Annotated in this window: 55 protein-coding genes and 1 tRNA gene (1 of these 56 running past the window's edge); 28 read left to right on the top strand and 28 right to left on the bottom strand. The window is 51.9% G+C overall.

Annotation, left to right across the window (positions count from 1 at the left end; all coding sequences use genetic code 11):
• Positions 1-1,428, top strand: partial view of a plastocyanin/azurin family copper-binding protein gene (locus MRY86_RS03205; RefSeq protein WP_293568769.1) — the 3' portion only. The gene continues 1,236 nt to the left of window position 1, outside the view; the window shows 1,428 of its 2,664 coding nt (coding positions 1,237-2,664); the start codon falls outside the window, past its left edge; its stop codon occupies positions 1,426-1,428.
• A gap of 61 nt (positions 1,429-1,489) precedes the next feature.
• The gene (locus tag MRY86_RS03200) at positions 1,490-2,281 is read left to right on the top strand and encodes a patatin-like phospholipase family protein (RefSeq protein WP_293568767.1); all 792 of its coding nucleotides are present in this window, start codon (positions 1,490-1,492) and stop codon (positions 2,279-2,281) included.
• Here the strand turns inward: MRY86_RS03200 and MRY86_RS03195 are convergent.
• The gene (locus MRY86_RS03195; RefSeq protein WP_044227124.1) at positions 2,274-2,768 is read right to left on the bottom strand and encodes a phosphoribosyltransferase family protein; all 495 of its coding nucleotides are present in this window, start codon (positions 2,766-2,768) and stop codon (positions 2,274-2,276) included. The genes MRY86_RS03200 and MRY86_RS03195 overlap by 8 nt on opposite strands.
• 165 nt (positions 2,769-2,933) lie before the next feature.
• Here MRY86_RS03195 and MRY86_RS03190 point away from each other — a divergent pair, with 165 nt between their 5' ends.
• Together MRY86_RS03190 and MRY86_RS03185 are read left to right on the top strand one after the other, a co-directional pair.
• Positions 2,934-4,295 (top strand): (Fe-S)-binding protein, encoded by a 1,362-nt coding sequence (locus tag MRY86_RS03190; RefSeq protein ID WP_293568764.1) that lies wholly within the window; start codon positions 2,934-2,936, stop codon positions 4,293-4,295.
• Between the two features lie 28 nt (positions 4,296-4,323).
• Positions 4,324-5,115, top strand: coding sequence for a (Fe-S)-binding protein (locus MRY86_RS03185; protein ID WP_293568762.1), 792 nt, complete (start codon positions 4,324-4,326; stop codon positions 5,113-5,115).
• Positions 5,116-5,309: 194 nt separating this feature from the next.
• On the opposite strand, the gene MRY86_RS03180 is transcribed toward MRY86_RS03185, so the two are convergent.
• From MRY86_RS03180 to fbp, 4 genes are all read right to left on the bottom strand, one after another.
• Positions 5,310-5,633 carry a type II toxin-antitoxin system PemK/MazF family toxin gene (locus MRY86_RS03180; RefSeq protein ID WP_293568760.1) on the bottom strand — a complete coding sequence of 108 codons (324 nt, stop codon included), beginning with the start codon at positions 5,631-5,633 and terminating at the stop codon, positions 5,310-5,312.
• On the bottom strand, positions 5,630-5,869 hold the full coding sequence (locus tag MRY86_RS03175) for an AbrB/MazE/SpoVT family DNA-binding domain-containing protein (RefSeq protein WP_293568758.1): 240 nt from the start codon (positions 5,867-5,869) through the stop codon (positions 5,630-5,632). The genes MRY86_RS03180 and MRY86_RS03175 overlap by 4 nt, the downstream gene beginning before the upstream one ends.
• Before the next feature lie 128 nt (positions 5,870-5,997).
• Positions 5,998-6,294: a hypothetical protein gene (locus MRY86_RS03170; RefSeq protein ID WP_293568756.1), complete on the bottom strand. Its 297-nt coding sequence runs from the start codon at positions 6,292-6,294 to the stop codon at positions 5,998-6,000.
• 139 nt (positions 6,295-6,433) lie between these two features.
• Positions 6,434-7,438, bottom strand: coding sequence for a class 1 fructose-bisphosphatase (gene fbp / locus MRY86_RS03165; RefSeq protein ID WP_293568754.1), 1,005 nt, complete (start codon positions 7,436-7,438; stop codon positions 6,434-6,436).
• A gap of 101 nt (positions 7,439-7,539) precedes the next feature.
• Between fbp and MRY86_RS03160 the strand changes: the two genes are divergently transcribed.
• The 3 genes from MRY86_RS03160 to MRY86_RS03150 all read left to right on the top strand — a co-directional run bounded on the left by MRY86_RS03160 (position 7,540) and on the right by MRY86_RS03150 (position 9,832).
• A complete protein-coding gene (locus MRY86_RS03160; RefSeq protein ID WP_293571007.1) occupies positions 7,540-8,019 on the top strand; it encodes a hypothetical protein in 480 nt (159 codons plus the stop codon).
• Positions 8,020-8,107: 88 nt separating this feature from the next.
• Positions 8,108-8,575, top strand: a complete 468-nt coding sequence (locus MRY86_RS03155; RefSeq protein WP_293568668.1) for a sporulation protein — start codon at positions 8,108-8,110, stop codon at positions 8,573-8,575.
• Between the two features lie 9 nt (positions 8,576-8,584).
• The gene (locus tag MRY86_RS03150) at positions 8,585-9,832 is read left to right on the top strand and encodes an ABC transporter permease (protein WP_293568666.1); all 1,248 of its coding nucleotides are present in this window, start codon (positions 8,585-8,587) and stop codon (positions 9,830-9,832) included.
• A gap of 80 nt (positions 9,833-9,912) precedes the next feature.
• Here the strand turns inward: MRY86_RS03150 and MRY86_RS03145 are convergent, their stop codons facing one another.
• Positions 9,913-10,536 (bottom strand): DsbA family protein, encoded by a 624-nt coding sequence (locus tag MRY86_RS03145; RefSeq protein WP_293568665.1) that lies wholly within the window; start codon positions 10,534-10,536, stop codon positions 9,913-9,915.
• A 249-nt stretch (positions 10,537-10,785) separates the two neighbouring features.
• On the bottom strand, positions 10,786-13,212 hold the full coding sequence (locus MRY86_RS03140) for a prolyl oligopeptidase family serine peptidase (RefSeq protein ID WP_293571006.1): 2,427 nt from the start codon (positions 13,210-13,212) through the stop codon (positions 10,786-10,788).
• A 210-nt stretch (positions 13,213-13,422) separates the two neighbouring features.
• Here MRY86_RS03140 and MRY86_RS03135 point away from each other — a divergent pair, with 210 nt between their 5' ends.
• The 3 genes from MRY86_RS03135 (at position 13,423) to MRY86_RS03125 (ending at position 16,173) form a co-directional block, all read left to right on the top strand.
• Positions 13,423-14,013: a YceI family protein gene (locus MRY86_RS03135; RefSeq protein ID WP_293566659.1), complete on the top strand. Its 591-nt coding sequence runs from the start codon at positions 13,423-13,425 to the stop codon at positions 14,011-14,013.
• A 144-nt stretch (positions 14,014-14,157) separates the two neighbouring features.
• A complete protein-coding gene (locus MRY86_RS03130; protein WP_293566658.1) occupies positions 14,158-15,474 on the top strand; it encodes a hypothetical protein in 1,317 nt (438 codons plus the stop codon).
• A gap of 99 nt (positions 15,475-15,573) precedes the next feature.
• Complete coding sequence (locus tag MRY86_RS03125; protein ID WP_293566657.1) at positions 15,574-16,173, top strand: YceI family protein; 600 nt, start codon at positions 15,574-15,576, stop codon at positions 16,171-16,173.
• 6 nt (positions 16,174-16,179) lie between these two features.
• On the opposite strand, the gene MRY86_RS03120 is transcribed toward MRY86_RS03125, so the two are convergent.
• Both MRY86_RS03120 and MRY86_RS03115 read right to left on the bottom strand, forming a co-directional pair.
• Complete coding sequence (locus tag MRY86_RS03120) at positions 16,180-18,135, bottom strand: tetratricopeptide repeat protein (protein WP_293566656.1); 1,956 nt, start codon at positions 18,133-18,135, stop codon at positions 16,180-16,182.
• Between the two features lie 15 nt (positions 18,136-18,150).
• Entirely contained in the window at positions 18,151-19,161 is a 1,011-nt protein-coding gene (locus tag MRY86_RS03115; RefSeq protein WP_293566655.1) for a PorP/SprF family type IX secretion system membrane protein, read from the bottom strand.
• Between the two features lie 61 nt (positions 19,162-19,222).
• Between MRY86_RS03115 and coaE the strand changes: the two genes are divergently transcribed.
• From coaE to rsgA, 3 genes are all read left to right on the top strand, one after another.
• Positions 19,223-19,846, top strand: a complete 624-nt coding sequence (coaE, locus tag MRY86_RS03110) for a dephospho-CoA kinase (RefSeq protein ID WP_293566654.1) — start codon at positions 19,223-19,225, stop codon at positions 19,844-19,846.
• Positions 19,803-20,951 carry a hypothetical protein gene (locus MRY86_RS03105; RefSeq protein ID WP_293566653.1) on the top strand — a complete coding sequence of 383 codons (1,149 nt, stop codon included), beginning with the start codon at positions 19,803-19,805 and terminating at the stop codon, positions 20,949-20,951. Before coaE ends, MRY86_RS03105 begins: the two co-directional genes overlap by 44 nt.
• A gap of 80 nt (positions 20,952-21,031) precedes the next feature.
• Positions 21,032-22,099 carry a ribosome small subunit-dependent GTPase A gene (gene rsgA / locus MRY86_RS03100; protein ID WP_293566652.1) on the top strand — a complete coding sequence of 356 codons (1,068 nt, stop codon included), beginning with the start codon at positions 21,032-21,034 and terminating at the stop codon, positions 22,097-22,099.
• On the opposite strand, the gene MRY86_RS03095 is transcribed toward rsgA, so the two are convergent.
• Positions 22,096-22,614 (bottom strand): GAF domain-containing protein, encoded by a 519-nt coding sequence (locus tag MRY86_RS03095; protein WP_293566651.1) that lies wholly within the window; start codon positions 22,612-22,614, stop codon positions 22,096-22,098. The genes rsgA and MRY86_RS03095 overlap by 4 nt on opposite strands.
• An 82-nt stretch (positions 22,615-22,696) precedes the next feature.
• Positions 22,697-22,773: transfer RNA gene (locus MRY86_RS03090), tRNA-His, on the bottom strand.
• A gap of 128 nt (positions 22,774-22,901) precedes the next feature.
• Between MRY86_RS03090 and MRY86_RS03085 the strand changes: the two genes are divergently transcribed.
• Complete coding sequence (locus MRY86_RS03085) at positions 22,902-23,669, top strand: hypothetical protein (RefSeq protein WP_044227066.1); 768 nt, start codon at positions 22,902-22,904, stop codon at positions 23,667-23,669.
• Positions 23,670-23,679: 10 nt separating this feature from the next.
• On the opposite strand, the gene MRY86_RS03080 is transcribed toward MRY86_RS03085, so the two are convergent.
• Positions 23,680-24,219, bottom strand: a complete 540-nt coding sequence (locus MRY86_RS03080) for a hypothetical protein (protein WP_293566650.1) — start codon at positions 24,217-24,219, stop codon at positions 23,680-23,682.
• Between MRY86_RS03080 and MRY86_RS03075 the strand changes: the two genes are divergently transcribed.
• The 6 genes from MRY86_RS03075 to MRY86_RS03050 all read left to right on the top strand — a co-directional run bounded on the left by MRY86_RS03075 (position 24,218) and on the right by MRY86_RS03050 (position 31,534).
• Complete coding sequence (locus MRY86_RS03075; protein WP_293566649.1) at positions 24,218-24,943, top strand: Uma2 family endonuclease; 726 nt, start codon at positions 24,218-24,220, stop codon at positions 24,941-24,943. The two genes, MRY86_RS03080 and MRY86_RS03075, sit on opposite strands and share 2 nt — an antisense overlap.
• Positions 24,944-24,967: 24 nt before the next feature.
• Positions 24,968-26,401 (top strand): glycosyltransferase family 39 protein, encoded by a 1,434-nt coding sequence (locus MRY86_RS03070; RefSeq protein ID WP_293566648.1) that lies wholly within the window; start codon positions 24,968-24,970, stop codon positions 26,399-26,401.
• 111 nt (positions 26,402-26,512) lie between these two features.
• Positions 26,513-28,273, top strand: coding sequence for an NAD(P)H-dependent oxidoreductase subunit E (locus MRY86_RS03065; RefSeq protein ID WP_293566647.1), 1,761 nt, complete (start codon positions 26,513-26,515; stop codon positions 28,271-28,273).
• Between the two features lie 2 nt (positions 28,274-28,275).
• Entirely contained in the window at positions 28,276-29,550 is a 1,275-nt protein-coding gene (locus MRY86_RS03060; protein WP_293566646.1) for a 2Fe-2S iron-sulfur cluster-binding protein, read from the top strand.
• Between the two features lie 2 nt (positions 29,551-29,552).
• On the top strand, positions 29,553-31,046 hold the full coding sequence (locus MRY86_RS03055; protein WP_293566645.1) for a Ni/Fe hydrogenase subunit alpha: 1,494 nt from the start codon (positions 29,553-29,555) through the stop codon (positions 31,044-31,046).
• A gap of 23 nt (positions 31,047-31,069) precedes the next feature.
• Positions 31,070-31,534: a hydrogenase maturation protease gene (locus MRY86_RS03050; RefSeq protein ID WP_293566644.1), complete on the top strand. Its 465-nt coding sequence runs from the start codon at positions 31,070-31,072 to the stop codon at positions 31,532-31,534.
• 398 nt (positions 31,535-31,932) lie between these two features.
• On the opposite strand, the gene MRY86_RS03045 is transcribed toward MRY86_RS03050, so the two are convergent.
• The gene (locus MRY86_RS03045; protein WP_293566643.1) at positions 31,933-33,063 is read right to left on the bottom strand and encodes a hypothetical protein; all 1,131 of its coding nucleotides are present in this window, start codon (positions 33,061-33,063) and stop codon (positions 31,933-31,935) included.
• Here MRY86_RS03045 and MRY86_RS03040 point away from each other — a divergent pair.
• From MRY86_RS03040 to MRY86_RS03025, 4 genes are read left to right on the top strand one after another with little or no spacing between them, the layout of a single operon-like run.
• Complete coding sequence (locus tag MRY86_RS03040; RefSeq protein ID WP_293566642.1) at positions 33,062-33,781, top strand: glycosyltransferase; 720 nt, start codon at positions 33,062-33,064, stop codon at positions 33,779-33,781. The two genes, MRY86_RS03045 and MRY86_RS03040, sit on opposite strands and share 2 nt — an antisense overlap.
• Positions 33,778-34,698: an aldo/keto reductase gene (locus MRY86_RS03035; protein ID WP_293566641.1), complete on the top strand. Its 921-nt coding sequence runs from the start codon at positions 33,778-33,780 to the stop codon at positions 34,696-34,698. Before MRY86_RS03040 ends, MRY86_RS03035 begins: the two co-directional genes overlap by 4 nt.
• 2 nt (positions 34,699-34,700) lie before the next feature.
• Positions 34,701-35,837, top strand: coding sequence for an FAD-dependent oxidoreductase (locus MRY86_RS03030; RefSeq protein WP_293566640.1), 1,137 nt, complete (start codon positions 34,701-34,703; stop codon positions 35,835-35,837).
• A gap of 13 nt (positions 35,838-35,850) precedes the next feature.
• Positions 35,851-37,113, top strand: a complete 1,263-nt coding sequence (locus MRY86_RS03025) for an arginine deiminase family protein (RefSeq protein ID WP_293566639.1) — start codon at positions 35,851-35,853, stop codon at positions 37,111-37,113.
• Positions 37,114-37,168: 55 nt separating this feature from the next.
• Here MRY86_RS03025 and MRY86_RS03020 read toward each other — a convergent pair whose 3' ends face one another.
• The 5 genes from MRY86_RS03020 to MRY86_RS03000 all read right to left on the bottom strand — a co-directional run bounded on the left by MRY86_RS03020 (position 37,169) and on the right by MRY86_RS03000 (position 44,762).
• Positions 37,169-38,290, bottom strand: coding sequence for a hypothetical protein (locus tag MRY86_RS03020; RefSeq protein ID WP_293566638.1), 1,122 nt, complete (start codon positions 38,288-38,290; stop codon positions 37,169-37,171).
• A gap of 109 nt (positions 38,291-38,399) precedes the next feature.
• Positions 38,400-40,679 (bottom strand): gliding motility-associated C-terminal domain-containing protein, encoded by a 2,280-nt coding sequence (locus MRY86_RS03015; RefSeq protein ID WP_293571004.1) that lies wholly within the window; start codon positions 40,677-40,679, stop codon positions 38,400-38,402.
• A gap of 120 nt (positions 40,680-40,799) precedes the next feature.
• Entirely contained in the window at positions 40,800-42,422 is a 1,623-nt protein-coding gene (gene glgP, locus MRY86_RS03010; protein ID WP_293565688.1) for an alpha-glucan family phosphorylase, read from the bottom strand.
• A 109-nt stretch (positions 42,423-42,531) separates the two neighbouring features.
• The gene (locus MRY86_RS03005; RefSeq protein ID WP_293565690.1) at positions 42,532-44,196 is read right to left on the bottom strand and encodes a DEAD/DEAH box helicase; all 1,665 of its coding nucleotides are present in this window, start codon (positions 44,194-44,196) and stop codon (positions 42,532-42,534) included.
• Positions 44,197-44,516: 320 nt separating this feature from the next.
• Positions 44,517-44,762 (bottom strand): hypothetical protein, encoded by a 246-nt coding sequence (locus MRY86_RS03000; RefSeq protein ID WP_293565692.1) that lies wholly within the window; start codon positions 44,760-44,762, stop codon positions 44,517-44,519.
• A gap of 207 nt (positions 44,763-44,969) precedes the next feature.
• Here MRY86_RS03000 and MRY86_RS02995 point away from each other — a divergent pair, with 207 nt between their 5' ends.
• Together MRY86_RS02995 and MRY86_RS02990 are read left to right on the top strand one after the other, a co-directional pair.
• Complete coding sequence (locus MRY86_RS02995) at positions 44,970-45,515, top strand: hypothetical protein (protein ID WP_293565694.1); 546 nt, start codon at positions 44,970-44,972, stop codon at positions 45,513-45,515.
• 121 nt (positions 45,516-45,636) lie between these two features.
• A complete protein-coding gene (locus tag MRY86_RS02990) occupies positions 45,637-46,524 on the top strand; it encodes an RNA-binding domain-containing protein (RefSeq protein ID WP_293565696.1) in 888 nt (295 codons plus the stop codon).
• Between the two features lie 29 nt (positions 46,525-46,553).
• On the opposite strand, the gene MRY86_RS02985 is transcribed toward MRY86_RS02990, so the two are convergent.
• From MRY86_RS02985 to sufB, 10 genes are all read right to left on the bottom strand, one after another.
• Entirely contained in the window at positions 46,554-47,498 is a 945-nt protein-coding gene (locus MRY86_RS02985) for a nucleoside hydrolase (RefSeq protein ID WP_293565698.1), read from the bottom strand.
• A gap of 61 nt (positions 47,499-47,559) precedes the next feature.
• Positions 47,560-48,033, bottom strand: a complete 474-nt coding sequence (locus MRY86_RS02980; protein WP_293565700.1) for an Rrf2 family transcriptional regulator — start codon at positions 48,031-48,033, stop codon at positions 47,560-47,562.
• A gap of 53 nt (positions 48,034-48,086) precedes the next feature.
• Entirely contained in the window at positions 48,087-48,398 is a 312-nt protein-coding gene (locus tag MRY86_RS02975; RefSeq protein WP_293565701.1) for an SUF system Fe-S cluster assembly protein, read from the bottom strand.
• A gap of 44 nt (positions 48,399-48,442) precedes the next feature.
• Positions 48,443-48,868: a SufE family protein gene (locus tag MRY86_RS02970; RefSeq protein WP_293565703.1), complete on the bottom strand. Its 426-nt coding sequence runs from the start codon at positions 48,866-48,868 to the stop codon at positions 48,443-48,445.
• Positions 48,869-49,348: a DUF3368 domain-containing protein gene (locus tag MRY86_RS02965; protein ID WP_293565705.1), complete on the bottom strand. Its 480-nt coding sequence runs from the start codon at positions 49,346-49,348 to the stop codon at positions 48,869-48,871.
• Between the two features lies 1 nt (position 49,349).
• Positions 49,350-49,601: a UPF0175 family protein gene (locus MRY86_RS02960; protein WP_293565707.1), complete on the bottom strand. Its 252-nt coding sequence runs from the start codon at positions 49,599-49,601 to the stop codon at positions 49,350-49,352.
• Between the two features lie 13 nt (positions 49,602-49,614).
• The gene (locus MRY86_RS02955; protein ID WP_293571002.1) at positions 49,615-50,853 is read right to left on the bottom strand and encodes a cysteine desulfurase; all 1,239 of its coding nucleotides are present in this window, start codon (positions 50,851-50,853) and stop codon (positions 49,615-49,617) included.
• 6 nt (positions 50,854-50,859) lie between these two features.
• Complete coding sequence (gene sufD, locus MRY86_RS02950; RefSeq protein ID WP_293571000.1) at positions 50,860-52,200, bottom strand: Fe-S cluster assembly protein SufD; 1,341 nt, start codon at positions 52,198-52,200, stop codon at positions 50,860-50,862.
• Positions 52,201-52,302: 102 nt separating this feature from the next.
• The gene (sufC, locus tag MRY86_RS02945) at positions 52,303-53,064 is read right to left on the bottom strand and encodes a Fe-S cluster assembly ATPase SufC (RefSeq protein WP_293570998.1); all 762 of its coding nucleotides are present in this window, start codon (positions 53,062-53,064) and stop codon (positions 52,303-52,305) included.
• A 72-nt stretch (positions 53,065-53,136) separates the two neighbouring features.
• Entirely contained in the window at positions 53,137-54,582 is a 1,446-nt protein-coding gene (gene sufB / locus MRY86_RS02940; protein ID WP_293563393.1) for a Fe-S cluster assembly protein SufB, read from the bottom strand.
• Between the two features lie 808 nt (positions 54,583-55,390).
• Here sufB and MRY86_RS02935 point away from each other — a divergent pair.
• Both MRY86_RS02935 and MRY86_RS02930 read left to right on the top strand, forming a co-directional pair.
• Positions 55,391-55,954: a hypothetical protein gene (locus MRY86_RS02935; protein ID WP_293563392.1), complete on the top strand. Its 564-nt coding sequence runs from the start codon at positions 55,391-55,393 to the stop codon at positions 55,952-55,954.
• A gap of 126 nt (positions 55,955-56,080) precedes the next feature.
• Positions 56,081-56,308: a hypothetical protein gene (locus MRY86_RS02930; RefSeq protein WP_293563391.1), complete on the top strand. Its 228-nt coding sequence runs from the start codon at positions 56,081-56,083 to the stop codon at positions 56,306-56,308.
• Positions 56,309-56,399: the final 91 nt, after the last annotated feature.

Raw genomic sequence — 56,399 nt, 5'->3', positions numbered from 1 at the left:
GTGACCTGCGCCCTGCGTGGTGTGGTGCACGGGGTAAACCTCCGCCCGGAGGGCCTGCAGTTTACCATCATTGATGAGGCTGGGGATGGCATCGGTGTGTTTAGCGGCAATCAAAACTTTGGCTATACGGTCACCGAAGGTGATCAAGTGCTGGTGGAAGGTGCGATCGATCAGTTCAATGGTTTGATACAGATTGAAGTGGAGAATGTCACCTTCATTTCGGCTGGGAGTGCTCTGCAAACCCCTGATATCATCACCGCTCTTGGTGAAGCAACCGAGTCTCAGCTCGTCACGATTGAAAACGTCACACTGGTTGATCCCGCTGCATGGGGAGACGGCTTCTCCGGCTTCAACGTAGACGTCACGGATGGTACCAACACCATCACCGTGCGTATTGATAACGATGTGGACCTCTTCGATTTGCCCGCTCCAACCGGCACTTTCAATGTGACGGGTATTGGCGGGCAGTTTGACAGTAGCTCGCCTTTTGATGAGGGCTATCAGTTGCTGCCGCGCTATATGGAGGATATTGACCCTTATGACTCGGGCAGTGGAGGATCAGATTTCCCACCCTACAGCATAGGCACGGTGACTACTGTAGATAATGATGGCGTGGCCGACTCTTTGGGTGTTGCCTGTGAATTGCAGGGCATCGTATATGGTGTCAACCTGCGCGGCAATGGCCTGCAGTTTACCCTCATTGATGCAACCGGCGAAGGCATCGGCGTCTTCAGTGCCAGTGAAGACTTTGGTTATACAGTCACTGAGGGCGATGAGTTGGTGGTCCGGGGTACGATTGAACAATTTAATGGCTTAACGCAGATTGGATTGGAAGAGCTGGAGGTGGTGAGTACAGGTAATAGCTTGCTTGATCCGAACGATGTATCTGCACTTGATGAAACGACGGAGTCCAGCCTGATTACCCTGTTGGGCGTAACCTTAGTAGACCCTGCTGCATGGGATGACTCTGGCGCTTCCTTTAATGTGGAAGTAACCGATGGAACAAATACCTTCACGGTGAGGATAGATAACAACACGACTTTGGCGGGAACAGCCAATCCTGGCGACGCATTGCTTTCGATTACCGGCATCGGTGGTCAGTTTGACTCCGACAGCCCGTTTGATGAGGGTTATCAGATCATTCCCCGCTACCTGGAGGATGTACAGTTTATCGATAATACGGTGGATCAGGAGCTTGGGCAGCAGGTGAAGGTCTTCCCGAACCCTGCAAAAGGTACGGTAGTGGTAGAAACCACAGTAGATGTTGAACAGGTTACCCTCTTCAATGCTTTGGGGCAGCCCGTGCAGCAACTGCGCAACCTTTATGGTGCGCATACGCTCAACCTCAGCCAACTGCCAGCGGGCCTCTACAACGTTGTGTTCCGCAATGGACAGCATATCTGGACAGAGCCACTAATGGTTAGATAAAGATCAAAAACAACCTGCAAGGCGGGCCCTGGCAACAGGCCCGCCTTGTTAATCTTCCAACATGGAAAAACCATATCAACTGGGAATCGCCCTTTCCGGAGGAGGGGCACGCGGTATTGCGCATATCGGTGTGCTTCAGGCTTTAGAAGACCATGACATCAAGCCGGATGTCCTCTCTGGTACCAGTGCCGGAGCTATCGTAGCCGCGCTGTACGCATCCGGCAAATCGCCGGTTGAAATACTGGCATTGGTCAAACAGGCCAGCTTATTCAAGTTTTTTAAAGTGGGGCTGCCCTACGCTGGGCTTACCAAACATACCTACCTGCAAGAGCGCCTAAGGGAAACCATTGCCGAGGATAGCTTCGAGGCGCTCAAACTGCCTTGCTATATTGCCATTGCCAATCTTAATACCGGTGCGTGTGAAATCAGGAACAGTGGGCCGCTTTTCGATGTGGTTGCCGCTTCCTCTGCCATCCCGCTCATTTTTCAGCCAGTGGAAATTGATGGGCAGCAGTATGTGGATGGGGGATTGCTGGAGAATATGCCCGTTGCGGCCATTCGCGATCAGTCTGAATTTGTGTTGGGTGTTAATGTCATGCCTACGCTTATTGCAGAGAATAATGAGGTGAAAAATGTTTTCGGCATCGCTCAGCGCTGCTTCGATTTATCAATTTTAGCCAATACCCAGCCCAGCATTGACCTCTGCGATTTGCTGGTGGAGCCGGAAGGTATCCGCAAGTACACCATTTTGCATTTAAATAAATACCAGGAAATTCATGATGTCGGCTATGCGGCAATGAAAGCGAAAATGCCTGAACTACAGACTGCCTTAGCTGCAAAAAGCACTAGTTGAGAAATACAGATTGCTCGCTCACATCCCGGATTTGAACGTCAATATCTTCCATAAGCGTGGTAGCCAGAGAAAGGCCCACATAGTCCACCCTTATCGGGAAAGTCTTGTGCGTCCGGTCAATCAGGACGGCAACCTCCACCTTTTTGGGGAGTACGCTCATGAGTGGCTGCGTAGCGTAAAAAATGGTGCGCCCGGTATTGGCCACATCATCCACAATAATGATGGTTTTGCCCTCCAGTTCTGAGGCAGGCATTTCCAGGTTGATACCCTCTTTAAGCGGAGCGGCAGGATTGAGCCGGATGCGGGTGAGCGTGATGTGCTGATCGGTAATGTCGAGCAAAGCCTGCATCAACATCTGCGCGAACTCCATACCATTATTATTGATGCCCGCCAGAATGAGTTCCGGTTCTTCGTAATTGTCTTCCAGTATTTCTATGGCCAGGCGCTTAATTTTCTGTTGAATCTGGCTGTGGTTGAGTATCTTCATTGTGGTCGGCATTTTATCGCGCTGTGCGTCCCTCAAAATTAGTGAAATACGCCGCAATCTGCCCGACTGCGTCTCACTTTTTAGTAAAGAACCGGAAATATGGCTTATATTTCCGCAGGGATACCTTATTTTAGCGAAAATTCGCTGAGCAAAGATAATAAGTATATGGTACAACAGATCGCCTTCATTCTGATAAGCGCAGCCGCCATAGGTGTTGCTGTAAAAGCTTTTGGTAAAGTCCGGCGCAACATCCTGCTGGGTCAGGACGAAGCGGTAACCGGTGACACGGGGGAGCGCTGGCGCAATGTACTGCTGGTGGCGTTCGGGCAGCGAAAGATGTTTAAGCGCTGGATTCCGGCGGTTCTGCACTTCATTATTTACGCCGCATTTGTCATCACTCAGGTTGAGCTGATCGAAATCTTCATTGATGGCATCATCGGCGAGCACCGCTTTTTTGCGGACAAATTAGGCGGGTTCTACACCTTTGTTATCAGCTTTATTGAAGTACTGTCCCTGCTGACCTTCTTCGCCACCTTTATCTTCTTGGCCCGCCGCAACCTGCTGAAGCTGCCCCGTTTCAAGAAGCCGGAAATGAAGGGCTGGCCGAGCCTGGATGGTAACCTCATCCTCATTTTTGAGATCATCCTGCTCATTGGCATTTTTACCATGAATGGCACGGATGTGGTGCTGCAGCAAATGGACCCGGAGCACTTCAAAGACACTGGTACACTGGCCGTAAGCAGTTGGCTTGGTCCGGCATTGTTTGGCGGCATGAGCGAAGGCACGCTGATTGTCCTGGAAAGGGTAGGGTGGTGGCTCCACTTTGCGATGGTGCTGACCTTCCTCAACTACTTGCCGTACTCCAAGCACCTGCACATTCTGCTGGCTTTCCCCAATACCTACTACGCCCGCCTGAAGCCCCGCGGCGAGATGGACAATATGGATGAAATCACCAAAGAGGTCCGCAGTATGATGGACCCGGAGGCTGCTTTTGATGAAGCGGACATGAGCGAAGAGCTGCCCGAGTTTGGTGCAAGTGATGTATTTGGATTGAGCTGGAAGAACGTCATGGATGCCTACAGCTGTACGGAATGCGGCCGCTGCACGGCGGTTTGCCCGGCCAACATCACGGGCAAAAAACTGTCTCCACGTAAGGTGATGATGGACATCCGCGACCGGGCAGAGGAAATTGGCCGCAATCTGGATACAGGCTCCGATGAGTTTGCCAAAGACAAGAGTCAGCCGCTCAGCAAAGATAACTATGACGACGGCAAGACGCTGTTCGATTATACCACACCGGAAGAACTGCATGCCTGCACGACCTGCAATGCTTGTGTAGAGGCCTGCCCGGTCCTAATCAATCCACTCGACCCTATCCTGAAGATGCGGCGCTACGAAATCCTGACCTTATCACAAGGGCCTCAGGATTGGCTGCCGATGTTCAACAGTTTGGAAAACAGTGGCTCCGCTTGGGCTATACCCGACGACCGGGACAAGTGGGCGAAGGAAGCTATGAAAGAAGGGTAATTCAGCAAGAAAGAAAAGCAAATAAGATATGAGTAATCTCCGCATACCAACGATGGCAGAAATGGCCGCAGAAGGCCGGGAGCCGGAAATTTTGTTTTGGGTAGGCTGTGCCGGCAGCTTTGACAGCCGCGCGCAGAAAGTCACCGTGGCCTTTTGTAAAATCCTGAATGCCGTTGGCGTTGATTTCGCCATTCTGGGCAACGAAGAAAGTTGCACCGGTGACCCCGCCCGCCGCGCCGGCAATGAGTTCCTTTTTCAGATGCAGGCCCTGCAAAATATTGAGGTACTCAACATGTACAATGTAAAGAAAATGGTGACGGCCTGCCCCCACTGTTTCAATACCATCAAGAACGAGTACCCGGCTTTGGGCGGCAACTACGAGGTGGTCCACCACACGCAATTGCTGCAGGAGCTCATCAATGAAGGCCGCATCAAAATGAAAGAAGGCGGTGAATTCAAAGGCAAGCGCATCACCTACCACGATTCCTGCTATTTGGGCCGCGTGAACGGCGTATACGAAGCCCCGCGCGAAGTACTGCAAACCCTCGATGCCGACCTGGTCGAAATGAAGCGCTGCAAGTCCAACGGCCTATGCTGTGGGGCCGGCGGTGCCCAAATGTGGAAGGAAGACGAGCCCGGCAATAAGCGCATCAACATCGAGCGTGCCGAGGAAGCCCTGGAAACCGGTGCTAAAGTCGTAGCCGCCAACTGCCCCTTCTGCCTGACAATGATGGGCGATGGCATCAAAGCCAAAGACAAGCAGGAAGAGGTGATGGTCTATGATTTGGCGGAGTTGATTTTGAATAATATGGAGGGGTAATGGAGGAGGTCGGGCAGTGGTACTTTTGAGTAGTATTCGCATCCACGAAAGCCGAAATGCTAGGTTGTTCCGCATCTATATCACTCATTTCTGAAAACACCGGAGGTTGAGCTCTAACGGTCTTTGTGTGCAAGGTTTGGGCGTTTAAGCAACGGGAGCGAGCGCATACACTTTGTTCTGCAAAGGCGTCTTTTTTAATCAACAAATGTTTCTTTAATCACCTCTTTTACTTCTGAAATCTCAGCATCCGTCAAATTTCCGACCTTTTTATACACTCGTCTTTTATCTATTGTCCTGATCTGTTCAATGACCACCCAATTTTTCTTCCCTTTCACTTTTATTTCAATCCTTGTTGGATAATTTTTAGATTTTGAAGTAATCGGAGCAATGATTATGGTCCTTAAATAATCGTTTATTTCATTCGGTGAAACGACTACACAAGGTCTGGTTTTCTTAATCTCACTACCAATTGTGGGATCTAAATTCACTATGACTATTTCATATTGCGATATTTTCATAGCTCCCAGTTTTCATCTTCAAAAACATCATCAATCAATAATTCATCGTCTCCTCTCTCTGCCATTTTTTTGAAGGCTTCGTCCCATCCATCCCGGGGCTTTTTGACAGGTTTCAAAATCAAAAACCCTTCTTTGAAAATCAACTCAACCTTATCCGTGATATCATATCTCTCTAAGATAGTTTTTGCAAGTCTAATCCCTTTGGAATTTCCGATTTGAATGATTGAGATTTCCATAAACTACGATTTAATTGTAATCACTTTGTATTTACAAAGTTGTCTTCTTTTTTACTCGAATCCAAGTTTCATTCCCTTTTTTTACCTGTGTGGAACGGCTATCCACGCTCTACTTCATAGGGGCAACATTAATCAGCAATGTCTGCTAACAACTCGTCAATATCACCTTCAATACCAATTTGATCTGCCAACTGTTTAAAGGCCGCATAATTCAAAGGCTCGTATGGCTGTTCCTGATCAATATCTGCTAAAGTAACTTGAGTGCGTATTGAACGTACAGCAGATTCAAGTTCCTTCTGTTTTTTGAAGTTCTGATCTGACGCCTTATTTATGGCATACTCGACTTTATCCAGTGTCTGTTTGTCCTCGATAGCCATGATGTACTCAATCAACCGGTACTTTTTGTCTCTTAGATCTATAGTCATGAGGCATTTTTTTTAGCTTAAATACTTTAATCTGTACGATAACAAATTCATGAAAGGATAGAGTTCCATTCGCTAAACAGCACAGTGAACTGAGGCACGAATATTTCCCCTAAAATAAGAAAAATCATCTAACACAACCTCACTTTAAAAAACGCATCGCCTCCTCCACCATCCGCTCCGAGCCAATGATTAGCGGAACACGCTGATGCATATCCACCGGAGCAATCTCCATAATGCGCTGACCGTTACCGTAGGCGAGCCCGCCAGCCTGTTCGGCGATGAACGCCAGCGGATTGCACTCATAAAGCAGCCGAAGCTTGCCTTCCGGGTACACACCGGGCGTAGCAGGGTAGAGGTAGATGCCGCCCTTGATCAGGCTGCGGTGGAAGTCGGCCACCAGGGAGCCAATGTAGCGGGCGGTATAGCCTTCGCGTTTGCAGTGGTTGAGGTAGTGCTGCACCGCTTCCCCGTATTTGAAATAATGGCTCTCGTTGATCGAGTAGATATTGCCTTCGGCCGGGAAGCGCATTTTCGGATGAGACAGGTAGAATTCACCCAGAGAGGGATCGTAGGTGAAACCGTTGACCCCATAGCCAGTGGTGTACACCAGCATCGTGCTCGAACCGAACAGGACGTAGCCTCCGGCAATCTGCTCTGCACCCTTTTGCAGGGCATCTTTAGCCACCTCTGGTGGCGTGCCGATCTCTGTCTTCCGTCGGTAAATACCAAAGACGGTCCCAATTGGGACATTCACCTCGATGTTGGAAGAACCATCCAACGGGTCCATCGCGATGACGTATTTGGCATCATTCTTCCCGGTCAGTACCAGTTCTTTCTTTTCCTCAGAAACGATACAGCAGACCTGCCCGCCCATTTTCAGCGCCCTGACAAAGCGGATATGCCCGACGATATCCAGCATTTTCTGGTCTTCGCCCTGCACATTTTCGGAGCCCGCCATGCCGGTAATGTCGCCCAGGCCGGCCCGGTTGATTTCCCGGCCCAGGATTTTTGCTGCAAGGCCGATATCCCGAAGCAGCCTGGACAGCTCACCGGTAGCGTAGGGGAACTGATCCTGATTGAGGTCAATCCAGCGGTCAAGGGTGGTGCCAACCGGAGCGCTGAGCGCTTTGATTTTTTCGTTCATGCTTTTTTCTAAAGGTACGAAAATGAACCAACTGCCCCACCTCAGTTGTATACCTAATTATTGACGCACATTAATTATGTTTGAGGTAAAATTGAAGCAAAATGACACTTCCCGATACCCTTTCCAATACCACCCGCCTCTGGGTATACCAGGCCAATAAGCCATTCCCGGCGGACGCGGTGCCGGAGATCAGATCAAACCTGCAAGCCTTTGCCCGCCAATGGGTGAGCCACAACCGTCAGCTCAGGGCGGATGCCGATGTGCTGCACGACCGGTTTGTGATCCTGATGGTGGATGAAAGCCAGGCTGATGCCAGTGGCTGCTCCATTGATTCCTCCGTACATTTTCTGAAGAAACTGCAGGCGGAATACGGGGTGGATTTATTCGACCGCATGTATTTCAGTTATCAGGATGGCGATGCCGTGCACACCGTCAGCCGGGAGGAGTTTGCCCGCCGGTATGCCGAAGGGCAAATCAATGACCATACCCTGGTTTTTGATACCCTGGTTGAATCCAAGGCGGCTTTCGATGCAGGCTGGCTAAAGCCGCTAAGTGAAAGCTGGCACGCGCGATTGGTATAATTTCCACCTGCCTTGATAGAAAAAGCATGGCGCTTTGACTGGGGTAGTCTACCTTGGCTGATGCGAAACAACAGATTTGCAATACACCATGATCGGACGAGTCAAAAAATGGTTGGGTATTGAAGGCGTCAAACTGGAGCTGGTCCTTCCTGAAACAATGGAAGGGACTGACCGTGTGCTTCAGGGGCGTGTTCGCCTGCAATCCTTAAACCCACAGGTTGTCCGCCGCATCCGTATCATCCTCATTGAGCGGTACAGCCGCGGGCGTGGCAAGGAAAAGCTGGTGGATGAATACGAGTTGGGGCAGGTACAGCTGGACCACCGGCTGGAAGTGCTGCCCGGTGAGGTGCGCGAATTGCCGTTTGAGCTGCCCTTTGAACTCGTCCCCTCGGGCATCGATGATTTTGGCAAGCGCAATTTGTTGTTCAGCGGGTTAGCGAAAGCCGCCAAAGCCATCAATGCGGTGGGTTCTGAGTTCCGCGTGGAAGCCGAAGCAGAGGTGGAAGGCGTTGCGCTGAACCCCTTTGACAAAAAAGCCATCGCCATAAAAGGATAAGCCATCACCATGATTGTACTGCGCATCATCTACGAAGCCATTGCCCAAGCCTGGCAACAGCTCTATTCCAACCGCCTGCGGAGCCTCCTCTCCCTGCTAGGCATTTCCATCGGCATCTTTTGCATTATCGGCGTACTGTCGGCAGTGGATTCGCTGGAAGACAACATCCGGGGCAGCCTCGACAAACTGGGCAGCGATGTAGTGTACGTGAAGAAGTGGCCCTGGGCGGATGTCAGCGGTGCCTGGTGGCATTACATCAAGCGCCCCAACCCGGACCACGCTGATTACGAGGTGATCAACGAAAAAGCGAAAACCGTTGACCTGGCTTCCTTCCATGTGGTGATTGGCTATAAAAGCGTAAGGTTTAAGTCCAATACAGTTGAAAATGCCGTCCTGATTGGCTCCTCCCTGGAGTTTGTGGAGATGTTTCAAATTGACTTCGAAAAAGGGCGTTACTTTTCTCCGGCCGAATACCATTACGGCAGCAACAAAATGGTCATAGGGGCAGTAGTAGCAGAGGAGCTCTTTGGCGAGATTGACCCGATTGGGCGGACCATCAAAATGATGGGGCGTAAGTATGAAGTCATCGGTGTGATTGAAAAATCAGGAGATGCCCTGCTAAATCCACTCGACTTTGATGACTGCCTGCTCGTTTCCTACAACAACGCCCGTGGGCTGGCCAACCTGAAAGCCCGGCAGATTTTCGACACTTCCGTAAATGCCAAAGCAGCAGAAGGCGTCAGCATGCAGCAAATGAAGGACGAAATCAGAGGCATTCTCAGAGCCCACCACCGCCTGCCACCCCGTGCGGATGATGACTTTGCGCTCAACGAGTTGTCCATGATTTCCAGTGTCTTCGATAGCTTCTTCGGCATTCTCAACCTGGTGGGCATAGTGATCGGCCTGTTTGCCATGCTTGTGGGCATCGTCAGTGTAGCCAATATCATGTTCGTTTCCGTCAAGGAGCGCACCAACCTGATAGGGGTCAAAAAAGCCCTGGGCGCCAAACGCATCGTCATCCTGCTGGAATTCCTGATCGAGTCCGTGGTCCTTTGCTTTATCGGCGGGCTGGCCGGACTCGGGCTGATTTACGCCATCATCACGATGCTCTCCAATATTATCGACTTTGATATGTACCTGTCCTTTGGGAATATGGTGTTGGGCGTGGTGGTCTCCGTGCTGGTCGGTGTTGCTTCAGGGCTGATCCCTGCTATACAGGCTTCCCGTATGGATCCGGTGGAGGCGATGCGGCAGTAAGGCTTTCTGGCAAGAGCAGTTTCCCCATTGCCGCATCTCATGCCCTTTCGGGCATGCCTGCTGGTCGTGCCTTGTAACGCTTATTCTATCGCTTGCTGATAGGCGGCTTCCAACCTGGGAAGCGGCATATAGCCCCGGGCGAGTACAGTGGTTTGTCCGTTGTGCTGAAGCAGGACCGTTGGGAAGCCCGTGACCCCGAAACCAGAAGCACGCTGAAATTCTTCCCGGGCGCGCTGCAGGTTTTCATTTTGTTTCATCTCCGCAACAAATGAGCTGGGCTCCAGCCCAAATTCAGCAGCCAACTCCCCGTAAGCTTCATAATCAACCGGTTCGATTCCATCATAATAAATGGCTTTTTGGAGGCGGGCTGCAAAGGCAACAGCCTGCCCGGGCTGATGTTGCTTGAAGACTGTAAGCGCTATCGCAGGCGGAATGGACGTGAAAACGGCAGACCCTTCCTCCAGGATATCTTCCAGAAAGCTTTGGCCAAAAGTTACGCCGGTGGCGCGTTCCACATCTTTGTATGCCTTGCTGATGTAACCGGCCACCTCGCCGATAGGGCCAATCCGGCTACCTGTTATCATTCCTCCGGAGAGGACTTCAAAATCCAGCTCCTCCTCATGGTTTTGGTGGAACTCAGTAATGACCAGAGAAAAGCCGTAGCACCATCCGCAGAGGGCGTCGTACACATAGATCAGTTTCATGTTGTCCTGAATTGTTTGTTGTCCATAAGCGTAACTGCTGCTAAACAGCAACAGCATAAATAGAAAAAGCCGCATGTTGTTTTTTGGAAGTAATAAGGTTGGGTAGCGCATTTTGGTTTTGGAGCGCAGCGCTTACAATTTTGTTAGAAAGCCAAATGGCAAACAAGAAGCCCCCGCTCCTGCGGCATCGCAGTTGAGCAGGGGCTTCCGGAAAAGCACGGATCCAGGAGTCCGTTTGCAGCAAATCTTCTAAGGCTTCACCTCCCGGTTTTTCACATACTTCTCCAGCCAGGCATCCTGCTCGTACAGCATATGCATGATGGATTCTTTGGCGCGGTAGCCATGGCTTTCGTGGGGCAGCATGACCAACCGGGCTTTGCCGCCCAAGCCGTTGATGGCCTGATACATGCGTTCGCTTTGCAGCGGGAAGGTCCCACTGTTGTTGTCTGCCTCTCCATGAATCATCAGGAGTGGCTCGTTGACTTTGTCGGCATGCATGAAGGGCGACATGGTGTAGTAGACCTCCGGTGCATCCCAGTACGTCCGTTCCTCGCTTTGGAAGCCAAAGGGGGTCAGGGTCCGGTTGTAAGCCCCGCTGCGTGCAATGCCCGCTGCGAAGAGGTCTGAGTGAGCCAGCAGATTAGCCGTCATAAAGGCGCCGTAGGAGTGTCCGCCCACGGCGATGCGGTTGCGGTCGGCAATGCCCCGCTCTGCCAGCACGTCTATAGCAGCTTCGGCATTGCCCACCAGCTGCTCCCGGAAGTAGTCGTTGGGTTCCTCATCTTCCTCTCCAACAATAGGCATGGCCACCTGATCGAATACCGCATAGCCTTGCGTGAGCCAGTAGAGAGGTGACCCCCAGTACAGGCGCACAAACTCGTAAGGCGAGCCTTGTACCTGACCGGCATCTCCCTTGCTTTTGAATTCCCGAGGGTAGGCCCACATGATCACAGGCAGCGGGCCATCTGTTTCCGGATTGTAGCCTTTTGGCAAATACAGATCGCCCTGCAGGTCGAGCCCATCCTTTCGTTGGTACTGTACGACTTCCTTTTCGATACCTGCCAGGGCCGGGTAGGGGTGCGGAAAGTCCGTGATGGCATCAAGGTCGCCGGTCTTCCAGTTGCGGATATAGTAGTTGGGCGGATCGTCCGGTGATTCCCGGCGGGTCACGAGCATTCCTTTTTTTGCATCCAAAATGAAAGCAGGGGATTCGTAATAGGGGGCTTCCGAGCGCCAGAGTTCCCTGGTTTCCTGTGTTTTCAGGTCAAAAGTGCGGACAAAAGGCCGGTTCCCTTCCGGTGAAGCGCCCTGCCCGGTGAGGAAGAGGGTGCGCCCGCCATCTGCCATCAGCAGTACTTGTTCGCCAAACTCATTATAGGTCGTTTCAAAGCTGCCGGGGTCGCTGTAGCGGTCCTGATAGGAACGATCAAACAGTACCTTTTTGCTATCCGGTTTTCCCGGTGTAAACAGGCTCGTTTTAATATTGCGGGTCGCCCACCAGTATTCATAGGCAATAGCAGTGGAAGCGTTGCCCCAAACGATGCCGCTAAAGCGAAGCTCAAAGTCCAGCCCCGCCTTCACTTCCCCATCTTTAAAAGGTGCTGACCAGTAAAACAGTTTGTCCCGGACGTCCACTTCCCGCTGCGGGTCGCCACCATCCTGGGCTTCCACCCAGTACAGCGTTGCCGGCTGATCGTCCCGCCAGCTGATGCGGCGCTTGCCTTCCGGTACAGCCCCGAAACCTTTAGGCAACTGCTCGATCAAAGGCTGCTCATCGATTAGCTTGACCAGGTTTCCGTCCAGGTCGTATACCTCCGTGGTGGTTGGGAAACGATAATAAGGTACCAGGTAGGAAAAAGGTCGGTGGATGGTCTCCACCATAATATACTGGTCATTAGGCGAGGGGCTGGCACCGGCTATCATTCCTGCTTTCGCAAAAGGCTTTGAGGTGCCTTTCTCCAGATCATGCATCACCAGCTCGGAAGTGGTGTAGTATTCAAACAGATCCTCATCGTAGGGATTCTCTAAGAGGTCCTGATACGTCCGGAGGGTGGTTTTCTGCCCGGCAGACTCCTGAATGACTGGCCCGGCGGGCACCAAGATTTCCTCCGGGCGGTCGCCCCGGTCTTTGGGCACCATTTTGACCAGGATTTGATCACTGCCAATCCAGTCGTAAGGCGTGCCGCCCATGGCATCGTTTACGCGGTCATCGGTAAGGGCGCTGGCTGACTTCCCCGCTACGGTGCCTGTCCAAAGCGCAATGCCTTTCTGAGTGGTAATGGTGAAGGCAAACCGCTTGCCATCGGGTGACCAGCTCAGATTTTCAATCTGTGCAGCATCCGGCAATCCGGAAACGCTGAAGGTTCTTCCGCTATCCATATGTTTCAGGGTAAGGCTGGAGTAGCTGTAACTCCGGCTGCTCCCGTTGGTCCGGGGATTCATGCGCAGGCCCGCCAGGCGCAGTTCCGGTTGTGCCAGTTCCTCAATGGAAGGGTAGCCGGGGCGCTCCATGAGCATCATCCACTCCCGGCTGCTGTTGATGCGCAGGGCAGGCGGCAGGGGAGCGTTGGCAAGATCGGCGATAGCCTTAGGAGGCATTTGGTAGCCCGATGGGGCTTGTGCCAAAAGGCTTTCAGAGAGTAGCAAAAGGGTGAAAACCCACAAAAAATGTTTCATAAAGTCAGGTTTGTTGTGGTGATTTGGAAATGGTTCGCACTAAAATGCTCCTTAAATATCGTAAAAAGGCTTGAAAATCCATCTTGCATATTTAGCATTGTTAAGCCTTTAACGTCTGAGTGATAAAGGTCACACAGGGTTTTGACGAATGTCACCAATCCCCACCCCTTAGGTAGGATATCTTTGAACTATCAATAAAAACAGAGAGATATGAAAAACCTGCTATTGAACTTACTCGCACTGCTGATTGCGGCTTCACTTTCCGGGCAGGCCTATGAGGTGGCGCATTTTGAGATGACCGTGTCTGGTACATCTACCCTTCACGATTGGACATCGGATATCACCAAGATAAATGCTGAAGCTTACATCGACTGGACAGATGGGAAGGTAGGCAACATTAGAAACTTGTCGGTGACCGTTCCTGTAGAAGGTATTGTGAGTACCAAAGGCCGGATTATGGACGGCAAAACCTGGGATGCCCTCAAAAAAGACAAATATCCCAACATCACTTTTAAAGTAAGCACGGCCGATGTGAAATGGGTTAACGGTAAGTACCTGATCACTGCAAACGGTAAGCTCACGGTAGCCGGACAAACCAAAACCGTCACCCTCAAAGCCAACGGGAAGCCGGTAGCCAACGGCGGGCTGGTTTTCTCCGGCAGCTACGACATCAATATGCCCGACTACGGAGTGGAACCTCCCACTGCACTCATGGGCTCCATTAAAACCGGTGAAAAAGTTACCATTGACTATAGTGTCAATATGGTGCCTTCCAACGGCAACGCCAGCCTGGACCGGTAAGACTTAAAGATTCATCTGGATTTTCTCGAAAAACAGCGCCCTTACTAACAGGACTTCTGACCGGGACCGTTATGCCCGGCCCTGCCTGAACGGTGCGTGTGTTAGCGATTCACATAAAACAACCACGTTAAAAACCTACTCGTCATGAAATTATTCAAAGCATTATTTAGCTTCATCGCACTGCTCGCGGTGACCTCACTGATGGCTCAGCAAGCCAGGATTGACAACCTTCGCCCTTACGATCAGGAAGGTGTGAATGAATTCGAATACCTCAAAAAGGATAGCCTTGATTTCGAAGGCGTGAAAGTCCGCTTGGGTGGTAACTTTGCCCAACAATTCCAGGCACTCGACCACAGCAACACCCTCATGGATGTGGACGGCGACGGTCAGTTTGACAATGAACTTTACAACCTTGAGCCTGGTTTCAACCTCGCAACAGCCAACCTAAACATCGACGTGGAACTGGCCAAAGGCGTTCGCCTGAACCTGGTGACCTATCTGTCTTCCCGCCACCACCCCGAAGCATGGGTGAAAGGTGGTTTCATTCAAGTCGATGACCTGTCCTTCCTCAACAGTGATTTTGCGGACAAGCTGATGGAAAACATCACCATCCGTGCCGGTCACATGGAAATCAACTACGGTGATGCACACTTCCGCCGTACGGACAACGGTAATGCCATGTACAACCCATTCGTAGGCAACTACATCGTTGATGCCTTCAATACTGAGATCGGTGGTGAAGTTTACTACCAGAAAGAGGGTTGGATTGCCATGCTGGGAATCACCGGTGGTGAGATCAATGGTAACATTACTGCACCAAACACCAGTGAAGTAGACGAAAACTCCAATCGTGCACCTTCTATCATTGGTAAGATTGGCTACGATAGCCAAGTAGCAGATAACGTACGCCTCCGGGTAACCGGTTCTGCCTACCACACTGCAAGCTCAGCGGTTAACCACCTTTACAGTGGTGACCGTGGCGGCTCCCGCTACTACCTCGTGATGTCTCCTCCGGGTGTAGGCGCTGGCGACCGCGGCATCTTCTCCTCCGGCCGCTACAGCCCTGGTTTTATGGACGAAGTGACGGCCTTTATGGGCAACGCATTTGTCAAAGCCGGCGGATTTGAATTCTTCGGAACCTACGAAATGTCTAGCGGACGCAACTGGTTCGAACCTGAAAAGCGTAATATGACGCAGGTTGCTGCGGATGTACTGTACCGCTTCGGCAAGAATGAGGACTTCTACATCGGTGGCCGTTACAATACCGTTAATGCGGATGTATCCAGTGACGCTTCCGTAACCATTAACCGCTATCAAATCGGCGGTGGCTGGTTCGTCATCGACAACATCCTGCTGAAAGCAGAGTATGTGAACCAGGAATACCTTGACTTTGCGCCAGGCTCATTGCTCTCTGATGGCAATTTCAGCGGCCTGATGATTGAAGCAGTAGTTGGCTTCTAAGGAAAAGAAAAACGTAGAGTCGAAAGACTAGCAAAAATCAGGCTCCCGGCCGGCGCTCCATGCCTGCCGGGAGTCCTTTTTTCACCCAAACCCAAAGCCATGCGTTACCCTGTCCGCTTTACTTTCCTGCTGTTGGTGCTGACTATCCTGCTTTCCGGATATGCCGATCGGGAGCGGGCTTACATTCTTGAAGAGTCTGAACTGACGCTCATCGGAACGTCCAATATCAAGCCCTTCTCCTGCGTTTGCGAAGAAGACTTCGAGCCCATTACCTATGAATTGGAGCAGCACTGCGACGGGCACTACATTTTTAAAGGTACCCGCCTGCGAATTCCCGTCCGCGCATTGGATTGTGGCAACCGCATTATGAATAAAGACCTCTATGAGGCACTGAAGGCAGATGCCTATCCGGAAATTGTAATTCAGCCCAAGGAGTTACACCTGCCACTGGCTTTAAATGCAACGGAAGGGTGGTCTGATTTGACCGCTGAAGCTTCTGTAAGGCTGGCTGGCCGCTCCCGGCAAATCTCCCTGCCGGTACGGGTAAAGGCACTGGGCAAAGCGAAGTTCCGGATTCAATCCAGAAAGACCCTTTGTATGCGAGATTTTGGTATTACCCCACCTACCGCTATGGGTGGACTGATCAAAGTGGAGGAAGAAATTGACATCCACTTCGACCTCGTTGTAGCCACACAATAAGCTTTTTCAATCTTTAATCTCCACGATTTCCACCCGCCGTTCCCGTGCTGCATCAGGATGGTAGATGCTGTTGCGCAAATCGTCCAATGCATCGCTCACCGTATTGGAAGCGGCTGCTTCGCCAAAGGGGCGCTCCGATAAGATCAGCTGCCCGTTTTCGAGGTAAGGTAGGAAAACCCCAGCTTCATAGGCCCGGAAGTGATTGCGCACACTGCTGATGCGCCGCTTACTGAGGGCCAGGTTGTAGTCCTTTTTGGCTCTGGGGCTCGTGAAACCTTTCATGAAAATCTCGACGGTGTCCCCACTTTCAAGGCGTTGCAAAAGGATTTCCGAAAATCGCCCCAAAAACAGAAACCCTTTCTCTGCTTCTTCCTCAAAAAAAGCTTCCACGGCGTAAGTCGCTTCTTCCCTCAACTCAGCCTCCAGCGGATCGGCAAAGCGGTCCAGGTATTCTGGTTTTCGGGCTGCATAGGCTTCATAAGTTTCCCCGTAAGTGCGCTGCGTGGTGGTGCGCCGGGTACGTTTGTCGGGCTCATCGTTGTCGAAATAGAGGGCCAGGGGCAGAAAATCCTGTAGCGTATTGGGGACGGGTTTTGGCTCAGGGATGCCGGGCCGCACCGGCTCAGGCATGTCCGGGACTTCTGTCAGTGCCGGGGTATCTGATGTGGGCAAAAGGTATTGTACGGCGTACAGGTCATTGCAGCAGGCCTCAAAGTCATCATCCAGGTAGTAGGCACCGGTCCGGTTGCTGGCCAGAAAAGCAAGGGTCGTGTCCTCACTCAGGCTGTAGTAAAGATCGTTGTAGCTGGAATTGACCGGCAGCCCAAGATTCACAGGGGGCGACCAACCTTCGGGCGTACGCCTTGACCGGAAAACATCATATCCTCCAAAATTATCCCGCCCGGCTGAGCTGAAGTAGAGCGTCTGCGTAGGCGTATGGAAAAAGGGGGTAATGTCGTCTTGAGCAGTGTTGAGCGCTGACAAAGGCAAAGGTTCTCCCACCTGACCATCGGTATCAATATCGGCACGGAACAGCTCAAGGTCTCCGGCATCACTTTCCTGTACAAAAAAGAGCACTTCGGTTTGCGCTGTGGAGTCGTGCCCCAGGCTCGGTTGCGTGGCGGTCTTCCCCTTTTGATTGACCGTGTTTGGCAAAAAGTTTACCTTCCGCTCCCAGCGCCCCCGGCTGTCCCGCTCCCGGTAGCCCAGCTGACACCGGATTTCCGAAGCATTAACATAATCGCATACAGTAAAGTACACCCGGTTCCCATCAGGGCTAAAGGCTGTATGGGCGGTATGCAACTGATCGTCATTGAAGCCACGGCGTAGTGGGCGGCCCCGGCTTTGCCCCTTGCGATAGAGCACTTTGGTGATGCGGCGCGGTGGGTCATAGTCGTCTTCTTCCCGTTCGTAGCGGAAAGAGGAATAGTAAAGGGTATCGTTGTGCAGCAGGGGCGCAAATTCGGAGTAATCGGTATTCACGCTTCTGCCCAGATGAGCAACCTTGGTCAGGGTATCAGCCGTTTGCCGGAGCGCCCACCGGCACTGCTGTAGTATTCGTTCGGCTTTTGCGCGGTCTTCCGGAGCAAGGCCCGGCCGTTTCAGAAAGGCGGTCAGGTACCCAACTGCCGGATCGTAGTCCGCGGTATGCTGATAGACTTCGCCAAGACCGAGCAGTGCTTGCGGAAAGCGGTCGCCCTGTGGGCTGTCCAGTATTTCCTTAAATTGCTCAGCCGCCTGCTGATAGGCATGAAAGCGCAGTGCTACTTGTGCGTATTTCAGACTAACGGCTGGGGTCTCCGGGCGCAGGGAAAGGGCACCACTGAAATGCTGCAGCGCTGCCTGATAATCCTGCCGGGCCAGGGCCTCATCACCAGCTTTCACAAAAGCTTTAAAGGTTTGTCCGGGAAGCAGCAGAGGGGCAAGGGAAAGCAGGGCAATCAAAAACAATCGGTAAGGCATAGGCATTGGATTGGGCTAAAAGACCGGGCAGGCTTTGAAGGCTTTGGGTGGTTTGACTTCGGTGATGAAATATTGCAGGGACAACTCCGTCCCGCCCCGGCCATTAGTAGCCTGCCGGAAAGGGGAGGTGTTGATATCGTAGCTTAGTCCGAGCCGCCAGTCGCGATAAAAAACTTCCAGCAGGACGATAGCGGCATCACTGAGCCGGTAACCGCCACTTAATTGTACGGCTAAGGGCAGGCCCGTTAACTCATTCAGGTGGTAGCGCCCGCCGGCCAGGCCTACGATTTCCCGGTAGCTGCCCTGCCGCTGTCCGAGCAGGTAGGCTGCAAGGTCCCAGGTTTCATTCAATTCTACGACACCTGTAACATGAAGGTTGACCAAAATGGGCAGGGGGACCGCCTCATTTTCCAAAAAGGACAAAGAAGGCTGATTAAGGTGAGCGCTGCCCAGGCCGGCATTAATTTCGGTACGGCTGCGGGTATCAGCATAGCGGTAGTTCACGCCTGCCCCCAGGCTGCTGTAGCCAGCGGCGGTGCGGGGCAGCACCTCAGCAGAAGGCGTCGTGGGATCGAAGAAGTTGTCGGTAAACTGATCACCAAACTGAAAGGCACCGGGTTGCAGGGTCCGTTGCCCAAAGCGGCCCTGAATGCCTGCGGAAAGCGTTTGTTCCTCCGAAAGTTGCAAGTGGTATGCCAGCGAAAGCCCCACCTGAACCCAACTCAGCTGCCCGTCCCCAGCCTGATCATACAAAAAGTGCGCCCCCGCCCCAAACAGATGATTCCGGAGCTTTGGCAACCGCACTTTTCGGCTGTAGCCGGCTGCAATGGTTTCATAAGCCACCGGCACGGACTGCCACTGCGACCGGTAATTGGCACCAAAGCGGTGGTCGGGCCGGTAAGCTCCTGCCAAAGCCGGGTTGATTTGCTGAGGCGCATTGTGGAACTGCGAAAAGTGCAGGTCTTGCGCCAGGAGCACGCCACCAAGCAGTAGAAACGGTAAGAGGAGGGTTGTTTTTCTCGCCATGATTCTAAAAATAGGCCGATTGTGCGGTATTTTAAACTTCAGGCACTTATTTTTATCGCCTATGGAAAGCAAATTGCCAAAACCACCCCTGAAAATAGGGATTACCGGAGGTATCGGAAGTGGGAAAACCACTGCTGCCCGTATCTTCGAAGCCCTGGGCATTCCGGTATACTACGCCGATGACCGCGCCAAATGGCTGATGGCCAACGATGAGCAACTCAAGGCGAGGATCATTGACTTATTCGGACCGGAAGCTTACGATTCATCCGGAGCACTCAACCGAGCCCATATTGCTCAAAAAGCCTTCAGTGACGGTGGTTTACTGGAACAGCTCAACGCCGCAGTCCACCCGGCAGTTGGGGCAGATGCTGAACGCTGGCACAAGGAACAGTCCGGTGTGCCGTACACGCTAAAAGAGGCCGCCCTGCTTTACGAAAGTGGGAGTTTCAAAGCGCTCGATGCGGTGATTGTGGTGAGTGCCCCGGAGGAGGTGCGCCTCAGGCGGGTGATGCAGCGGGATGGGGTAGAGGAGGAGGCCGTTCGCGCCCGCATGCGCAAACAAATGCCGGAGGAAGAGAAAGCCCGGCGCGCCGATTACCGGATTCAGAACGATGGGCAGCAGTCAATAATCCAGCAAATCCATGCTATCCACCAACAACTTCAACAACGCTATGACGAAATTTGACCACCCCCAGGAAATCCTGATCACCGAATGGGCAGCACTGCAAGGCCGGACGGATTTAACGAATTGCACGGTGCAGGGCGTCGATTTGCGGGAGCAAAGCCGGGACTGGGACCAGTGCCGCATCGGCAATACGGCTTTCCTGGGTTGCCCAATGGATTTGGAAACGGAGCTGCAACTCCGGCGTATCGGTGCCCATATCTACCCGCCACCTGCACAACCTTTACCCTACAATCCATTCAGAAAGGCACTTTACACCTGGCAGGAGCTCATCGCCCCGGTAGAAGGCAAGCAGGCGGACTTGCATATTTACGAGCACTTTTCGGCTTCCAAGCTCAATCCACCTATCAACGAAGCCCTCTGGCAGCGCATTCACGATCATTCCATTGACGAAGGGCTGCGGCAGTTGCTGCAGTTTGATGCGGAAGGCATGACCAGCCGCCGCTGTGTGGGCATCATGGGCGGGCATAGCACACTGCGCACGGATCCATATTTCGAGAAAACCGCCCTCACCGCCCTGCTTTTGGCGAAAGCCGGCTACTTTGTCGTTTCCGGGGGCGGGCCGGGCATCATGGAAGCCGCCAATCTTGGCGCATACTTGTCGCCTTATGGAGCGGAGGCCCTAAAACAAGCCCTGCGCACCCTGAAGTCTGCGCCTCACTACACCGATCCCGGCTATCACGAAGCGGCTCAGGCTGTACTTCAGGACTATCCGGACGGCGCAGAAAACCTTGCCATTCCCACCTGGTTTTATGGGCATGAGCCCAGCAATTTGTTCGCCAGCCATATTGCCAAGTATTTTTCGAACAGCATTCGGGAAGACACCCTGCTGGCCATCAGTCTGTACGGTATTATTTGTGCGCCCGGCAGTGCAGGTACTACTCAGGAGATTTTCATGGATGCCACGCAGAACCACTACGGCACCTTCAACTACTACAGCCCCATGGTCTTTTTAGGCCGGCAGCGGTATGAAATTGAAACGCTGATTTACCCTCTGTTAAGGCAGTTGGCCTGGGGCCGGGAATATTACGATTTGCTTTGCCTGACGGACGAGCCGGAAGAAGTGGTGCATTTCCTGCAAGCCCATCCACCCAGGAAAGTAGGCTAGGCTTGAAATAAATTACAGCCACAGGGGCACTTATTTGAATAGGTGGATGTTAACGCTTTGTCAACAACGCAGGACGATCAATGAATCTGGAAGATCTTGGATACAATGAAGCCCTTGAGGGCTACCGGCAGGAGCATGGTCTTGGTCAGCATCTGGTGGGCAGGGTGACGGTAGAGCACCGTGAACGTTACATGGTAAGCAGTGAAGAAGGCGAATTTGACGCCGAATTACTGGGCAACTTGCGGTACGCAGCAGCTTCAAAAAACGATCTGCCCGGAGTGGGTGATTGGGTCGCTATTTCTGAATACGACGAAGGCAAAGCTCTGATTCATGCGGTATTTCCCCGGCATACCGTTTTGGAGCGGCAGGCGGTAGGCAAGTTTGGCGAAAAGCAAATCATCGCTACCAATATTGATTATGGAATCATCGTGCAATCAGTGAACCGGGATTTTAGCATCAACCGGTTGGAGCGATACCTGACGCTTTGCCATGCTGCGAAAATACAGCCCCTGATTGTGGTCACCAAGGTGGATTTGATATCGGAAGCGGAGCAGGAAAGTCTGCTCGGAAAAATAAGGTCCCGTATTGCTGATGTCCCAGTTTTTGCGGTCAGCAATGAAACACAAGCTGGAATTGGCGCGCTGAAAAATCTGGTTGTTAAAGGAAAAACCTACTGCCTGTTGGGTTCTTCCGGCGTTGGGAAGTCCTCCCTGATCAATAGCCTGAGCGGGATGGAGCGGATGAAAACCGGAGCCATCAGCGAAGGGATCGACCGGGGCAAACACGTTACCACCCACCGGGAGCTGGTACCATTGGTCAACGGCGCTGTGCTGATCGATAATCCGGGGATGCGCGAAGTGGGCATAACCGATGGCAAAGGGGGGCTGGAAAATACCTTCGAAAAGATTTATGCCCTGGCCGAAACCTGCAAGTTTTCAGATTGTACGCATACCTCAGAAATTGGCTGTGCTGTCTTAGCCGCTTTGGATTCGGGTGAACTGGAGGAAGAAGTGCTGGAGCACTTTTACAAAATGGAAAACGAACAGGCGCATTTCACCTCCACGGTACTGGAGCGAAAAGTTAGGGATAAAAAGTTTGGCAAAATGGTCAGGGAGGTCAAGAAATACAAAAAGAAGACCAAGTACTAAAATACTTCCTTCATCAGGCGCTCCAGGTATTTTTGATCCACTTCATCAAAAGAGTTGTTTAGCGTGCTGTCTACATCAAAAACAGCGATTAGCGCACCATCTTTCCCAAAAACTGGCACTACGATTTCAGAGCGGGAATTAGGGTCGCAGGCAATATGGTCAGTGCCCTGCTGCAGGGCGTGGGTATCAGGCACAATTTGGGTTTTTTCCTCCCGGGCCGCTCTTCCACAGACCCCTTTGTCATAGCTGATGTGCAGGCAGCCCAGGGTGCCCTGGTACGGCCCAACCGACAACCTGCGCTCACCGCTTTTAACGTAAAAGCCTACCCAGTAGTAATATGGCAGATAAGTCTTAAGCAGACAGTTAATGGTAGCCATTTTTAGGGTGGCATCCGTTTCCCCTTCCAGGTTAGCCTGAATGGCCATCAGGGCCTGCTCGTAGGCTTCCGTTTTTGCCGACCGGTCGAGGTTGACAGAAGGCTTAATGAAATAGGGCATTGCTGCGGATGCGCTCATATCGGTTTTTTGTATTCCAAACATCACCAACCAGGGAGCGGTTGCATAAAAAAAGCCCACCGGAATAACCGGCAGGCTTTATTGGGGTGGAAGACCGGATTTGAACCGGCGACCTCTGGAACCACAATCCAGCGCTCTAACCAACTGAGCTACAACCACCATTTTACTTTGCCAGAAGTCGCTTTTTGACTTCCTTTTTATCAAAGCGATGCAAAGATAAAATAGTTCCGGAATTAGTGAAAAACTTTTTTAGAAAAAACTACTACCTTTATCAAAACGGAAAATCCATGCGCCGACCGATTATTCTATCCTTCCTATTTGCTCTTGGCTTGCTGGCCTTTGGGTGTGCACCGGAAAACGAAGCTGCTCAGGACTTTAGCGTCCGATTACTATGCGAAACCAAGTCTGGTAGTGAAACGGACATTCCCAAAAGTGCCGTTTACACACTTGTTGAGGAGCAAAAAGTCAAGATTGCCAATATTGCCGCCTGCGATAGCATCCCGCCTACTGCTTTTTCAGATTATGGCATTCCAGACTCCGCGCTAGCTGCCGCGGGTGGCTGGTACGCCGGGGCAGGAGATTACCTCTATGCTATCCGGGAAGGCGATGCCGTCGTCTACTATCAGGGCTGGCAGGATGAAATGCAGGAAGATGAAGGCTTCCATTACACTCAGCTGGGCGTATACCAAAACGGGAAGTTTGAGTTGCAGCTGCCGCCTACGCGGGAAGAACTCGTGGGGACTTATACCCTTAGCCAGGAAACAGGCTCTCATATCCTGTTCGTAGGCATGCATGAAGATACGCTGATTGGAGAGCATTTTGTACTCGATGGCGTTTTGCCTCCGCTCAATCAGCTGAATGTATTGATGACTGGCATGGCACCTCAGGACTCCGCTACTCTGGATCTTATCGATCAAGGCTTCCGTTTTTCTTCTGCCATGGGAGACGGGACCTTTCAGCGTACGGGAGACGGGCTGGAGGTAAGCCTGAACCTGGACGGGCAGCAGGTGCGCCTGCAAAAAGCCCTTAGCAAGGACTACAGCATACCCCAGTAACAGATTCGGTTTAGTTTTCCCAGAACCGCCAGTTGATGCCTTCTTTTTGGCGGCGTCTTTTCCGTTGTTTTTTCTTCAGCCAGTTGCGCTTCAGAATGACGTAGCGAAGCGAAATGCCAGTTTGGGTGTAAACCGTACGTTCGCCGCCAATGAGATTGATGGCCGGCTTGATATCATAAGTCAGGTTGAGCTTGCCGAGTGACAATTCGATCCCACCAATGAGGGTTAGCCCAAAAGGATCCTCGTATGGGCTGCCTTCCGTATTCGTCGGCACGCTGCCCCAGCCTTTATGCAGCCCGCCGCCCCCGTATATGTTCAATCGTTTGGTAATGAATGGCATGTGTTGCGTACCGAGGAGCGTTACAAGCGCTTCCTCCCGCTGCAGGCTCGTTTGCAGGATAGCCTCAAGGGTGGTCTTATCAAAAATCCGCTGCTTGACCGTTAGCCCCCAGTCGGTCCCCAGGCGCATGCCAAACGCGGTATCATAAGATTGGGCGCCTAGGCTCAGCGCTGTACAACAAATAAAGAAGGTGAGTAATCTTGCTTTCATGTTGCTAGGAACGCAAGACAAGGGTTGCATATTTTCCGGTATGGGGCAATTGGTCTGGGCAAACCGGAATGCCGCCACTGAGTTGAAAGGCTGGCGGAATATAACTATCTTTGAAAGGCATAAATGGAGCAATTTTATGGCAGAGCAGCAAACCGAATACTATTCTATTGAGGATTACCTGGCCCTGGAAGCGCAGGCAGAGGAGCGGCATGAATACGAAGCAGGGCGGATTCAAGCGATGAGTGGGGGCTCAATCAATCACTCTATAATGGGGGGTAATATTATTACAGCCCTAAACAACAGCCTTAAAGATTCCAATTGTACAGCCTTAAATAGTGATGCCCGACTTTGGATAGACCATGCTCATTCCTTTGTTTACCCCGATGCCATGGTGATTTGTGGTAAAATTCAAGCAGCGGAGGAAGATCCGAATGCCGTTGTTAATCCGGTTTTGATCGTGGAAGTATTATCAAAATCAACCGAAGGCTACGACCGGGGCGATAAATTCCACAAGTACTGCTCCCTGCCTTCTTTCCAAGAGTACGTTCTAATTGATCAGGACAAACCCGTTGTGGATGTCCTTTTCCGGGAGGAGCCCGGCTACTGGAAGGTGACGACAGCGATCGGGCTGGATCAATCCATCAGCCTGGCAAGTTTAGGCTTTGACATTCCGCTTTCAGCGATCTACCGCAATGTGCAGGACTTGGGTGAGCCCATCTTTTGACACAGCGATCTTTCAAGATAAAGAATGACCAATTCTCCAATTTGGTGGGGCGTGTTGCTCGGGGCGGTTGTCTGCTTCGGTTACGCCTGGCGCTTACACACAAAATCAAAGCACGAAACCGCTGTCTTACTACTGGTGCTGGGCGGCTTTTTGCTGCGCCTTTTCAGCGCCAATGACCCGTTTCTCAACCCCTGGGATGAGCGCTTCCATGCACTGGTGGCTAAGAATATGATGAGCCATCCCCTTCGCCCCATGCTGTATGTCCACCCCGTTTTGCCCTATCCGCCCGAGGACTGGTCCGCCAATCACATCTGGCTACATAAGCAACCCTTTGCGCTGTGGCTGATGAGTGGCAGCATGAAACTTTTTGGTACCCATTTACTGGCACTTCGGCTGCCAAGTGTGCTGATCACCACCCTGGGGATAGGAGCGATGTACGGACTGGGTAAGCGCCTATACCATGCCCGTATTGGTTTTGTTGCTGCTTTCCTTTGGGCGATACACGGTATGCTGGTAGAGCTGGCTGGTGGGCGGCGGGCAACTGACCATGTCGACGCTGTATTTGTTGCGCTGATTCTATTCGGGGCGTACTGGGCACTGCGTACGGCACAGCAGAGGCGGATAGGCTTCGCCTTGATTACAGGCCTGTTAACCGGGCTGGCTGTGCTCACCAAGTGGCTTCCCGGGCTTATTATACTGCCCGTCTGGGCACTTTGGGCGATTCACTACCGGCAGTATTCCTGGAAAAGCTGGCTTGGGCATGGCCTGCTGATGACCAGTGCTGCATTTGTCGTGGCGGCCCCCTGGCAGATCTACACTCATCAGGCTTTCCCGGTTGAAGCCAGCTGGGAGCAATACTACAATTACCTCCACCTGTTTGAAGGGCTCGAAGGGCACGATCAACCCTGGTATTTCCACCTCAATAACCTACGGATACTGTTTGGCGAATTCATCTACCTGCCTCTGGTTTGGTGGGCATGGGTTAGTATCCGCAAGCGAACGGATGCCAGCCGGTGGGCACTACTGGTCTGGATAGCGATCCCACTGGGGTTCTTCTCCTTCGCTGCCACCAAAATGCCCGCTTACATTCTCATTTCGGCACCTGCTATTTTCCTGATCACCGCCCTGGCCTGGCAGCATTTCAAGATTTACCAATACCGGTTGGGGCGCTGGCGGCGGTTGGTGCAGGTTTTTATACTAGGTTTACTCCTCCTTCCACTCCGTTACTGCCTGGAACGCCTCAAGCCTCTGGATAGAGACGAAGCAGCGTGGGCAAAACGGATTGAAGTGGAAGCCCTGCGGCAACCGTCCCCTGCGGATTCCGTGATTTACTTTAATGTACCTCACCCGATTGAGACGATGTTCTTTCTGGGGGGGACGGCTTATGGGTATGCGCCGGCGCCACAGGTGGTGGATAGTTTGCGGGGGCAGGGCTATCGGGTAATTTTACGGGAATAGACATTCTGATAAAGGGCTTTTGATGGACGAAAAAAACCGGCTGGTATTGACCAAAATCAGTGCATGGTATTTGAGGAAGGGGTAACTTAATCAGTGACCCAACCCTAGCCTATGAAACCAGCAACTGACCTTCCGGACCGCCGCACGTTGCTGAACGACCTGTGGGCCATTCAGCTGGAAAAGCGGCACATTAGCGATCAGGGCATTAAGACTCTGGCAGCGCGGTATCAGCTTTCTGAAGTGGAAATTGAAGGGGTCGTATCCTTTTATCATTTCTTTCACCGGCAGCCTGCCGGGCAGTATACCATTTATGTCAACAACAGCGTTACCGCGATGCATAGTGGCATGCCTGCCATTATTTCTGCTTTTGAGGAAGCGACCGGCGCCCGGATTGGGCAAACCGACCCTACGGGTACTTTCGGGCTTTACGAGACTTCCTGCATCGGGCTTAGTGACCTGGAGCCTGCCTGCCTGATCAACTTTCAGCCTTTTACCCATCTGACACCCCAAAAGGTAAAGGCACTGGTCTGGCAATTGCGGCGCGGCGTGCCAGTTGAACAACTCGCCAATCCAATTCCTCAGCATCTGCGGTATCAGTTGCCGCCAGACCAGGCAGTGCTCCTCCGCCCTTTTGTTCCCGGAGAAACCCTAAAGGCATTGCTGCAGCTTGACCCGGAGGAGGTCCTTTCCACCCTCGAAGCTTCCGGGCTGAGGGGCATGGGCGGTGCCTTCTTCCCGGTAGGTAAAAAGTGGCGCCTTTGCCGGGAACAACCGGGCAACGAGAAATACATACTCTGCAATGCCGACGAAGGGGAGCCCGGTACCTTCAAAGACCGTATGCTGCTACAGTACTTGCCGGGGCTGGTCATTGAAGGGATGATACATGCCGCTTATGCTACCGGTGCGGCAGAAGGCTGGATTTACCTGCGTGCGGAATACCGCTGGCTTCTGCCTGAACTGGAAGCGGCGGTAGCAGCGTACTACGACCGGGGATGGCTGGGGGCGCAGATCCCTGCTAAATCCCCTTTCCGGTTTGATATCCACATTCAGTTGGGTGCCGGGGCCTACGTCTGTGGCGAAGAGACCGCCATGATGAATTCGCTGGAAGGCTTGCGGGGCGAACCCAGGGTACGGACCTACTTCCCGGTGGAAAGAGGTTACCGCCAAAAGCCCACCGTGGTCAATAATGTGGAAACCTTTGCTGCCGCTGCCCGTGTCCTTGAAATAGGCGCTGAACGATTCGCTGCCCTGGGCACGCCTCAGATGAAAGGCACCCGCCTGCTCAGCATTGCCGGCGATTGTGAGCGCCCTGGGGTTTACGAAATAGAGTGGGGGACCCGCCTTGCAGAGGTCCTGGATTGGGCTGGTGCCAAATCTACGCTGGCCGTGCAAATCAGCGGGCCTTCCGGGCAGTGCATCGACCCTAACTACGGTGACCCGTGCTTCGACTGGGACGACCTGCGGTGCGGGGGCGCCGTGACGATATTCAACACCCAACGCGATCTGCTTCAAATCCTCCGAAACTTTTCGAGCTTCTTTGCTGAAGAATCCTGCGGCGTTTGTACCCCCTGCCGGGCTGGGAATTTCATTTTTACCCGCAAGCTGGACAAACTCGCCAAGGGGCTGGGCCGGGCGGACGACTACGTTGAAATACAGAACTGGAGCAACATCATGCGGCAAACCAGCCGTTGCGGGCTGGGCCGGGCTGCCACCCATGCCTTGCTTACGGCAATGGAGCATTTCCCGGGGTACTTTTCCCGGTATTTCACTCCTGAAGCTGCGGCGGGCGCCCAACCCTTTGACCTGGAGGCGGCGGTCAGCGACTACCGGGAAACGGTGAATAAAACCTTAGGAACCACTAAAACCAACTGATTATGGCAAAGGCTGTTTCCATCCAAATTGACGGTATTGAGGTTCAGGCTGAGGAAGGGCAAAACCTGGTGGATGCCATACGCGGAGCAGGCGTGTTTATCCCATCACTCTGTTATTATGAGCACATTCAGCCACCGTTGGGCACTTGCCGGGTGTGTACGGTGCTGGTCAATGGCAAACCTACTGCTTCCTGCACGGCTACGGTGAGGCCCGGGATGAAGGTGGTGACTCAAACAAAGGAACTGGAGGATGTACGCAAGGGTATGGTGGAAATGTTATTTGCAGAAGGCAATCATTTTTGCCCGGCCTGCGAAAAAAGCGGCGATTGCGATTTGCAGGGGCTGGGCTACCGGCTCGGGGTGACCGCTACCCGATTCCCCCATCTGTTCGTCAACCGGCTGATTGATTACCGGCCGGAGCGGATGGTCATTGATCACAATCGTTGCATCCGGTGCCGGCGCTGTGTGGAGGAAGTACGTACCGATGCTGGGAAAGCCGTATTTTCTTTTGTGAACCGCGGCAAAGACACAGAAGTAGCCATCGATTACAAAGCTGAAACCGAGTTGACCGAGGCTCAGGCTCTGCAGGCTATGCACCTTTGCCCCGTAGGTGCAATTCTGGTTCGTGGTAAAAGCCTGGCCCGGCCCGTTGGAGAGCGGAAATACGATCAAACAGAGCAAGGCTGGGAAAAGGAAGAAGGAGCGATAGAGGTGCCAACGCCCAAGCCCGGAGCACCCAAAAAAGTAGTGGCGACCACTTCACTGGCCGGTTGCTTCGGCTGCCACATGTCCCTTCTGGATATTGACGAAGAATTGCTGGATGTTATTGAGCTCGTTGATTTCAATAAATCCCCGCTAACCGATATTAAGGAATTTAGCCAGCGCTGCGACGTAGGTATCATCGAAGGGGGCTGCTGTAACAGCGAAAATGTGGAGGTGCTGCGAGCTTTCCGGGAGCACTGTGATATGCTCATTGGTGTAGGGGAATGCGCCATTTGGGGCGGACTGCCTGCCATGCGCAACTTCATCCCCATAGAGGAATGCCTGCTGGAGGCCTACGGGCGCACCACCGAGCTGGAGCATAACAAGGTCGTCATCCCCAAACATGAGGATCTGCCGGAACTCCTCGACCGGGTCTATGGCTGTCAGGAAATCGTACGGATGGACTACTTCATCCCCGGCTGCCCGCCCGATGCCCGGCACATTTGGAAAGTATTGAAACATGCGCTGTTTGGGCAACCCTATGCCCTGACGCATGAGGAATTTAAATATGACTAACCATGCCCAACCAAAAGACCACCAAGATTACCATTGACCCTGTCACCCGGGTAGAAGGGCACGGCAGGGTGACCATTCATCTGGACGAACAGGGAGAAGTCAGCGAAGCCCGCTTTCATATCGTCGAGTTCCGGGGCTTTGAGCGGTTCATTCAGGGGCATCCGTACTGGGAGGTGCCGGTGCTTGTGCAACGACTATGTGGTATCTGCCCGGTAAGCCACCACCTGGCCGCTGCCAAAGCCATTGATCAACTGCATGGACTGATGCCAGGGGACTTGTCGCCCACAGCCACCAAGCTGAGGCGGCTTTTGCACTACGGTCAGGTCTTTCAATCGCACGCCCTGCACTTTTTCTACCTGGCTTCGCCCGACTTGCTCCTTAAGGGAGATACACCGGCAGCCGAGCGCAATATCGTCGGGGTAGTTATGGCCAACAAAGACCTGGCGAAGCGGGGCATTCTGATGCGTAAATTCGGGCAGGAAATTATCAAAGCCATTGCCGGAAAGCGCATACATGGCGTAGCGGCAGTACCGGGTGGTAATTACAAGACCTTCACCCCCGAAGAACGTCGGTTTTTCCTGGATGGGGAAGCTATTCCTTCGGTAGATACCATGATTGAGTGGACACAGGAAACCCTGCAGATGCTCCGGCAATACCACGAAACCAACCGGGCCTGGCTGGACAGCTTTGCGGATTACCCCTCCGGACATCTTGGACTGGTTGGTGCTCAGGGCGAACTGGAGTTGTACGATGGGCAACTGCGGGCTATTGACGCAAGCGGGCAGCGCACCCTGAACGACGTGCCAGCACAGGACTACCGCAAGTATTTCGGAGAGGCGGTAGAGCCCTGGACCTACCTCAAGTTCCCGTACCTGAAACATCTGGGCAGAGCCGATGGCTGGAACCGCGTAGGCCCACTCGCCCGGCTGAATGTCTGTAGCCATATTGGCACGCCTCTGGCAGAGCAGGAACGGCAGCACTTCTTCGGGTTTTCGGGCCACAGCCCGGTCAACCGGACGCTGTATTATCACTGGGCACGCCTCATCGAAATGTTACACTGTGCCGAAGTTGCCCGACAGCTCCTGAATGATCCTGAATTTCTGAGCGATGACCTGGTTCGGGAAGGACAGCGGCAGGAAGAAGGCGTGGGCGTCGTGGAAGCCCCACGGGGCACGTTGATGCATCATTATCGGGCAGATGAAAAAGGGCAGGTCACCTGGTGTAACCTTATTGTCTCCACCACCCATAACAACGAGCCTATGAATAGGGCGGTAAAGGAAGTGGCGAGACGGGAACTCAGTCGGCAACAGGAGATCACGGAGCCCATGCTCAATCAGGTGGAGATTGCCATCCGGGCCTACGACCCCTGTCTGAGCTGTGCCACCCATGCCATCGGGGATATGCCGTTACGGATTGAGCTGTTCAGCCATGATGGCCAGCTGATGGGGCAACGTACAAAAAACAGTAGCCTGTACAATAATCCGCTGGACGTATGACCCGCTTAAATCCCGAATTGCACATGAACCCACTCGAATCCAAACCGGCAAATGAACTTTTGTTGATTGCCATCGGTAATGATGCCCGGCAGGACGATGGGCTGGGGTGGGCGTTTGGGCAGGCGATGGAGGCAAGTAATGACTTTCAGGGAGAGGTGGTTTACCGTTATCAGTTGCAGGTAGAGGATGCGCTGCTTATCACCGGTTGCCGCACCGTCCTATTCGTAGATGCCTGTCGGGAGGAATTGCCCATGGGTTTTGCGTTCACCCCTCTGCAAGCCGATGCGGATTTCGGGTTTACAACGCATCAGTTGTCACCGGCAACCGTGCTGGCACTGTCGAAGCAGTTGTATGGAGCTGCGCCACAGGCATTTTTGCTGAAAATATCGGGGACAGCATGGGCGTTGGAGCGGGGGTTGTCGAAGGCTGGGGCGCAAAATTTAGCCTCCGCTTTGAAAGAAGCAGAAGCCTTGCAAGGGGCTAAGTAATGAAGGGTTGGAGCGGGATTTGGAGGCCGGGCAGGATATTTTCCCCGCTAATACTGACTCAGCCATATTACTTGAATTATCTAATCTCAAGGTAAGGAATTTAGGGATGGAATGCAATATTGATGGGAAAGGTGCGCTGACACATTCCGTACCTACAGCACGGACCTGCCTTCAAACCTGGATTATCTACCGATGTTTCTTACCTAAAGGCACGGTATTTATCTATGGTTTACGCTAAACCCGGAATCGTTTTCGGGAATTACTTTAGTACTTCAGTACTCACCCTGTGATGTATACCCTTATTGCTTTCGATAGCTGGAAGAAATAGGGTGCAACTGTACCTTTGTAGCTATCCCCACTGCAAGGAATTGACCCATAAATTTTTGGTTGAATACAGGCTAATCAAAAAAAGTATCATATTGATTGCGCCGCCCTTCCTGCCGCACCGGCTCCTTGATGGGCTGGTCCAGGTCCAGCACATCGCTGTCGTTGGCGGCCTGAGAAAGCAGGTTTTGTTTTTCGTCTTCGCCCAAAATGAGTGAAGTGCTCTCTTTTTCCCACTTTTCCAGCATTTTGAGCCCTTCTTCCTCGAAAATGCCATTTTGGAGGTCGATCGAGTTCATGAAGTTGGAGGACATCTCCATAAAGCGGTCCATTTCTCCCACTTTGTTGGCAACATCGTCGGTGATGGCTTCCATAGCGGCATCAAACATCGCGCGCTTGTCCGGGTCGCCCTGCATGATGCTCATAGCGGAGTTCATCGCCCCATGGCTGGCGTGGATGGCTTTGCGCTCCTGCTCCTTGATCATAACCTGGTCCTTCACGTCCTCGGCAAGGATAAGCGAATTCTCGTGCATCTTGGTGAGCACGCGGTAAAGTACCTCCATCTTCTGGTAGAGGTCTTCCAGCCGGACATTGGAGTCCTTCAGGCGGCCAGCTTTGCGCGACTTCAGGATCATCACCGTTTGCTTGTTGCTGGCTTTGGCTTTGCTGGCCAGTTGGAGGTTGGCCTCAATCTCTTTTTTGTTGTTGTGGATCAACTCCCGCAATTTGTGCATTTGCCCGCGCAGGATATTGATCTGCTTTTCCATCTGCTTGACCTTCTTTTTGAGGTCGTCCACATAGTTTTTGAGAATGCCGATGGGGTCGAGCTCTACGAAAATGCCGGTAATCCAGCGCATCACGCTGCGGTACATGTACCAGATAAGGTTGCGCATGCGCGGGTCTAGCACCATGTAAACGACAGCGGCCAGTACAGCCAGCATACCTGCCAGGTAGAGCGTATTTTGCGCCAGAGCAATCAGAGTTGGCAATGCCGTATACAGCAGGTAGCCGCCACCAACGAGGAGCGCTCCCAAAAAGACAGCGCCAGTGACGCCCTCGGGGCGCTTCCAGAATGGTTTGGGCTGTACGTGAGAATTGTTGTTCATGATCATCATTGAGTTGAGGACTACAAATAACGCAAAATTCAGGTAGTTGTACAACCGCAGTTGTTTATCTTCGCCGCTAATGACCAATCCCGTACGCATGAAGACCTTTGACGTCACCATTCCGGTGCTGAACGAAGAGCCGACTTTGGCCCGGCAGGTAGAGCAGTTGCATGCCTTTCTGAAAACCCATTTCCCCTCCGAAGGGCAGTGGCAGATCGTGATTGCCGACAATGGCTCTACCGACCGCACCCTGGAAATCGCGCAGGAACTCAGCAACCGTATTCCGGAAGTTACTTTCGTTAAAGTGCCCCGCCGCGGCGTTGGGCTGGCACTGAAGACTTCCTGGGGGCAGTCTAAAGCAGACATCGTGGGGTACATGGACCTCGATCTGGCCACCGACCTGCCGCACTTCCTGGAAGCCTACCGGGCGATCGCTGAAGAGGATTACGATGTAGTCTACGCTTCCCGCCTGCACCCCAAATCCAAAGTCGTTAACCGGCCCTTCAAGCGTGAAGTGGCCAGCCGGGTGTTCAACCTGTTGCTTAAAACGTACCTCGGTGTAGGCTTTTCAGATGGGATGTGCGGATTCAAATGGCTGAAGCGGGAGGTGTACCCGGAGCTGCACGAAGCCGGGGCGCAAAACGATGGCTGGTTCTTTTCCACGGAGCTGCTCACCACAGCCGAGTGGCTCAACAAGCGGATTTACGAACTGCCCGTCAAGTGGACAGATGACGTCAGCAGCAGCCGGGTGGAAATCCTGCCTCTGGCCAAGCGCTACATTAACTCCATGATCGAACTCAAAAAACGACGGCCATGAGCACCGCGCCGACATTAATACTAGGCACTGCAATGTGGGGGTGGACCACAGAACGCGCCACCGCCTTCAAACTCCTTGACCAGTTTTACGACCGGGGCTACCGGGAGGTGGATGGGGCCACCAACTATCCCATCAATAAAAACCCGGAGGACTTCCGCCGGGCAGAGCAAATCCTCCTGCAATGGATCAATGCTCACGGCATCAATGATCTCTGTGTGATGATGAAAGTGGGGAGTGTCAATAATATGCGTACGCCGGAGTGCAATTTGTCCAAAAGTTTCCTGCTCATCATGCTCGATGAGTACCGCTATGCCTTTGGGGATAACCTCGACACCTTCATGCTCCACTGGGATAACCGGGAGGCAACCGAAGAAATCGAGGCTACGTTTGAGGCTTTTCAGCGCGCAAAGGACCTGGGCTACCGATTGGGGCTGTCCGGTATCCGTCATCCGGAGGTGCATGCTAAGGTGAACGAAGCCTATGGTTTCGACTTCCGCATACAAATGAAACACAACCTGCTGCAATCGGATTACGAGCGCTACAAGCCCTTCCACGGGCAGCCCCGGTTCATTACCTACGGGGTGAATGCCGGAGGGATCAAGCTTGATGCGGCGGCTTATCATCAGGGCAGTTCCCTGAAGGCACGGGGCGGAGATACGGACAAGCCGCACCCCATCGTCGGGCCCTTGCAAGAGGTACTCGCGGCGGCCAATGAGCAGCCCGGTCGCCCTGCGGTCTCCAATATGAACCACTGTGGCATGGCTTATGCCTTTCACAGCCCGGATGTAGGCGGCATACTGATTGGCCCTTCCCGGCCGGAGCAATTGGAGCATACGCTCAACTTCCATGAGGCCCTGCAGCGTTATGATTACAGTGATTTTTACGAAGGGCTCAAACAGGTAGCGGCACAATTTTAAATATGGAGCAGTACGATTTCCTGATCGTCGGCGGCGGTATTTTTGGTATATATGCGGCTTTGTTTCTCCGGGGGCAAGGTCAGCGGGTACTGCTCGTGGAGAAGGAAAAGGTATTGCTAAAAAAGGCTTCCATCGTCAATCAGGCGCGGCTGCACAGCGGGTACCACTATCCGCGCAGCGTGGCAACGGCCCGGATGTCCGACGACAACAAAGCGCGCTTTACCGCTGACCATCAGGATTTTATCAACTTTGAGTTCGAGAAGTACTACGCCATCGACCGCTTCGGCTCCTTTACGGATGCCGCGCAGTTCGAACGGTTCTGCGCCTTCATCGGCATTCCCTGCGAGCCGGTGGAGCGCCATCCGTACTTCAACTACCACCGGCTCGAGGCTTTGTACAAGACCGTGGAGTACACCTTCGACCCCATTCTCATAGCAGAATACTACCGGCAGCGGCTCTACGAGGCAAGCCCGGAGGTGACGCCCCGGCTTTTCACGGAAGTGGTCAATGCAGCAGCCGATGGCGACCAATGGCAGGTCGGGTTAAAAGCTCTCGAAAGCGGTAAGCTTGAAACTGTTAAAGCCCGTCAGGTGATCAACGCGACCTACGCCGGTAGCAACGCCATCAACCGCCTTTTTGGCGTGCGCGATATCGACCTGATGCATGAGATTTCAGAAATGGCTTTCGTCAATTCCCCTCAGGTCCGGGATATCGGGCTGACGATTATGGACGGTCCCTTTGGCTCCATTATGCCTTACGGCAAAAGCGGGCTGCTGTCCCTGTCAAGCGTAGCCTACACCCACCATAAAGTCTCCTACGGCAACCTGCCCACCTTCGACTGTCAGCAGGTAAATACCAACTGCCGCCCGGACTTTACGGACATCTGCAACTTCTGCCCCGCCAAACCGGCCAGCAATTACCGCAAAATGCTGGGGCAAATCCGGCATTACTTTACTGACAAGGTCGAGTTTCAGTACTTCACCTCCATGTTTACCATTAAATCTAAACTCAAAGCCAGTTATATTGACGATGGGCGGCCTACGGAGATATCTGTCCTCCATGAAAATCCCAAGTTTTATTGCATCTTTGCCGGAAAAATCAATTCCATTTACGAGATCGAAAAAGTCGTATCCCTTTAAATCCTAACCAAGTATGGCTGTAACTGTAAACGTGGCTTCAGAAATTGCGCCACTCAAACGCGTCATCATTCACCGCCCCGATGAGGGCATTGCCCGCATTAGCCCAAAGCGGGCCGAAGAGCTCCTGTTTGACGATATCGTGTACCTGCCGCAGATGCAGGAAGAGCACGATGTGTTTTCGGAAATTCTCAAGCACTTTGTAGGAGAAGACAATGTCCTCGAAACAGAAGACCTCCTCTTTGAAGCCCTGGAGGCTGCCTCGGAAGCCGACAAAAAGGAGATGATCGAGAAAATCATCGATTATGAGGAACTGCCACGCTCCTACGAGGATATGCTCCTGAAACTGGACAACAAAGCGCTAACGGAGACGCTGATCACGGGCTACCTGCAGCAAGAGGATATGATTCTCTTTGATCCTATCCCAAACTTCATCTTCACCCGGGACATCGCGGTTACGGTCAACGACCATGTCATCATCACCAAAGCGGCTAAAGAAGCGCGCTTCCGCGAAAATTTCCTGACCCGGTATATCTTTTGGGCACACCCTATCTTCAATGCACTGAGCAAAGAGGGGCGTATCATCAACCTGAACAACGTAGAGCTATTCCCGCCTTCCCGCCGCCGGGAAATGGTGAGCATCGAAGGCGGAGATGTGATGATCATTAACGAAGACTACCTGCTCATCGGTTGCAGTGAGCGGACGACCGCCCATGCCATTCAGTCGCTCAAAGAAGTCCTTTTCAAAAAAGGCGTGGTGAAGCATGTCGTGCAGATCAATATCCCAACCGACCGCAGTTACATGCACATTGATACCATTTTTACACAAATCAATACCAACCACATCGTGGCTTTCAAGCCAATCGTGCTGGATGGGCTGGGGTCTTACGTCGAAGTCTTTTCCTCCAACGGTGCCACCCGTCATTATCCTTCCATTAAGGAGTTTTTCCACGCAGAGATTAACCCGGACATGGAATTCATCCTCAGTGGGGAAGGCATATCGCCCTATCAGGACCGGGAGCAGTGGACAGATGGCTGCAACCTCGTGGCCCTGAAGCCTGGTGTGGCAATCACCTACGACCGCAATCCTTACACGGAGAAGGCTTTCCGCAGCGCCGGGTATCAAATCATCCACGCTACGAGTATGTTGCAAGCGTTTCAGGATGGTTCGCTCAAGCCGGAGGAGGTGAAAAATACCATCATTGCCTTGCCTTCCAATGAGCTTTCCCGGGCCCGGGGCGGCTCGCACTGTATGACTTGTCCGGTGGAAAGAGGTTGATCTTTTGGTTGAATGGCAGGTCATCTTTCAGGGGATGACCTGCCATCTTAAATGCTTATCGCTCAAACTGTACCGACAGATTCACCTTTGCACTCAGGCCGATGAAGGGGCGCACAAAGAGTTCCTGCCGGTCGCCAGCGGTGGTTTCTTCCAATAAGGTGGCTCCGAGATTCAGGTAGACAAACTGGAAAAGCTTATAGTCCAGGCTGGCGTAAATGGGCAGTCCGGTGATAGGGCCAGTGAGCTTTTGCTCGTCTGCATTTTCAAAGTCTTGCAGGAATAAGCCAAATCCAATGTACGTATTGCTGAAAAAGCGGGGCGCGAAGGCACTGTTGCCTAAGGGGAAGGACAAACCCACGTAGGGCGCCGTATCGTAATCCAGGTCTTCCCCCAGGTCACCACTGAAGTAAACGCCTCCGTAACCGGCATTGACAGCCAGGGCGCCCTTCTTAGACTCGGTCGGACAGTCTTCCAGCAAACGGGCGTCCGCAATTTTGTAAAGTGGTGCGGGCAGCATGCGATCGAGCTCGTCCTGCAGCAGTTGCCGCAGCAGTACCCGTTCTTCCGCCATGCGGACCTGCCCTACGCTGTCCCGCATGCGCATATCCGCCATTTTTTCCATCTGCAGGGCTACCAGGTTGGACAACTCCTGAGCCGGAGCGGCAATACCGGTGCGGTAGTTTTGAAGATCGGCCTGCAGCAAGTCGTTCATCTCCTGTAGTAGGCGCTTAGGTTTGTTTTCCCATTCGATGGTTTTGGACTCCTGAGTGAGCTGCGTTTCCAAAAACAGTTGCAGCCGTTTGTTGAGAGTCTGTACAAGTGCTGTCCGCTGCGCATTACTCAGGGTTTGAAAATACAAGACCTCAATATCATAACTGGCGGAGGAGCGGAACTTGTAATTGACAGGCAGGCTGTAGGTTTTTTCCTTATTGTCCAGCGGGCGCTGCCATACGGCGGAATGCAGCACGGTGGATTTGCCTCTGGGAGGCTTAATATTTAGCTCGACCCGGTCGATGTAGGAAGGGATGGACCCGGTAAAGAGGATATTCGTCTCCGCCGGAAGTGGGTTGTTATCCCCAATGTAGGTGCTTTCAAAGTCCAGGCTCACTGTTTTGTACTGGGCAAGCAGAAAAAATGGGCATAGTACGAGAAGGAATAGTAAAGATGGCTTTTGCATAGAAATGTGTTTGTGGAGTTTTTGCAGTTCCTATAATATAATTACGAGAACCGTTATTTGTTTGGACGTTCACTTACAGTAAAGTCACTCCACGCCGCACAGATCAACGCTATCGGATCAAATGTACCATACCGGACTGCACCTGTTGCTGCCCGGCCTGTTCATAAGTTAGCTGCCAGATAAAGGCACCGGGATTCATCGGCTCATTGCCGGATTTACCATCCCAGCTTTGCCCAAGCTGATCGCTTTCGAACACAAGCCCGCCCCATCGGGAGAAGATTTGCAGGCGGTAGTTTTGCACAGGGCACAGGTCAATGGGCAGAAAACCATCATTGATGCCATCTTCATTTGGAGAGAAGGCATTGGGGACGTAGAAGCAATTCTCGCATCCAATAGGCTGTAGGTCAATGCTATCCATGACCGTGCCGCAGACGTTAGTGACCAACACGGTATAAACGCCCGGGGTGGTAAACGTAGTGAGGGCGGCTGTGCTTCCGTTGGACCATTGTACGTCATTTTGAGGTTCCGTTGCTGCTTCGAGCTGCACGGAACCGCCCGGGCAGAGCGGGGCAGCCCCTTGTATCTCCAGTGTGGGAAAAGTTAGGCTGTCTACGGAAAAGACGGTATCAAATTCCCCGCACCCGTTAGTCACGGTGATGTGGTAGGTGCCGCCACCGGTCAGCGTTACGCTGTCGCCCACACTGCCATTTGACCAGGTATAACCTGTAGCACCCTCTGAAAACACACTTGCTCCGGCTGTTTCATCGGGGCAAAGGGCGTCGGGTGCCTGAAGAAGTATAGGCGGCACGTCCAGCACATTTAGCATCAGGGTATCCGTTGCCTGCCGGCCACAGAGGTCGGTAAATAAAATGGTGTAGAGCCCGCCATTAGTCACCTGTATCGTGGCCGTGGTGTCTCCGGTAGACCAGAGTAAAGTACCTGATATATTTGCCGTTGCTGCGAAAGTGGCGGTATCGCCTGTGCAGAGCGTGTTCGGGCCGTTGATATTCACAATGACGGTGTCTGTCAGTTCCTCCACTTCAATAGTATCGCTCACCATGCCACAATCTGCCGTAACGGTCAGGCTGTAAATCCCGGGTTCGGTAACCGTCAGGCTGGTATCAGTAGAGCCGTCCGACCACAGGAAGGCATCGCCATTGGTCTGGGGGAGGAGGGTAATGGGGCCATTATCACAACTAAAGGTGGTATCCGGGCCCAAGTCAGCGATCAGGGTTTCCTGGGTGTCAAAAATGTAGTCCATGAAGTTGGGGAGGCCCAGGAAGGGCTGATCCGGGGTCTGAAAACTAAAGACTTCCTCCTCCAGATTGGCTTGTTCTGAATTGGGGCAATTTATAGCGTGCAGGTGGGTGACCTGAGGGGCATCTTCATCGTAGGAGACCAGGTAAATGCGGCCGTCCGGAGCAAGCTGCATGGCGCCAAGGCGTTCATTTGGGCCTGGCCCAAGAATAGTTCTCGAGGACAGGAAACCGGGATTGAGCGGTTCATAACGCACCAACAAGGAACCACTGACGGTAGGCTCCATCACATACAGGTAATTGCCGTTGGGGGAGAAGGAGTAGCTAATGGAGTTGACGGCTCCGGGCAGGGTCCGGGGATTGGAAATATTGCCATTATTGGCATTGAAATTATAGAGCACGCCTCCAACGAACAGCCGGTTGCGCGTCGGAGAAATCTTAATCGGGCCAGCCAGGGAATCAATGACGTCCCGCTCTTCCAGCGTTGGACCTAAGACTTCTGTGGGTGTCACGCGGTAATTGAAAAAATCACCGGTATTGTCATCCACAATGATGACCCAAAAGTCGGTACCATTTCCGTGCAGAGTGCCGCTTAGGGATTCAAAACTGGGGACATGAAGCCGGTCATCCTCAAATACAGTGCCCCCAAGCCCGCCATTCAGGGTGCGGTTGAGCAAAAAATGCGTGAGCCCGCGTCCCTGCAACTGGCCAGCGGGCAGCCCGTCGCTGGCAAACTCCCGCTCTTCCATGGTGAAGAGGTAATGCTCATCGGCATTGCCCGGATTAGGGACAAAGAGGGCAGACTGAACGGCACCAAAGCCACCGCCCCGGAGCCCTTCCATGTCGTACAACACATTATGGCTGGCGTTCCAGATGCTTCCCGAGGGTTGTCCTGGGGTAGTGCGTCCGCCTCCGTTGGTATAGTACAAAAGGTTGCCATCTGTATCACAAACTGAGGCGCAACCTTCCGATGTTTGCAGTGCACCATTGGTGATCAGGACCGGGTCACCGGAAGAGAAGTCAATACCCTGTTGGTTGCCAAAATACCAGATGTTGCCTTCATTTTGGCTCAGCGCGGCAAAAGACAGGAAAAGGAGGGGTAGTATCAGTCCAGCAAAGGGCGTTTTTTTCATACAGCACGGTTTTGCCCAAAAGTAAGGGTAACCGGCCAATTTTTCGGTCGGTTACCCTTCAATACTGATTTTTGCAGGTTGGGAGAGGCTTAAATATTCTCCCAGGCTGCTTGTTTTACACTACGCGGTGTACAGCAAATCGTAGTACTCTTCCAGCATCCGCTTGACTCCAAAGGCATCGCGGGTGCTCTGAATGCTGGCGTGCATCATTTTTAGCCATTTTTTGCGGTCATCGTAGTAGGTGGGCACGACTTTGTTCAGCAGCACGTCGTAGAGCGCCTCCCGGTCGTTGTCATCCTGTTCTTCCACGTTGTCGCTTTCGAAGGCATTGCCGATCTGCCAGCCATTGACGCCATCCTGGCAGGCTTCCGGCCACCAGCCGTCGAGTACGCTAAGGTTGAGCACCCCGTTCATAGAGGCTTTCATGCCGGAAGTTCCACTTGCTTCCTTAGGGCGGCGTGGGTTGTTGAGCCATACATCGGAGCCGCGGGTGATGGCGGCACCAATTTCCATATCGTAGTTTTCCAGGAAGACCACCGCATTGGGATAGAGTTTGGACATGCGCACGAGATTGGCTGCAATCGCTTTGCCGGTATCGTCCAGGGGGTGGGCACGACCGGAAAAGACGAGCTGAATCTTGCCTTCCTTCAGGTAAGGCTCAATAACTTCAGGTTTGGAGAAGATCAGGTCGCTGCGCTTGTAAGGCACGGAGCGGCGCGCGAAGCCGATGATCAGCTTTTCTTCGTCGAGGGTAACACCGTTCTTGCGCTTGACAAGGTCAATGAGTGCCCGCTTGTTCTTCAGGTGCGGTTCCCAGAGGTCTTTGCCAGCCTCAGCAGCATCAAGCATCGCCTGATCCACCCAGGTACCCTGATGGATACCATTGGTAATGGCAACGATATCGGAACGGTCGTGGATGTGCTTCCACATTTGGTTTGCCGTCTCGCCGTGCAATTGAGCTACGGCATTCGATTTTTTGGAAAGGCGCAATGCTCCCACAGTCATATTGAAAGGGTCGCCCGCCAGGCGGCGGAGTTGGCTGGGTTTCATGCCCAGGTTGGCGCCCATGTACATCAGGCGGTCGACCGGGTGGGACTCATTGCCCTGAATTACAGGCGTGTGGGTGGTGAATACGATTTCGTTTTTGCTTGCAGCCCAGGCTTCCTCGAAAGTCATCCCGTCTTCCATCTTTTCGCGCATCAGCTCAAAGCCGGCAAACAGGGCATGACCTTCATTAAAGTGGTAGACATCTACCTCAATGCCCAGGGAGCGGAGAGCCCTCACACCGCCTACACCGAGGACAAGCTCCTGCGCGATCCGCTCTTCTCCAAACCAGCCGTAGAGCTGCCCGGTAATCCAGCCATCTTCATTACCCGGCACATCCGTATCGAGCAGGTAGAGCGGGGCATTGCCGAAAGCCTCGAGTTTCCAGACTTTGCAGGCGACATTTCGGCCACGGATTTCGACATTCACCGTAATGCCGGTATCCTCCATAAAGTCGTCGTAGTTGTAGTTGCGGTAAGAATCGTAGGGCTTGCCATCCTCCCCAATGAATTGGTCGGTATAACCCTGTTTCCATTTAATGCCAATGCCGACGATAGGGTAGTCGTACTGCTTCGCGCCTTTCATATAGTCGCCAGCCAGTATGCCCAGGCCACCTGCATAGGCTTTGAAGCGGTTGTCCAGCCCGTACTCCATGCAAAAGTAGGCTACGCGGGGCAAGGTGCCTTTTGAATCTGCCATAATGTGGGTTTTCTGTTTGTTGTGATCAAAGAAATAGCAGGGCACGGCAATTGCTGTGCCCCGGGATCCAATATAGCAGAAAACCCGTTAAAATCGGAGCCTTGCAGGCTTACTTTGCAAACTTCTTTTTGCCTTTTTTGCGCTTGGGGAAAGACCGGCGTTTCTTATTGGACTGCCCCGGCTGTGGCCCGCCATCGTTTACCCGCAGTGTGCGGCCATCGTAGGTTTGGCCATCGAGTTTGTTTATCAGTGAGGCAGCAGCCTGTACTTCAACCTGTACGAAGGCATGCTTTTTCTGCAGGTCGATTTTTCCGACGTCAGCACCGTTGATGCCCCCTTTTTCGCACAGGTAGGCGAGGAGTTCCCCTTTGCCATTGATATCCATTTGACCGATATTGACGAATACCCGGCGCGACTCATTGGGCTTCAGGAAGGCTTTATCTGCCCGTGGTTTTTGCCCGATCGGCTTGCTTTTGGCGTAAGCCTGCATCTTTTTAGGCATAGTGGCAGAGGCAACCCGGAGCAGCAGTTCTTCCCGGGACAAGCCTTCGAACTTAGCAGCAATCTCCGGTAGATAGTCCATCAGTTCCGGGTTTGGTGATGCTTCACTGATTTTATCAAAAAAGCGCATCAACCGCTGTTCGAATATAGCTGGGCCGGAGGGGATTTCCACCGCTTCAAATGTGATTTTGGAGACTTTCTCCAGTTTCCGGAGCAGGTGCCGGTCCTTAGGATGGGCGAGGACGAGGCTAATCCCTTTATTGCCAGCCCGCCCGGTACGGCCGGAGCGGTGGGTATAGAAGTTGAGGTCGTCCGGGATGTTGAAATGGAAAACATGGGTGATGTTGTCGACATCAATGCCCCTTGCGGCAACGTCCGTGGCCACCAGGATTCGCAGCCGGCGGTCGCGGAAGCCCTGCATGACCCGGTCGCGCTGTGCCTGATTAAGGTCACCGTGGATGGCATCTGCTTTGTAGCCATCCCGGGTCAGTTGTTCTGCCACTTCTGCGGTTTCCCGGCGTGTGCGGCAAAAGACGAGCCCGAAGAGGTCCGGCTCCATATCCAGGAACCGGCGTAGTGCCTCGTAGCGTTCTGCGGGGCGTAAAACTACGTATTGGTGGCTAATGTCTACGTTGCCGGAGTTCTGTGTGCCTACCGACAGCTCAAAGGGGTTATCCATATAGTCCTGAGAGATTCGGCGGACATCCGGTGGCATGGTAGCCGAAAAAAGCCAGGTACGGCGTTGTTCCGGGACGGCTTCCAGTATCTCATCAATTTCCTCTTTGAAGCCCATATTGAGCATTTCATCGGCTTCATCCAGCACGACTTGCTGCAGGTGGGTATAATCAACTTTGCCCCGGCGCATGAGGTCACGCAAACGGCCAGGAGTGGCTACCAGGACCTGCACGCCTTGTTCAAGCGCTTTTATCTGCCGGCGAATGTCAGCTCCTCCGTATACCGGGAGGATTTTCAGCTTGGGCTGGTTTTTTGAGAAAGACTCCAGTTCTCTGCAGATTTGCAGGCAAAGCTCCCGGGTAGGGGCCAGCACCAGAGATTGTACGAATGGCAATGCCACGTCGGTTCGGTGCAGCAGCGGCAGGCCAAAAGCCGCCGTTTTGCCGGTACCCGTTTGGGCCAGGCCCACGAAATCTTCTTCGCCGGAAAGGAGGCGGGGAATGGCTTGTTCCTGAATGGCGGTTGGGGATTCGAAGCCGATAGCAGACACAGCTTCTGTGATAGACTGGGACAGGCCCAGTGACTCAAAAGTACTCATGATCAAATGTTAAGCTGCACTCCGCAGCAGCAATGATGAGTAGCATTTGAGCTTTGCAGTATTGGGCGGAGCATCACCGTCCTGAGCAGGCTGTCAGGCCCGCAGTTTGAGCACAAACCCGTCTTGTGCGTTCATTCTAAGCTTCCGCTACTCGAAATCGGGGGCAAAGATAAGGCATTCTTTTTATTAATTTCGGATTTTGATGGTGATTTTAAGGTTTGGTGATTCCCGCACTCCATAGTCGGGCCCCACTTCTTGAACGCTGTAGAACAAATCCATCCTGCATCCGTTCCGGAATTAAATGCCTAATCAAACCTACACTAAGCAGGCAGTTGCTCCGTTATTTGCCACAACCCTTGCCTGAGCTGGAGTTTAAGGCGCTCGGCATCAGGGGTGTTGGGTTCTGACAGTCTTTGAAGTTCCTGCCAGCGCCGGTAGTAAAGCATAGCCTCATTCATCAGCAGGTTATTGCCCATTTGGTCAGAAAGCGTAATCAAAGATTTGATAACGCCTTCAAAATCTTCTTCAATCAGCCTGCTTTGGAGGGCTTTTTTAAATTGGCGCATATCATTGTGGTTTCACGGAATAATCTTTATATTTGGGTCGTCCTGCCAAAATAGATTTAAAGCAAACACTAGAACTGACAATCTCGAGAGGCTCAGCAATTGTTGAGGCTCTTATCCAATTTATGCTTCTGAAGTACCGTTTGGTTCCGGGAAGCACAAATGGACTATTGTACCCTTTTGGAAATAACTATTTACCCAATACCCAACATGAAAAACTTGTTCTACCTATGTTTGTTTGCTTTTTCTGTTCCATTTTTCCGAACGAATGTGTGTGCAGCCAGCACGCCAAAGGAGGCAGAAGTCAAAGATGCTAAATTCGTTAACGAGCGCACCCTTGCAACTTCCGGCTCTCAGCTCACCCGGTCAGCAATGGGGATCGAACGCTCTTTACAACTGAGCAGCTTTGTTGCCAAGGCGCACCATGTATCCGTTTTACTGTCCTGGGTGGTAGACAAGCCAGCAAATGAGGTTTCTTTTATCGTTGAGCGTGCCTTTGGAAATGGTAACTGGGAGAAAGTAGGCCGGGTTACTGCTGCAGTGGGGCAACGTGAGTTTAGCTTTTGGGATGTTCGCGTCAAACCTGGAGAAGCTTACGAGTATCGCCTTGTGAATGAGTCCAACGGCCTTTCACTTCACGCTTCCGAGCCCGTATTGCTTCAGGTGGATAACCCATTTGACGAATACCTCATTATTCTGGGGCTTCTTGGCTTTATTGGGTATGTTGCTTATCAAACCCGGAACCTGGTATACTGAGCCCCTTATGGTGGCCGGTTTTCTTCAGGCTAGTTTCATTTTTTTCCTTAGCTTTATTGCGCAGGTATTTGGCCGAGCCATTATACCGCATTTACAGGACTGAATAAAACGATGCCAACCAATGAACGAAGACATTTTTAAAACCCTGCGCGATTGCAAAGAGCTGGTCAACCTAGAGGATGCGGAAATCAAACAACTAGCCGGCGTTGCCAAGCTGGTGGACTATGAAGCAGGGCATGAGGTTTTTTCTATTGAACAGAAGGGAGAGTCTTTTTACATTGTCCACTACGGGCGGCTGATCCTCTATTTGTCCCGCAAGGAGCCCAAATCTTACACCAAAGGGCAGCTGTTTGGTGAAATTGCCATCTTCAACAAAACCTCCCGCCTCGGCACCATCCGGGCAACGGAGCCGTCCAAACTTATCGTTTTTGACAAGTCCAAAGTATTTGATGACAATAAAATCCCCGAACAACTTAAGCTTAAGCTTTCCTGGGCACTGACTCAAAAGATTATCACCTATCTTGTTGCTGATGAATCCGCCAACAGCAAACGCATCATCGATAAGGGCGAAAGTGATATGGTTGAATTTAAGGAGTCTATTGACAAATACCACCGCGACAAAATCATTCAGACCCTCTCGGCCTTCATGAACCTGAACGGAGGCACTGTTTTTTGCGGCGTAGACGACGAAGGCAAAATCATTGGATTGGATGCCACTACTTCAGATATTGACAATTTCAAGCGCAGCATCACAAGTGCGGTACAGCGCAACCTGGGCTCTTTTTTCGCCACGCAGTTGTCTTTCGATATTGAGAAAATTGATGACCATATGATTTTCCGGATCGACACGCCACCTGCCAAATCGCCTGTGTTTTACCGCGATGTAGACAAGAAAGGCAACGAGCAGGAAGTCTTCTATATCCGGACGGGATCAGCAAACATCAAAATCAAGAAAAGCAGCGAAATCATTAAGTATATTGAAGACCGCTACCGCTTTGCAGGTCAGTAGCCAAAGGACTAAAATCCCCTACCGGATAATTACGGCGCTTGCCAGCCAATGAGCGATTGCCAGAATTCCGCTTCCATTGCCGGTGCGTTAATCTCAGTATAGACTTGGATTTTCCTTTTGGTATTTTCCGGTGGCGTTCTTACGCTTTTGTGGGTTGCCAGTTCGGGGGTAAGCAGCGCCTGTACCAAAGCCAGGTCCCACATAATCCAGTTTTGACCTGCCTGCACCTGCTGCCAACGGTTGCGGAGGTGTTGACAAAGAGGCGTGTTGCAAGTGCTCAATTGGCGAAAAGTCTCCGACCGGTCGAAGATGAGGGAGCGTGCCGTGTTGGCGGGCATCACCCAGAGTTCCACCTCTTCATTGTTGAGTAGCAAATCAAAGGCATTCAAGTCATTTCGGATATTGAACTCGTTTTTATCCCAAGCTTTGCTTTCAGGATCATACTGTGCACCAAGTAAGTAGACCCTTAGATTAGGCGCAATTTCCGGTGCCCGGGCAATCGCGGCTGCTACATTGGTGGATGCGCCCAGACAGACCACATTGAGCTTGGCATCAGGGGTAGCTTTTCTGGCGTGGTCGGTGATGAATTGTGTGGCGGGGCTTCGGGGAATAGGGGCGCCTTCGTAGTAGCCCCAGGCGTAGCCCAGCATGCGGTTACAGCCTCTCATCTTTGGGATATGCCAGCGCTGACAAGCCCTTGTCAGTTCCTCATTGAGTTGCTGGCTGATTTCCAGTGTATTGATATTTTTGGTGGAGTAACTGTTCCAGTTAGGGTCCGTAAGCAATTGTGGGTTATTGAAATGAGCCGATTGGAGGGACAGCACTTTCAGCCCATCCGGAGCAAGGGCTCTGGCAATGGCGTACAAGTCATCCATTTCATTGCCGGTATCGGCATCAATGATGTAGGCAGGCTGAGCAATGATCAAGCAAGGCAAAATTGCTGAAAAGAGGAAGAGGAATAACCGGTTTTGCATGGGCAGTGTGTTTTCTCACTGCCAAAGATAAGGTTTTGAGCGCGAATTGGAAGCTGGCCTTTTAAGCAGTAGCTGGTTGTATTTGCAACAGAATTTGCTCCAGGGCAGAGTTGGTCTCGGTTTCAGAAGCAAGCAGGTCCTTCAGGCTGATTTGCCCTAGTACATGATCGAGCGACTGTTGCACCACCCGCCATAAAGACCGCACGGAACAGTCTACCGAATTCGTGCAAATCCGAAAGCCTGCAGAGTGCTTATTGCAAAAGCCTTCGTCAAAAAGTGCTCCGCCGAGTGCGCGCAAGACTTCCCCGACGTTGATGTCTTCCGGAGCTTGCGCCAGTACATAGCCTCCTTTCTGGCCACGGGTGCTTTCAATGAAGCCCGCCAGCCGCAGCGTACGAGTTAGTTTGCCAACATAGCTGTCTGACATCCCCTCCAGTTCGCTGATTTGTGGAATGCTCAGCCCTTCCTGTTCATTGGCTTCCGCGATGCGGATGAGGATGCGCAGTCCATATTCATCTTGGGCGGAAATTTTCATGGCCTTTTGCGATTAGGATCAGTGGTGAATAATGTTTGTTTCGTACAATCGGATTAAAACATGTCCAGTGCAAACCGCGCTTCTTCGCTCATCATGTCCTTGCTCCAGGGTGGGTCATAGACAACTTCAAGTTCCACATCATTGACGCCCTCTACCATAGCTACTTTTTGCTGCACTTCCATTGGCAAAGAATCTGCTACCGGGCACATCGGCGTAGTAAGCGTCATGCGCAGATTGACGACGCCTTTATCATTGATGTCAATATTGTAAATCAGCCCCAGCTCGTAAATGTCTACCGGGATTTCCGGATCATATACGGTTTTGGTGGCTTCTACGATTTTGGCTTCTAATGCTGCTTTGTCCATGATTGATCTTCTTTGACGTTGCGTACACAAAAGAGGAGGCGTTGTCACTGGCTTTTCGCGTTGATGGCCAGGCCATACATTTTCATTTGCTTGACCATACTGACCAGCCCGTTGGAGCGGGTGGGGGACAGGTGCTCCTTCAATCCAATTTTGTCGATAAAATAGAGGTCTGCCTGTGCAATCTCATCAGCTTTTTGGCCAGACAGGACCCGAACCAGCAAAGCGATGATTCCTTTGGTGATGACAGCGTCACTATCGGCTGTAAAACTTACTGTTCCTTCTGCTTCATCTGCATGCAGCCAAACCTGACTCTGACAACCCTTGATCAGGTGGTCTTCATCTTTGTACTGCTCATCGATCAGAGGCAGAGATTTGCCCAAATCGATGATATACTCGTACTTCTCCATCCAGTCGCCGAAGAAGGCAAACTCCTCGATGATTTCGTCTTGTATGCTGTTGATTGGGTTCATTTATAATTCATTTAACTGGAAGAGGACATCCTTATATAGCTTTTCGCTTACAAAAAAGTTAGCCTTTTCAATAAGTTGTTCTAATAAGTTTCGAACCTCTTTAATAAGCCCTTTTCGTTTTGATTCAACTAAAATACCAACAAGACCAATTTTGCGTAAGCCATAATCTTCCGCGATTTTTCGCCCCTTTTTTTCATCAATAATGATAAAATCGGCGTCTAGTTCAAGAGCAAGTGTAATTGCCTCAGATTCTCCGGGGTCTAGAACCTCTTTGAGGTTTCTAGTGATGTCGTTTTCTTTGACTTCTTTTATTTTAATCCAGCTAAGTGATTCAATTATCAATTTGTTTTTTGTGTCTGAAACCAACTCATCGTACACTGCCTGAGGAATGATAATATTTTGATACACTTCTCTTAGCAACCAAAGATGATCTATTTGGATCAAGTTGGTAATTGCAGAGGTATCACTAACTACAATCATCTCAAGAAGAGGGTTTAGGATTAATGCCTAGCGTTTTTAGATCCTTGTGAAATTCATCTATATCATAGTTCAAAGATACCCCTCTGTCTTTCAATGCTTTTTGGAAACCTAAATGATCTAATCCGGCAAGAACTTTAGCTTGCCCAAAAGAAAGCGATCCTTTATCGTAAAGCAGTACTGCGAGTTCAACTTTGAGATCTTCTTCTTTGATATTCATGCGTTCCAGCATGATGTCAGGAATCGTTAATGTCATTGGTCGATATTTTTTACTTTAACATCAAAACCGCCCTGTTAATTCCCGCCACCAGCGCATCAATATCCGCTTTGTTGTTGTAGAAGGCGAAGGAAGCCCGCACCGTACCGGGGATTTCATACCGGGCCATGAGGGGCTGGGTACAGTGGTGACCGGTGCGTACTGCAATGCCGAGTTTGTCCAGTATGGCACCCAGATCGTAAGGGTGTACCCCGTCCACGATGAAGGAGACCACGCTGGCTTTTTCCCTTGCTGTACCAATGATGCGCAGACCTTCTATTTGTTCCAACTGCTCTGTAGCGTAGACCAGCAGTTCGTGCTCGTGCCGGCTGATATTTTCATAGCCCACACTTTGCATGTACTTCACAGCTTCCCCCAAGCCGATGACCCCGGAAATATCCGGCGTGCCGGCTTCGAACTTATGCGGCAATTCGTTGTAGGTGGTCTTTTCGAAAGTCACCGTTTTGATCATCTCTCCTCCGCCATGGTAGGGCGGCATTTGCTCCAGCCATTCTTCCTTGCCATATAGCACTCCGATACCCGTTGGGCCAAACATCTTGTGACCGGAGAAGGTGTAAAAATCAGCATCAAGCGCCTGAACGTCCACCTGGGTGTGGGGAATGGCTTGTGCGCCGTCCACCAGCACCGGGATGTTCAGCTTGTGCGCCCGGTCGATAATGGCTTTCACGGGGTTGACCGTGCCCAAAGCATTAGACACGTGCACCAGAGAAACGATTTTCACCCGCTCATCCAGCAGCTCGTAAAGGGCATCCAGGTCAATTTCGCCCGCATCATTAACCGGTGCCACCCGAAGTTCTGCTCCGCGCTCCTCACAAATCATCTGCCAGGGCACAATATTGGAATGGTGCTCCATGGTTGTAATCAGTACCGCATCACCCTGATTTATGAATTTCCGCCCGTAGGAAGAGGCAACAAGGTTGATCCCTTCTGTGCAGCCCCGGACAAAGATGACTTCCTTTTCGGAAGGGGCATTGATGAATTGGCGCACAAGCTCCCGGGCCTCTTCAAACGCCGCAGTCGCTTCCTGGCTCAGCTGATACACCCCCCGGTGCACGTTAGCATGCCCGGTACGGTAGTAATCATTGAGCCGGTCGATGACCTGTGCCGGCTTTTGGCTTGAGGCTGCACTGTCCAGGAAGATGATGGGCTTGCCATTCATCTCCTGTTCCAGCAGTGGGAAATCCTTGCGGATTTTTTCAATATCAAACGCTTGTTGAGCGGTAACTTCCATGTTGGTCTACTGTTCGAATTTCTTGTTGATCAGCATTTCTGCAAAATCGCGGACTTGCTCGTGCTTAAAGTACTCCAGCACCTCTGCGATGAAGGCGTGCTGCAGCATCGCCCGTGCCTGATGATCGTTGAGGCCGCGGCTGCGCAGGTAGAAAACGGAGGACTCGTCGAGCTGGCCGATGGTTGCACCGTGGCTGCACTTTACGTCATCAGCAAAGATTTCGAGCTGTGGCTTGCTGTCCATTTCGGCTTTGTTGGATAAAACCAAGCTGCTGCTTTGCTGGAAGGCATTGGTCTTTTGTGCATCTTTGCGTACCATTACTTTGCCGTTGAATACGCCACGGGCGCTGTCGGTCACGATGCCTTTGTAAAGCTCGTTGCTTTGACAGTGCGGTACGGCGTGATCAATGAAGGTGTGATTGTCAATGTGCTGTTGCTCCTTGCCAAAGTAAACGCCGTAGTAGTTGGTGGTCAGGTTAGACCCTTTGTGCACGGTGTTCAGGTTGTTGCGCACGATGCGGCCACCGAGATCTACGGTGTAGTTGGAGAATTGGCTGTCGCGGTCCTGCTCGGCATCAACCCGGTTGATCACAAAGCCCTCGGCTCCTTCCTGCTGCAGGCAGTAGTGGTGGATGTGAGCATTGGCGCCTACGGTAACGCGGTTGTAGATGTTGTTAAAGTAAGTGCTGGTAGCACCCGGCTTCTCAAATTGGCCTTCGATGTAGGCAAATTCACTGCCCGTCTCCGCCAGCGCGATATTCATGTGGCTGTTGAGGATGGGCGTTTCGGCATTGGTAGACAGGTGAAGGATGTAGATAGGCTTTTCGCAAGCGACATTCTTTTCGCTGTACAAGAATAAGCTATGTTGCGAGAATGCTGCGTTGAGGGCCACGAAGATATCGTCCTGATCCTTCAGAATGCCATCCATCTGTTCGCGGGCAACGCTGCCGAAGCGGTCGCTGTCCATCGCATCCCGGAGAAGCATTACGTGCATTCCTGCTGGCAATTCGGCAAAATGTGACAAAGCCTCGCTGAGCTGGCCGTTCACAAAAACAATCAAGTGAGCGTCCATGCCTTCCGGCAGGTATGTTTTGATATCAGCTGCGTCTACACCCTGCACCTGCCCAATGGCATAATCCGGTTGAAGGATGCGGTTGACGCTCGTGTACTTATACTCTTCCCAGCGGCGGGTAGGGAAGTCCAGTGCACCCGCCAGCGCCATGGCCCGTTGACGGTACTCGTCCAGCGGATGAGCCGGCTGCTGATTCGCGGCTTCAGTTTGCTCAAACAGCTCCTGAAATTTCTGTTTTTCGGCTGCGTATCTGTCCTGAGCTACGGTTGTTGACATATCGTAAGCTATTATTTGAAGTGCGGCTTAGTCAAACTGTGGGGTTGAATAAGCCGGCAGCTTAGGTTCGTAAATGAATGACTTTGGTTGCAGGCAGGGTCGTTATACCGCTACTGCGTCCACCTCTTCCTTGATCCAATCATAGCCCTTATCTTCCAGCTCCAGAGCGAGCGACTTGTCGCCAGACTTCACGATGCGTCCATTGTACAGCACGTGCACAAAGTCAGGCTCAATGTAGTTGAGCAGGCGCTGATAGTGGGTAACGATAATGAAGGAACGGTCCTGCGTACGGAGCTTATTCACGGCCTCTGAAACGATGCGAAGCGCATCAATATCCAGTCCGGAGTCGGTCTCGTCCAGGATCGCCAGTGAAGGCTCGAGCAGTGCCATTTGCAGCATCTCACTACGCTTCTTTTCACCACCGGAGAAGCCTTCGTTGAGGGAGCGGCGCAGGAACTTCTCGTCCATGCCCACCAGCTCGATTTTCTCGCGGATGTACTTCAGCATCTGCATGGCATTCAGCTCCTCCAGTCCGCGTGCCTCGCGGTTGGCATTGACGATGCTTTTGAGGAAGTTAGAGGTGCTCACGCCCGGAATTTCGACCGGGTACTGAAAAGCCATGAAGATACCTGCCAAGGCGCGCTCGTCCACTTCCATCTCGAGGAGGTCTTCGCCTTTATAGATTACGCTGCCGCTTTCCACTTCATAGTCCTCACGGCCCGCGATGACATTGGCGAATGTACTCTTACCAGAGCCATTAGGGCCCATGATGGCATGCACTTCGCCCGGCTTTACTTCCAGATTGATGCCGTTCAGAATGGTTTTATCTTCAACCGCAACTTTCAAGTCTTTTACAGTCAACATTATGGTTTGGTATTTTTGTCGTGATCAATTTGGGTAAGGAAGGGAAGCCCCTTCCCGGGTTAATGTTTAAGGTTAGCCAACGCTGCCTTCCAGGCTGATAGCGAGGAGCTTCTGTGCTTCCACTGCGAATTCCATTGGGAGCTCGTTGAAGACTTCCTTGGCAAAGCCGTTGACGATAGTATTCACTGCATTTTCCTCGCTCAGCCCGCGCTGCATGAGGTAGAACAGCTGATCTTCGCCAATCTTGGAAGTCGTGGCCTCGTGTTCTACTTTGGCGGTGTTGTTTTGCACTTCCAGGTAGGGGAAGGTGTGCGCGCCACACTTGTCGCCCATGAGCAGGGAGTCACAAACGGAGAAGTTATGGGCATTTTCAGCCTTCTTGCCAATTTTTACCAGTCCGCGGTAGGAGTTGTGGCTATAGCCTGCAGAAATACCTTTGGAGATGATGGTACTGCGGGTGTTCTTGCCCAGGTGGGTCATTTTCGTACCCGTGTCGGCCTGCTGACGGTTATTGGTAACCGCGACAGAGTAGAATTCACCTACAGAGTTGTCGCCCAGCAGGACGCAGCTTGGGTATTTCCAAGTCACGGCAGAACCGGTCTCCACCTGTGTCCAGGTAATCTTGGAATTGACGCCTTTGCAAAGGCCCCGCTTGGTAACAAAGTTATAGATACCGCCCTTGCCGTCTTTGTCGCCAGGGTACCAGTTTTGTACCGTGGAATACTTGATGGTGGCATCATCCATCGCTACAAGTTCTACCACCGCTGCGTGCAACTGATTCTCATCGCGCATTGGAGCCGTACAGCCTTCCAGGTAGCTTACCTGACTGCCTTCTTCGGCAACGATCAGGGTGCGCTCAAACTGTCCGGTGTCCCGCTCGTTGATACGGAAATAAGTGCTCAGCTCCATGGGGCACTTCACGCCTTTAGGCAGGTACACGAAAGAGCCATCGCTAAATACGGCAGAGTTCAGTGCGGCGAAGTAGTTGTCGTTAGCCGGCACTACAGAACCGATGTATTTTTTTATCAGTTCGGGGTGTTCCTGTACGGCTTCGCTGAAGGAGCAGAAAATAATGCCCAGCTCCGCCAGCTTCTCCTTGTAGGTGGTCTTTACCGAAACCGAGTCAATCACAGCATCCACTGCAACCCCCGCCAGCATCTTTTGCTCGTCGAGCGGGATACCCAGCTTATTGAAGGTATCCAGCAGCTCCGGGTCTACCTCATCAAGGCTGTCGAGCTTTTTCTTCTTCTTGGGCGCAGCGTAGTAGATGATATCCTGAAGGTCCACCGGCGGGTAGTCCACATTTGGCCACTTAGGCTCGGTCATTTCGAGGAATTGGCGGTAAGCCTTGAGGCGCCACTCAGTCAACCACTCCGGCTCATTCTTTTTGGCGGAGATCGCACGGACCACATCTTCGCTTAGCCCCTTGGGCAGCTTGTCCGTTTCGATGTTGCTGGTGAAGCCATATTTATAGTCGCTTTTGGTATGCTGCTCCAGCGTCTGCATGGAATCGCTCATAATCTATGCGGTTTTTCCAGTGTTATTTAGACTAATTCTAATGCAAATGTCAGGAATTTATACAAAAAAGTACAAATAAGGTTTAGAGAATATTACACCTTTTTAGGTATTGGTGGTTTGGGTCAGCTGTTGCTGGTTTTGAAATCCGCTAAAATCCTGGAATGTTGCCGGGTTTGATTGGTCTTGGCAGGATTTTGTTTGGCAAAACAACACTAGTGGGTTTGATAATTTTGATATAGCTGTTTGTGAATTAGGTATAGGGAATAACTATTATTAGGTATAGACATCAACTTTTCCACTACGCTATCGGTAAAAGCAACTGAAAATGCTCAAGAAGGAAGATACAAACCAGCCTATTCATCCCTAATCTGATCGGAATTATACTGACGATTAAGTGGTTTGCCACAGCAAACCTACTCAATGCTTGCCCGTGTTTCGCCGCCTTTGGGCTTTGACCACCTTAAAGGCAGTAGGGTCAGCATTTACGCTGGGAAGTGGCTTGCGCCTGTCCTGACAAGCTATGCTTCGTCAGTGGCCGATGTCGCAAACCACTTCGTATTGCGTATAACACTGAACTGACTCATTCTTTACTATTTATTTCTGAGGCAATCTAGCAGCCTGACGAATCCTCGCTACCTTTAAGCAATTATTAGGGGGCTCCTCTGGCAGCTCTGAGACCTGTAAATGACGTATAAATATGAGTTTCCGAAAAAACAAGAACCGCATCACCTGTTATTTGATCCTGGCATGCTTTATGACTGTGGCGCCTGGGAGCGCAGCTGGCCAGCAAATCAGCAATATAACTGTGATGCCTATAGATTTAGAGCTGCCTTTGAATTACCTTTCCATTGACCACGCAGCCTACGAAGCATCAGCACAGTATAGTTACCTTGGGCTTGAATACGGACACCTGCCGTTGACCGCCAATGGGGAGCTGATTGCCCCCGGTGGGCGTATTTTCCTCGATAGCCGGGGCAATTATTACTATGTGCTGCAGTTGGACGATGACAATGAAATCCAGGGATATACTAATTTATACATTAAAGGGTTTGAAGAGGGCTGGGGCAACTGGAACGTGGCGGCTACCGGTTCTAATGTTGGAATGATTACTAAAAATGATTTAGTCTACATGTATGGTTCGGTCAGCCGTACGGATAGCCTCTTTGTTAAAGACGAATTTGTCAGAAGTATCCCCGGGAGCGCAGCATTTGTATTGACATTCAATGAGAATCTGGAACTAATAGATGACTTTTTTTATGGGCTGGATACACTCGCCACCCATGGAGATGTCCATTTAAAAGTTGACGATGATGGGGATTACCATATAGCAGGGAAGTTTTTTAACTCCAGCGCCAACAACTTTCAGCTGTAGATTGGTGGAGCCCTAATTGATCCCATACGAGCCGGGTATAATACGCAGACCTTCTATTATGCCATTGTAGACCATGACACAAAGCTGGCAAAAACCAGTCATAGCTTTGGGGGCATCAACAGCAGCATGACAAAATTGCTGGACTTTGAACTCCATGATAATCAAGATGCCCTAATCCTGTTTGAGCAATCTGATGAACTAGAGCTTAATGGGGAATGGCTCCCCAACGAACTGTTCCCTGGCGACATCACACTTTTATGCCTGAACGGAGATAGCCTTATTTACCATGTCAACTATGAAGGCCCGGCACTGCAAACCGGGCACCTGCTCAAAAAGTTAAGGAACAACCTGTAGACTTGCGTAAAAATAAGACAGTTTAAAAATTCACTAACTTTAAGCTGTTATGAAGAAATCAAAGTTTACAGAGAGCCAAATAATCAAGGCG

Source organism: Phaeodactylibacter sp. (assembly GCF_022763345.1).
Lineage (GTDB): Bacteria > Bacteroidota > Bacteroidia > Chitinophagales > Saprospiraceae > Phaeodactylibacter.
The sequence above is the reverse complement of the archived record's forward strand: the minus strand, read 5'-3'. Positions and strand labels throughout refer to the sequence as shown.

Excerpts from the sequence above, each read along its gene's own strand:
- MRY86_RS03200 (WP_293568767.1), top strand. The coding sequence starts at position 1,490 with ATGGAAAAACCATATCAACTGGGAATCGCCCTTTCCGGAGGAGGGGCA.
- MRY86_RS03195 (WP_044227124.1), bottom strand. The coding sequence starts at position 2,768 with ATGAAGATACTCAACCACAGCCAGATTCAACAGAAAATTAAGCGCCTG.
- MRY86_RS03190 (WP_293568764.1), top strand. The coding sequence starts at position 2,934 with ATGGTACAACAGATCGCCTTCATTCTGATAAGCGCAGCCGCCATAGGT.
- MRY86_RS03185 (WP_293568762.1), top strand. The coding sequence starts at position 4,324 with ATGAGTAATCTCCGCATACCAACGATGGCAGAAATGGCCGCAGAAGGC.
- MRY86_RS03180 (WP_293568760.1), bottom strand. The coding sequence starts at position 5,633 with ATGAAAATATCGCAATATGAAATAGTCATAGTGAATTTAGATCCCACA.
- MRY86_RS03175 (WP_293568758.1), bottom strand. The coding sequence starts at position 5,869 with ATGGAAATCTCAATCATTCAAATCGGAAATTCCAAAGGGATTAGACTT.
- MRY86_RS03170 (WP_293568756.1), bottom strand. The coding sequence starts at position 6,294 with ATGACTATAGATCTAAGAGACAAAAAGTACCGGTTGATTGAGTACATC.
- fbp (WP_293568754.1), bottom strand. The coding sequence starts at position 7,438 with ATGAACGAAAAAATCAAAGCGCTCAGCGCTCCGGTTGGCACCACCCTT.
- MRY86_RS03160 (WP_293571007.1), top strand. The coding sequence starts at position 7,540 with ATGACACTTCCCGATACCCTTTCCAATACCACCCGCCTCTGGGTATAC.
- MRY86_RS03155 (WP_293568668.1), top strand. The coding sequence starts at position 8,108 with ATGATCGGACGAGTCAAAAAATGGTTGGGTATTGAAGGCGTCAAACTG.
- MRY86_RS03150 (WP_293568666.1), top strand. The coding sequence starts at position 8,585 with ATGATTGTACTGCGCATCATCTACGAAGCCATTGCCCAAGCCTGGCAA.
- MRY86_RS03145 (WP_293568665.1), bottom strand. The coding sequence starts at position 10,536 with ATGAAACTGATCTATGTGTACGACGCCCTCTGCGGATGGTGCTACGGC.
- MRY86_RS03140 (WP_293571006.1), bottom strand. The coding sequence starts at position 13,212 with ATGAAACATTTTTTGTGGGTTTTCACCCTTTTGCTACTCTCTGAAAGC.
- MRY86_RS03135 (WP_293566659.1), top strand. The coding sequence starts at position 13,423 with ATGAAAAACCTGCTATTGAACTTACTCGCACTGCTGATTGCGGCTTCA.
- MRY86_RS03130 (WP_293566658.1), top strand. The coding sequence starts at position 14,158 with ATGAAATTATTCAAAGCATTATTTAGCTTCATCGCACTGCTCGCGGTG.
- MRY86_RS03125 (WP_293566657.1), top strand. The coding sequence starts at position 15,574 with ATGCGTTACCCTGTCCGCTTTACTTTCCTGCTGTTGGTGCTGACTATC.
- MRY86_RS03120 (WP_293566656.1), bottom strand. The coding sequence starts at position 18,135 with ATGCCTTACCGATTGTTTTTGATTGCCCTGCTTTCCCTTGCCCCTCTG.
- MRY86_RS03115 (WP_293566655.1), bottom strand. The coding sequence starts at position 19,161 with ATGGCGAGAAAAACAACCCTCCTCTTACCGTTTCTACTGCTTGGTGGC.
- coaE (WP_293566654.1), top strand. The coding sequence starts at position 19,223 with ATGGAAAGCAAATTGCCAAAACCACCCCTGAAAATAGGGATTACCGGA.
- MRY86_RS03105 (WP_293566653.1), top strand. The coding sequence starts at position 19,803 with ATGCTATCCACCAACAACTTCAACAACGCTATGACGAAATTTGACCAC.
- rsgA (WP_293566652.1), top strand. The coding sequence starts at position 21,032 with ATGAATCTGGAAGATCTTGGATACAATGAAGCCCTTGAGGGCTACCGG.
- MRY86_RS03095 (WP_293566651.1), bottom strand. The coding sequence starts at position 22,614 with ATGAGCGCATCCGCAGCAATGCCCTATTTCATTAAGCCTTCTGTCAAC.
- MRY86_RS03085 (WP_044227066.1), top strand. The coding sequence starts at position 22,902 with ATGCGCCGACCGATTATTCTATCCTTCCTATTTGCTCTTGGCTTGCTG.
- MRY86_RS03075 (WP_293566649.1), top strand. The coding sequence starts at position 24,218 with ATGTTGCTAGGAACGCAAGACAAGGGTTGCATATTTTCCGGTATGGGG.
- MRY86_RS03080 (WP_293566650.1), bottom strand. The coding sequence starts at position 24,219 with ATGAAAGCAAGATTACTCACCTTCTTTATTTGTTGTACAGCGCTGAGC.
- MRY86_RS03070 (WP_293566648.1), top strand. The coding sequence starts at position 24,968 with ATGACCAATTCTCCAATTTGGTGGGGCGTGTTGCTCGGGGCGGTTGTC.
- MRY86_RS03065 (WP_293566647.1), top strand. The coding sequence starts at position 26,513 with ATGAAACCAGCAACTGACCTTCCGGACCGCCGCACGTTGCTGAACGAC.
- MRY86_RS03060 (WP_293566646.1), top strand. The coding sequence starts at position 28,276 with ATGGCAAAGGCTGTTTCCATCCAAATTGACGGTATTGAGGTTCAGGCT.
- MRY86_RS03055 (WP_293566645.1), top strand. The coding sequence starts at position 29,553 with ATGCCCAACCAAAAGACCACCAAGATTACCATTGACCCTGTCACCCGG.
- MRY86_RS03050 (WP_293566644.1), top strand. The coding sequence starts at position 31,070 with ATGAACCCACTCGAATCCAAACCGGCAAATGAACTTTTGTTGATTGCC.
- MRY86_RS03040 (WP_293566642.1), top strand. The coding sequence starts at position 33,062 with ATGAAGACCTTTGACGTCACCATTCCGGTGCTGAACGAAGAGCCGACT.
- MRY86_RS03045 (WP_293566643.1), bottom strand. The coding sequence starts at position 33,063 with ATGCGTACGGGATTGGTCATTAGCGGCGAAGATAAACAACTGCGGTTG.
- MRY86_RS03035 (WP_293566641.1), top strand. The coding sequence starts at position 33,778 with ATGAGCACCGCGCCGACATTAATACTAGGCACTGCAATGTGGGGGTGG.
- MRY86_RS03030 (WP_293566640.1), top strand. The coding sequence starts at position 34,701 with ATGGAGCAGTACGATTTCCTGATCGTCGGCGGCGGTATTTTTGGTATA.
- MRY86_RS03025 (WP_293566639.1), top strand. The coding sequence starts at position 35,851 with ATGGCTGTAACTGTAAACGTGGCTTCAGAAATTGCGCCACTCAAACGC.
- MRY86_RS03020 (WP_293566638.1), bottom strand. The coding sequence starts at position 38,290 with ATGCAAAAGCCATCTTTACTATTCCTTCTCGTACTATGCCCATTTTTT.
- MRY86_RS03015 (WP_293571004.1), bottom strand. The coding sequence starts at position 40,679 with ATGAAAAAAACGCCCTTTGCTGGACTGATACTACCCCTCCTTTTCCTG.
- glgP (WP_293565688.1), bottom strand. The coding sequence starts at position 42,422 with ATGGCAGATTCAAAAGGCACCTTGCCCCGCGTAGCCTACTTTTGCATG.
- MRY86_RS03005 (WP_293565690.1), bottom strand. The coding sequence starts at position 44,196 with ATGAGTACTTTTGAGTCACTGGGCCTGTCCCAGTCTATCACAGAAGCT.
- MRY86_RS03000 (WP_293565692.1), bottom strand. The coding sequence starts at position 44,762 with ATGCGCCAATTTAAAAAAGCCCTCCAAAGCAGGCTGATTGAAGAAGAT.
- MRY86_RS02995 (WP_293565694.1), top strand. The coding sequence starts at position 44,970 with ATGAAAAACTTGTTCTACCTATGTTTGTTTGCTTTTTCTGTTCCATTT.
- MRY86_RS02990 (WP_293565696.1), top strand. The coding sequence starts at position 45,637 with ATGAACGAAGACATTTTTAAAACCCTGCGCGATTGCAAAGAGCTGGTC.
- MRY86_RS02985 (WP_293565698.1), bottom strand. The coding sequence starts at position 47,498 with ATGCAAAACCGGTTATTCCTCTTCCTCTTTTCAGCAATTTTGCCTTGC.
- MRY86_RS02980 (WP_293565700.1), bottom strand. The coding sequence starts at position 48,033 with ATGAAAATTTCCGCCCAAGATGAATATGGACTGCGCATCCTCATCCGC.
- MRY86_RS02975 (WP_293565701.1), bottom strand. The coding sequence starts at position 48,398 with ATGGACAAAGCAGCATTAGAAGCCAAAATCGTAGAAGCCACCAAAACC.
- MRY86_RS02970 (WP_293565703.1), bottom strand. The coding sequence starts at position 48,868 with ATGAACCCAATCAACAGCATACAAGACGAAATCATCGAGGAGTTTGCC.
- MRY86_RS02965 (WP_293565705.1), bottom strand. The coding sequence starts at position 49,348 with ATGATTGTAGTTAGTGATACCTCTGCAATTACCAACTTGATCCAAATA.
- MRY86_RS02960 (WP_293565707.1), bottom strand. The coding sequence starts at position 49,601 with ATGACATTAACGATTCCTGACATCATGCTGGAACGCATGAATATCAAA.
- MRY86_RS02955 (WP_293571002.1), bottom strand. The coding sequence starts at position 50,853 with ATGGAAGTTACCGCTCAACAAGCGTTTGATATTGAAAAAATCCGCAAG.
- sufD (WP_293571000.1), bottom strand. The coding sequence starts at position 52,200 with ATGTCAACAACCGTAGCTCAGGACAGATACGCAGCCGAAAAACAGAAA.
- sufC (WP_293570998.1), bottom strand. The coding sequence starts at position 53,064 with ATGTTGACTGTAAAAGACTTGAAAGTTGCGGTTGAAGATAAAACCATT.
- sufB (WP_293563393.1), bottom strand. The coding sequence starts at position 54,582 with ATGAGCGATTCCATGCAGACGCTGGAGCAGCATACCAAAAGCGACTAT.
- MRY86_RS02935 (WP_293563392.1), top strand. The coding sequence starts at position 55,391 with ATGCCTATAGATTTAGAGCTGCCTTTGAATTACCTTTCCATTGACCAC.
- MRY86_RS02930 (WP_293563391.1), top strand. The coding sequence starts at position 56,081 with ATGACAAAATTGCTGGACTTTGAACTCCATGATAATCAAGATGCCCTA.